This is a genomic window from Comamonas humi, assembly GCF_054782535.1.
In genome coordinates this window covers 55,916-112,033 of record NZ_BAAGSH010000024.1, presented here as the reverse complement: position 1 = coordinate 112,033, position 56,118 = coordinate 55,916, and the positions used below count along the sequence as shown (strand labels likewise).

General features: G+C 68.2%; 51 protein-coding genes (1 of these 51 running past the window's edge). 19 read left to right on the top strand and 32 right to left on the bottom strand.

Annotation, left to right across the window (positions count from 1 at the left end; all coding sequences use genetic code 11):
- A protein-coding gene (locus ACYVKR_RS23315; RefSeq protein ID WP_460483373.1) for an aldo/keto reductase crosses the window boundary here: on the top strand, positions 1–664 show its 3' portion. Its footprint begins 389 nt before the window's first position; only the last 664 of its 1,053 coding nucleotides appear in the window; its start codon lies beyond the left edge, outside the window; it ends in the stop codon at positions 662–664.
- Between the two features lie 294 nt (positions 665–958).
- Entirely contained in the window at positions 959–3,952 is a 2,994-nt protein-coding gene (locus ACYVKR_RS23310; RefSeq protein ID WP_460483372.1) for a beta strand repeat-containing protein, read from the top strand.
- A gap of 84 nt (positions 3,953–4,036) precedes the next feature.
- On the opposite strand, the gene ACYVKR_RS23305 is transcribed toward ACYVKR_RS23310, so the two are convergent.
- The 6 genes from ACYVKR_RS23305 to rpsP all read right to left on the bottom strand — a co-directional run bounded on the left by ACYVKR_RS23305 (position 4,037) and on the right by rpsP (position 8,042).
- The gene (locus ACYVKR_RS23305) at positions 4,037–5,005 is read right to left on the bottom strand and encodes a CobD/CbiB family protein (protein ID WP_460483371.1); all 969 of its coding nucleotides are present in this window, start codon (positions 5,003–5,005) and stop codon (positions 4,037–4,039) included.
- Positions 5,002–5,712 carry an NUDIX hydrolase gene (locus ACYVKR_RS23300; protein WP_460483370.1) on the bottom strand — a complete coding sequence of 237 codons (711 nt, stop codon included), beginning with the start codon at positions 5,710–5,712 and terminating at the stop codon, positions 5,002–5,004. The genes ACYVKR_RS23305 and ACYVKR_RS23300 overlap by 4 nt, the downstream gene beginning before the upstream one ends.
- A 125-nt stretch (positions 5,713–5,837) precedes the next feature.
- A complete protein-coding gene (gene rplS, locus ACYVKR_RS23295) occupies positions 5,838–6,227 on the bottom strand; it encodes a 50S ribosomal protein L19 (RefSeq protein ID WP_460483369.1) in 390 nt (129 codons plus the stop codon).
- A 127-nt stretch (positions 6,228–6,354) separates the two neighbouring features.
- Positions 6,355–7,122, bottom strand: a complete 768-nt coding sequence (gene trmD / locus ACYVKR_RS23290; RefSeq protein ID WP_460483368.1) for a tRNA (guanine(37)-N(1))-methyltransferase — start codon at positions 7,120–7,122, stop codon at positions 6,355–6,357.
- 15 nt (positions 7,123–7,137) lie between these two features.
- Positions 7,138–7,710 (bottom strand): ribosome maturation factor RimM, encoded by a 573-nt coding sequence (rimM, locus tag ACYVKR_RS23285; RefSeq protein ID WP_460483367.1) that lies wholly within the window; start codon positions 7,708–7,710, stop codon positions 7,138–7,140.
- A gap of 80 nt (positions 7,711–7,790) precedes the next feature.
- Positions 7,791–8,042: a small ribosomal subunit protein bS16 gene (rpsP, locus tag ACYVKR_RS23280; protein WP_460483366.1), complete on the bottom strand. Its 252-nt coding sequence runs from the start codon at positions 8,040–8,042 to the stop codon at positions 7,791–7,793.
- 108 nt (positions 8,043–8,150) lie between these two features.
- Here rpsP and ACYVKR_RS23275 point away from each other — a divergent pair, with 108 nt between their 5' ends.
- On the top strand, positions 8,151–8,678 hold the full coding sequence (locus ACYVKR_RS23275) for a GNAT family N-acetyltransferase (protein ID WP_460483365.1): 528 nt from the start codon (positions 8,151–8,153) through the stop codon (positions 8,676–8,678).
- An 8-nt stretch (positions 8,679–8,686) separates the two neighbouring features.
- Positions 8,687–9,145, top strand: coding sequence for a TM2 domain-containing protein (locus tag ACYVKR_RS23270; RefSeq protein WP_460483364.1), 459 nt, complete (start codon positions 8,687–8,689; stop codon positions 9,143–9,145).
- 108 nt (positions 9,146–9,253) lie between these two features.
- Here the strand turns inward: ACYVKR_RS23270 and ACYVKR_RS23265 are convergent, their stop codons facing one another.
- The 8 genes from ACYVKR_RS23265 to ACYVKR_RS23230 form a co-directional block, all read right to left on the bottom strand.
- On the bottom strand, positions 9,254–10,264 hold the full coding sequence (locus ACYVKR_RS23265; protein WP_460483363.1) for an inorganic phosphate transporter: 1,011 nt from the start codon (positions 10,262–10,264) through the stop codon (positions 9,254–9,256).
- A gap of 13 nt (positions 10,265–10,277) precedes the next feature.
- The gene (locus ACYVKR_RS23260) at positions 10,278–10,925 is read right to left on the bottom strand and encodes a DUF47 domain-containing protein (RefSeq protein ID WP_460483362.1); all 648 of its coding nucleotides are present in this window, start codon (positions 10,923–10,925) and stop codon (positions 10,278–10,280) included.
- A 167-nt stretch (positions 10,926–11,092) separates the two neighbouring features.
- The gene (locus ACYVKR_RS23255) at positions 11,093–11,455 is read right to left on the bottom strand and encodes a DMT family protein (protein ID WP_460483361.1); all 363 of its coding nucleotides are present in this window, start codon (positions 11,453–11,455) and stop codon (positions 11,093–11,095) included.
- Between the two features lie 72 nt (positions 11,456–11,527).
- The gene (locus ACYVKR_RS23250) at positions 11,528–12,271 is read right to left on the bottom strand and encodes an ABC transporter ATP-binding protein (RefSeq protein WP_460483360.1); all 744 of its coding nucleotides are present in this window, start codon (positions 12,269–12,271) and stop codon (positions 11,528–11,530) included.
- A gap of 2 nt (positions 12,272–12,273) precedes the next feature.
- A complete protein-coding gene (locus ACYVKR_RS23245) occupies positions 12,274–13,059 on the bottom strand; it encodes an ABC transporter ATP-binding protein (RefSeq protein WP_460483359.1) in 786 nt (261 codons plus the stop codon).
- Positions 13,060–13,071: 12 nt separating this feature from the next.
- On the bottom strand, positions 13,072–14,145 hold the full coding sequence (locus ACYVKR_RS23240) for an ABC transporter permease family protein (RefSeq protein WP_460483358.1): 1,074 nt from the start codon (positions 14,143–14,145) through the stop codon (positions 13,072–13,074).
- 9 nt (positions 14,146–14,154) lie between these two features.
- Positions 14,155–15,084, bottom strand: a complete 930-nt coding sequence (locus ACYVKR_RS23235; RefSeq protein ID WP_460483357.1) for a branched-chain amino acid ABC transporter permease — start codon at positions 15,082–15,084, stop codon at positions 14,155–14,157.
- Between the two features lie 160 nt (positions 15,085–15,244).
- Positions 15,245–16,198: a DMT family transporter gene (locus tag ACYVKR_RS23230; protein ID WP_460483356.1), complete on the bottom strand. Its 954-nt coding sequence runs from the start codon at positions 16,196–16,198 to the stop codon at positions 15,245–15,247.
- A gap of 72 nt (positions 16,199–16,270) precedes the next feature.
- Between ACYVKR_RS23230 and ACYVKR_RS23225 the strand changes: the two genes are divergently transcribed.
- Complete coding sequence (locus tag ACYVKR_RS23225) at positions 16,271–17,155, top strand: LysR family transcriptional regulator (protein WP_460483355.1); 885 nt, start codon at positions 16,271–16,273, stop codon at positions 17,153–17,155.
- On the opposite strand, the gene ACYVKR_RS23220 is transcribed toward ACYVKR_RS23225, so the two are convergent.
- Genes ACYVKR_RS23220 through ACYVKR_RS23210 form a run of 3 tightly spaced genes read right to left on the bottom strand, consistent with a single transcriptional unit; the run spans position 17,152 to position 22,414 of the window.
- Positions 17,152–17,370 carry a formate dehydrogenase subunit delta gene (locus ACYVKR_RS23220; protein ID WP_460483354.1) on the bottom strand — a complete coding sequence of 73 codons (219 nt, stop codon included), beginning with the start codon at positions 17,368–17,370 and terminating at the stop codon, positions 17,152–17,154. The two genes, ACYVKR_RS23225 and ACYVKR_RS23220, sit on opposite strands and share 4 nt — an antisense overlap.
- Positions 17,370–20,264, bottom strand: a complete 2,895-nt coding sequence (fdhF, locus tag ACYVKR_RS23215) for a formate dehydrogenase subunit alpha (protein ID WP_460483353.1) — start codon at positions 20,262–20,264, stop codon at positions 17,370–17,372. Before fdhF ends, ACYVKR_RS23220 begins: the two co-directional genes overlap by 1 nt.
- On the bottom strand, positions 20,249–22,414 hold the full coding sequence (locus tag ACYVKR_RS23210; protein WP_460483352.1) for an NADH-quinone oxidoreductase subunit NuoF family protein: 2,166 nt from the start codon (positions 22,412–22,414) through the stop codon (positions 20,249–20,251). Before ACYVKR_RS23210 ends, fdhF begins: the two co-directional genes overlap by 16 nt.
- A 191-nt stretch (positions 22,415–22,605) precedes the next feature.
- Here ACYVKR_RS23210 and ACYVKR_RS23205 point away from each other — a divergent pair, with 191 nt between their 5' ends.
- Positions 22,606–23,061 carry a MarR family winged helix-turn-helix transcriptional regulator gene (locus tag ACYVKR_RS23205; protein WP_460483351.1) on the top strand — a complete coding sequence of 152 codons (456 nt, stop codon included), beginning with the start codon at positions 22,606–22,608 and terminating at the stop codon, positions 23,059–23,061.
- Between the two features lie 17 nt (positions 23,062–23,078).
- Here the strand turns inward: ACYVKR_RS23205 and ACYVKR_RS23200 are convergent, their stop codons facing one another.
- The 4 genes from ACYVKR_RS23200 to ACYVKR_RS23185 form a co-directional block, all read right to left on the bottom strand.
- Positions 23,079–24,395, bottom strand: a complete 1,317-nt coding sequence (locus tag ACYVKR_RS23200; RefSeq protein ID WP_460483350.1) for an MFS transporter — start codon at positions 24,393–24,395, stop codon at positions 23,079–23,081.
- Positions 24,396–24,567: 172 nt separating this feature from the next.
- A complete protein-coding gene (locus ACYVKR_RS23195; RefSeq protein ID WP_460483349.1) occupies positions 24,568–27,456 on the bottom strand; it encodes a c-type cytochrome in 2,889 nt (962 codons plus the stop codon).
- On the bottom strand, positions 27,453–28,004 hold the full coding sequence (locus ACYVKR_RS23190; protein WP_460483348.1) for a (2Fe-2S)-binding protein: 552 nt from the start codon (positions 28,002–28,004) through the stop codon (positions 27,453–27,455). The genes ACYVKR_RS23195 and ACYVKR_RS23190 overlap by 4 nt, the downstream gene beginning before the upstream one ends.
- 95 nt (positions 28,005–28,099) lie before the next feature.
- Complete coding sequence (locus tag ACYVKR_RS23185) at positions 28,100–29,257, bottom strand: FAD-dependent monooxygenase (RefSeq protein ID WP_460483347.1); 1,158 nt, start codon at positions 29,255–29,257, stop codon at positions 28,100–28,102.
- Between the two features lie 319 nt (positions 29,258–29,576).
- On the opposite strand from ACYVKR_RS23185, the gene ACYVKR_RS23180 reads away from it, so the two are divergent.
- The 5 genes from ACYVKR_RS23180 to ACYVKR_RS23160 all read left to right on the top strand — a co-directional run bounded on the left by ACYVKR_RS23180 (position 29,577) and on the right by ACYVKR_RS23160 (position 35,343).
- Positions 29,577–30,365, top strand: coding sequence for a maleate cis-trans isomerase family protein (locus tag ACYVKR_RS23180; RefSeq protein ID WP_460483346.1), 789 nt, complete (start codon positions 29,577–29,579; stop codon positions 30,363–30,365).
- A gap of 11 nt (positions 30,366–30,376) precedes the next feature.
- On the top strand, positions 30,377–31,213 hold the full coding sequence (locus tag ACYVKR_RS23175; protein ID WP_460483345.1) for an alpha/beta fold hydrolase: 837 nt from the start codon (positions 30,377–30,379) through the stop codon (positions 31,211–31,213).
- 2 nt (positions 31,214–31,215) lie between these two features.
- Complete coding sequence (locus ACYVKR_RS23170; RefSeq protein ID WP_460483344.1) at positions 31,216–32,301, top strand: M29 family metallopeptidase; 1,086 nt, start codon at positions 31,216–31,218, stop codon at positions 32,299–32,301.
- Positions 32,298–32,960, top strand: coding sequence for an N-carbamoylsarcosine amidohydrolase (locus ACYVKR_RS23165; RefSeq protein ID WP_460483343.1), 663 nt, complete (start codon positions 32,298–32,300; stop codon positions 32,958–32,960). The genes ACYVKR_RS23170 and ACYVKR_RS23165 overlap by 4 nt, the downstream gene beginning before the upstream one ends.
- Positions 32,961–33,060: 100 nt before the next feature.
- A complete protein-coding gene (locus ACYVKR_RS23160) occupies positions 33,061–35,343 on the top strand; it encodes a xanthine dehydrogenase family protein molybdopterin-binding subunit (RefSeq protein ID WP_460483342.1) in 2,283 nt (760 codons plus the stop codon).
- Here ACYVKR_RS23160 and apbC read toward each other — a convergent pair.
- Positions 35,321–36,412: an iron-sulfur cluster carrier protein ApbC gene (apbC, locus tag ACYVKR_RS23155; RefSeq protein ID WP_460483341.1), complete on the bottom strand. Its 1,092-nt coding sequence runs from the start codon at positions 36,410–36,412 to the stop codon at positions 35,321–35,323. The two genes, ACYVKR_RS23160 and apbC, sit on opposite strands and share 23 nt — an antisense overlap.
- A 109-nt stretch (positions 36,413–36,521) precedes the next feature.
- On the opposite strand from apbC, the gene ACYVKR_RS23150 reads away from it, so the two are divergent.
- From ACYVKR_RS23150 to ACYVKR_RS23135, 4 genes are all read left to right on the top strand, one after another.
- Positions 36,522–37,091, top strand: a complete 570-nt coding sequence (locus ACYVKR_RS23150; RefSeq protein ID WP_460483340.1) for a restriction endonuclease — start codon at positions 36,522–36,524, stop codon at positions 37,089–37,091.
- A 157-nt stretch (positions 37,092–37,248) separates the two neighbouring features.
- Entirely contained in the window at positions 37,249–38,451 is a 1,203-nt protein-coding gene (locus ACYVKR_RS23145; RefSeq protein ID WP_460483339.1) for a patatin-like phospholipase family protein, read from the top strand.
- A 196-nt stretch (positions 38,452–38,647) separates the two neighbouring features.
- Positions 38,648–40,720: a methionine--tRNA ligase gene (gene metG, locus ACYVKR_RS23140; protein WP_460483338.1), complete on the top strand. Its 2,073-nt coding sequence runs from the start codon at positions 38,648–38,650 to the stop codon at positions 40,718–40,720.
- Between the two features lie 5 nt (positions 40,721–40,725).
- Positions 40,726–41,049, top strand: a complete 324-nt coding sequence (locus tag ACYVKR_RS23135; protein ID WP_460483337.1) for a hypothetical protein — start codon at positions 40,726–40,728, stop codon at positions 41,047–41,049.
- Here ACYVKR_RS23135 and ACYVKR_RS23130 read toward each other — a convergent pair.
- Both ACYVKR_RS23130 and ACYVKR_RS23125 read right to left on the bottom strand, forming a co-directional pair.
- Positions 41,046–41,996 (bottom strand): BMP family lipoprotein, encoded by a 951-nt coding sequence (locus ACYVKR_RS23130; protein ID WP_460483336.1) that lies wholly within the window; start codon positions 41,994–41,996, stop codon positions 41,046–41,048. The two genes, ACYVKR_RS23135 and ACYVKR_RS23130, sit on opposite strands and share 4 nt — an antisense overlap.
- Positions 41,993–42,982 (bottom strand): Bug family tripartite tricarboxylate transporter substrate binding protein, encoded by a 990-nt coding sequence (locus ACYVKR_RS23125; protein WP_460483335.1) that lies wholly within the window; start codon positions 42,980–42,982, stop codon positions 41,993–41,995. Before ACYVKR_RS23125 ends, ACYVKR_RS23130 begins: the two co-directional genes overlap by 4 nt.
- Positions 42,983–43,233: 251 nt before the next feature.
- On the opposite strand from ACYVKR_RS23125, the gene ACYVKR_RS23120 reads away from it, so the two are divergent.
- Positions 43,234–44,916, top strand: coding sequence for a SulP family inorganic anion transporter (locus ACYVKR_RS23120; protein WP_460483334.1), 1,683 nt, complete (start codon positions 43,234–43,236; stop codon positions 44,914–44,916).
- Positions 44,917–45,013: 97 nt separating this feature from the next.
- On the opposite strand, the gene bamE is transcribed toward ACYVKR_RS23120, so the two are convergent.
- Positions 45,014–45,508 carry an outer membrane protein assembly factor BamE domain-containing protein gene (gene bamE, locus ACYVKR_RS23115; RefSeq protein WP_460483333.1) on the bottom strand — a complete coding sequence of 165 codons (495 nt, stop codon included), beginning with the start codon at positions 45,506–45,508 and terminating at the stop codon, positions 45,014–45,016.
- A 45-nt stretch (positions 45,509–45,553) separates the two neighbouring features.
- Here bamE and ACYVKR_RS23110 point away from each other — a divergent pair, with 45 nt between their 5' ends.
- The 3 genes from ACYVKR_RS23110 to ACYVKR_RS23100 all read left to right on the top strand — a co-directional run bounded on the left by ACYVKR_RS23110 (position 45,554) and on the right by ACYVKR_RS23100 (position 47,802).
- Positions 45,554–45,760, top strand: a complete 207-nt coding sequence (locus ACYVKR_RS23110; RefSeq protein ID WP_460483332.1) for a DUF3460 family protein — start codon at positions 45,554–45,556, stop codon at positions 45,758–45,760.
- 151 nt (positions 45,761–45,911) lie between these two features.
- Positions 45,912–46,709, top strand: coding sequence for a segregation and condensation protein A (locus ACYVKR_RS23105; protein WP_460483577.1), 798 nt, complete (start codon positions 45,912–45,914; stop codon positions 46,707–46,709).
- A 103-nt stretch (positions 46,710–46,812) separates the two neighbouring features.
- On the top strand, positions 46,813–47,802 hold the full coding sequence (locus tag ACYVKR_RS23100) for a CobW family GTP-binding protein (RefSeq protein ID WP_460483331.1): 990 nt from the start codon (positions 46,813–46,815) through the stop codon (positions 47,800–47,802).
- Between the two features lie 67 nt (positions 47,803–47,869).
- On the opposite strand, the gene ACYVKR_RS23095 is transcribed toward ACYVKR_RS23100, so the two are convergent.
- The 7 genes from ACYVKR_RS23095 to ACYVKR_RS23065 form a co-directional block, all read right to left on the bottom strand.
- Positions 47,870–48,484 (bottom strand): LbetaH domain-containing protein, encoded by a 615-nt coding sequence (locus tag ACYVKR_RS23095; RefSeq protein ID WP_460483330.1) that lies wholly within the window; start codon positions 48,482–48,484, stop codon positions 47,870–47,872.
- Between the two features lie 151 nt (positions 48,485–48,635).
- A complete protein-coding gene (locus ACYVKR_RS23090; RefSeq protein ID WP_460483329.1) occupies positions 48,636–50,321 on the bottom strand; it encodes an amidohydrolase in 1,686 nt (561 codons plus the stop codon).
- Positions 50,322–50,361: 40 nt separating this feature from the next.
- Positions 50,362–51,411 (bottom strand): ABC transporter ATP-binding protein, encoded by a 1,050-nt coding sequence (locus ACYVKR_RS23085; protein ID WP_460483328.1) that lies wholly within the window; start codon positions 51,409–51,411, stop codon positions 50,362–50,364.
- Positions 51,408–52,430, bottom strand: coding sequence for an ABC transporter ATP-binding protein (locus ACYVKR_RS23080; RefSeq protein ID WP_460483327.1), 1,023 nt, complete (start codon positions 52,428–52,430; stop codon positions 51,408–51,410). The genes ACYVKR_RS23085 and ACYVKR_RS23080 overlap by 4 nt, the downstream gene beginning before the upstream one ends.
- Positions 52,427–53,308 (bottom strand): ABC transporter permease, encoded by an 882-nt coding sequence (locus tag ACYVKR_RS23075; RefSeq protein ID WP_460483326.1) that lies wholly within the window; start codon positions 53,306–53,308, stop codon positions 52,427–52,429. The genes ACYVKR_RS23080 and ACYVKR_RS23075 overlap by 4 nt, the downstream gene beginning before the upstream one ends.
- On the bottom strand, positions 53,305–54,270 hold the full coding sequence (locus ACYVKR_RS23070) for an ABC transporter permease (RefSeq protein WP_460483325.1): 966 nt from the start codon (positions 54,268–54,270) through the stop codon (positions 53,305–53,307). Before ACYVKR_RS23070 ends, ACYVKR_RS23075 begins: the two co-directional genes overlap by 4 nt.
- A 24-nt stretch (positions 54,271–54,294) precedes the next feature.
- The gene (locus ACYVKR_RS23065) at positions 54,295–55,851 is read right to left on the bottom strand and encodes an ABC transporter substrate-binding protein (protein ID WP_460483324.1); all 1,557 of its coding nucleotides are present in this window, start codon (positions 55,849–55,851) and stop codon (positions 54,295–54,297) included.
- Positions 55,852–56,118: the final 267 nt, after the last annotated feature.

The following is a 56,118-nucleotide window of genomic DNA, read 5'->3' as shown; positions in this document are numbered from 1 at the left end:
CGACGCCCACACGCCGGTGGAACAGGTGCTGCAGGTGCTGGACGAACTGGTCCGCTCGGGCAAGGTGCGCTACATCGGCGTGTCCAACTTCTCGGGCTGGCAGCTGATGAAGTCGCTGAGCGCTGCCGACCGCCTGGGCCTGAGCCGCTATGTGGCCAACCAGGCCTACTACTCGCTGATCGGCCGCGACTTCGAGTGGGAGCTGATGCCCCTGGGCCAGGACCAGGGCGTGGGCACCCTGGTGTGGAGCCCGCTGGGCTGGGGCCGGCTGACCGGCAAGCTGCGCCGCGGCCAGCCCCTGCACGAGCAAAGCCGGCTGCACCAGACCGCGCAGTTCGCGCCGCCGGTGGAGGACGAGCGGCTGTTTCGCGTCGTCGATGCGCTGGCGGCCGTGGCGGAGGATACCGGCAAGACCATCGCACAGGTGGCCATCAACTGGCTGCTGCAGCGCCCCACCGTGGCCAGCGTGTTGATCGGCGCCCGCGACGAGGCCCAGCTGCAGCAGAACCTGGGCGCGCTGGGCTGGAGCCTGAGCCCCGAGCAGCAGCGCCTGCTGGACGATGCCAGCGCGGTCATGCCGCCCTATCCCTACTACCCCTACTGGAACGGCCAGTTCAGCGAGCTGGCGCCGCCGGCCGTGCGCTCCAGCGTGCAGACGATCTGATCCGGCAAGGGGCCGGGATGCAGCTGGCCCGCCCGGACGGATGGGCCAGCTGCAGAATTCAAGGTGAAATTCGGCTGTAACGCCCTGTCAGCAAGCGCCAATAGCTACTTAGTTAATAGCGAACTTTGGCGTATTTTCGCCGATAGCCGCGCTCCTCGCGGCTCATTGTTGACAAATAGATTTTCTATATCTATTTGAAAGTATCTATAGTTTTAACAGTTTTACGCTGGAAAGAACTATATGCTGCTCCAACACCTCCTCGGTATGCGCCGCATACCACGCATGAGAAGCGCTATGCGCGCCACCTGGGCCCTGGCGGCAGGTGGACTGACGTCCGTTGCCGCCCAGGCCGCCATCGACGTCAACCACGGCTTCAGCCCGTCGACGGTCATCGTGGGCCAGCCCACGACGCTGACCGTGCACCTGATCAACCAGAATGCGGCGGCGGCGACCGGAACCGGCGTTTCCATTCCCCTCGCGGGACTGAACGTCACCAACCTCGCCACCACCTGCGCGCCCGGCACCGTCGCCATGTCGGGCTCGGATCTGGTGCTCACCAATGGCACCCTGTCCGCCGCACCCGACGGGCAATGCGAGATCACCGCCCAGGTCAGCGCCCCGTCCGCAGGCACCTATGTCAGCGACATCGCGGCGGGAACGGCCACCTCGTCGCAGGGCAGCAACACCAGCGCGTCGAGCGTGGCCCTGCGCGTGAACGCGCTGGCGCCGATCACGGGCAGCAAGGCGTTCAGCCCCACAACGATCCGCGGCGGCGGCACCTCGACCGTCAGCATCACGCTGAAGAATCCCAACAACGTTCCGCTGACGAATGCCGCGCTGACGGACAACCTGCCCGCGCGGCTGGTCGTCGCCAACCCGGCCAACGCCACCACGAGCTGCGGCGGCACGGTGACCGCCGCGCCCGGCGCGGCAAGCGCCAGCCTGGCAGGCGGCACCATCACCGCCCAGGGCGCCTGCACGCTCAGCTTCAACGTCACGCCCGCCGACCCCAATGTGTTCTTCAGCGGCGGCCAGACGAATACCATCGCGTCCAACAGCGTGACGGCGGACTACGGCGCCACCAACATCGCGCCGTTCAGCGGCTCGGCCACCGTCACCACCGGGGCGCGCATCCTGAAGAACTTCGTCGAAGACCCGGTGCCCAACGGCGGCTCCGCCCGTTTCACGCTACTGGTCCAGAATTTCAACGCCACCCCGCTGGCCAACGTCACTTTCACCGACAACGTGCCGGCGGGCATACGGCCCACGGCCATCAATGGCAACAGCTGCAATGGCACGGCCTCGTTCACCGACACCTCGGTCAGCCTGAGCGGCGGCACCGTGGCCGGCGTGAGCGACTGCACCATCGATGTGCAGTACACCCCGGTCAACACGACGGGCAACTACATCACCGCCACCAACAACCAGGCGAACTTTGCCCCCAGTCCGCTGCAGTTCGGCTCCGTCGGCGTGGCGGTGGTGGGAGACAGCGTGACCATCAACCCGGGCGGACCCGGCCCCGGCATCAGCGTCGTCAAGACCTTCAATGGCCAGCAGAGCGTGACCGACGCGAACGCGGGCCGGCAAACCAACACCCTCCAGATGGTGCTGACGCTGTCCAACAGCGCGGCAGCGCCTGCAGCGATCACCTCGATCACCGATGACCTCGGCCTGATGGGCACCTCGTTCAGCGTGGGCGGACCGGCCGGCAACACCTGCGGCAGCACCGTCAATGCGCCCGTGGGCGGCAGCCGCATCGACATCGCCGGCGGCGCGATTCCTGCCAGCGGCTCGTGCACCGTCTCGGTGCCGATCAGGATCGGCGGCGACGCCACGGTGGGCCTGCACCGCAACCGCATCGGCGGCACCTCCGGCCAGGGCGATGCCAACCTGGTCATCGCGGGCGGCGGCGTCTGGCCGAACATCCAATGGGCGGAAGTCAGCGCGAGCGCGGCGCTCACGGCAGGCAAGTCCTTCAGCCCCACCACGATCTCGTCCGGGCAGACCACGTCGACCATGACCATCACGCTGAACCGCGCCGCGGGCGCCACCGAGCTGACGAATGTCTCGTTCACCGACACCTTCCCCGGCACCCCGTTCGTGCTGGAGGCCAAGAGCCTGGTGAGCAACAGCTGCGGCGGCACGCTCGACTGGGCGACGCCGGGCCAGCTCTCGCTGACCGGCGGCACGATCCCGGTCCCGCCGGCCGGCCAGAACACGGCCAGCAGTTGCACCATCGTCGTCGAAGTGGGCGCGCCCGCCGGCGCCAACGGCACCATCACCAACAGCCTGCCGGCCCGCTCCATCACCACCGCCGAAAAGGTTGCCAGCAACAACGGCGCCTCGGCCTCGCTCACCGCATCGAGCGCCTCGCTGCAGCTGAGCAAGGAGTTCAGCAAGACGACCCTGGACCGCCTGGGCGACAAGACCACGCTGAAGCTGATCATCAGCAACACCGAGGGCGCTCCCACGCAGACGGGGATCAAGCTGGTGGACAACCTGCCCTTCGGCATGGCGGTGGCAGACCCGCCCAACCTGGCCGTCTCCGGCAGCTGCACCATCGCAGCGGCCGACCTGAAGGCCGCGGCAGGCGCCACCACCGTGGAGGTGGCCGGCGCAGGAGCCACTGCGCCCGCAGGCGCCACCTGCGCGATCGCGGTCGATGTGGTGGGCACGGCCTACGGCAACCTGACCAACCGCATCCCGGCCGGCGGCATGGTGTCGTCGACCGGCCTGAGCAACACCGGCCCGGCCCAGGCCACGGTGTCGGTGATCGGCGAGGGCGACGTGGGCGTGAGCATCACCAACAACGCCAATGGCGTGCAGCAAGGCGGCAGCACCACCTACGTGGTCGTCGCCACCAACCACGGCGACACGGATATCGCCGGCGTGACCCTGAGCAACACGCCGCCGGCCGGCATCACCTACGGCAGCTGGACCTGCACCGCCGCCGGCGGCGCCACCTGCCCGGCGGCCAGCGGCAGCGGCAACCTGTCGGAGCTGATTTCGCTGCCCGCCGGCGGCGCGCTGACCTACACCATCACCGCCGCAGTGGCCGCGGACCTCACGGGCTCGGTGACCAACACGGCCACCCTGGTCATTCCTGCCGCCGTGCACGACACCAACCCCGGCAACAACAGCGCCAGCGATACCGATCCGGTGCTGGTGCGCAACGGCGAGCCGCGCAAGGTGCCCACGACGAACCCAGCCGGCCTGGCATTGCTGGGCGCCACGCTGATCGGCGCCGCCTGGAGCATCCGGCGCAAGGGCCGCAAGTCGCAGGGCTGACGCCCGTCCAACGGCAAAGCGCCCCATCCCTGCAGCAGGGATGGGGCGCTTTGTTTTGAGGGGAACGTGCCCAGATGCGGGGCGTTAGCCCAGCAGGCGTGCCAGCGTGAGCAGCGCCAGCAGCAACATCCACACCACCACCGAGCGCCACACCAGTCCCACCACGCTGCGCAGGTGGCCGACCTCGGGGTCGCGCCCCGGCGTGGTGCTGCCATCGCCGTCCAGCGGGCCGGCCTCGTCGGCCGCGGCGCTGCGCGCGCGCAGGGCGGCGCCGCCCAGGCGGATATCGATGGCGCCGGCGGTGGCCGCGAGGATCACGCCGTCGTCGTCATTGGGGAAGAGCTGGGTCTGGAAGCGCCAGTTGTCGATGGCCTGCTCGAAGTTGCCCACCGCCGCAAAGCTCACCGCGGTGAGCCGCGCCGGCAGCCAGTCGATGGCCGACCAGGCGGCGCTGGCCGCGCGCTGCATGGCGGCGCTGGCGTCGGCCATGCGGCCGCCGGGGCCCAACACGCGGCCGACGAACTCGGCCATGCGGTAGAACACCGCGCCCGCCGGACCCAGGCCCAGCGCCGAGCCTATGGAATAGCAGGCGAGCACGCCGAACACATGGCGGTGCGCCGCCAGCACCGAATACTCGATGACGTGGCGCACGATCTCGCTGCGCGGCAGGTCATCGGCCTGCACCTGCTGCCAGTCGGCCAGGTACTGGCGCGCCTGGGCCTCGTCGCCGGATTCCAGCGCGTCGCGGATGCGGGTGAAATGGTGGCTGAACTGGCGAAAGCCCAATGTCACATACAGCACCACCACGTTCCACACCATGGCCAGCGGCCAGCCCACCAGGTAGCTCAGCAGCCAGTCCACGCCCAGCGCCAGCGCCGTGGGCAGCAGCACCGCCACGCACCAGGCAAGGCGGCCATGGTGGCGCTGTCCGGCATCGAGATTGCGGCTGACCCACTGCACCCAGGCGCGCACCGCGGCATAGACCGGATTACCCCGGTCCAGCGGCCTGGCCTGCTCCAGCAGCAATGCGATCAGCGTGGCGAAAAAACTCATGGGCGCACATCATACCCAGGCAAGGGCAATGACAGGAAGCGGTAGAAGTTGCGCAGCATGCCCGCCGTGGCACCCCATATGAAACGCTCCTTGCCGGTCGCCGGATCGGCATAGGGCATGGACAGCCAGCGCCGGCGCATGTCCTGCATCTGGAACAGCTGCCACTGGTGGTGGGCCGGGTTCATCAGGAACGACAGCGGCACCTCGAACACATCGGCCACCTCGCCGGGATTGGGGCGCAGCTCCATCGGCGGCGTCACCAGCGCCACCACGGGCGTGATGTCGAAGCCCGAGCCGGTCTCGTACTGCGGCAGGCTGCCGATGACCTCGGCCTGCGAGCGCTCCAGGCCCACCTCTTCCCAGGCCTCGCGCAGCGCGGCGTCGGCGGCGTCGCGGTCGCTCTCGTCCTGCCGGCCGCCGGGAAAGGCGATCTGGCCCGAGTGGTTCGACAGGTTGTGCGTGCGCTCGGTCAGCAGCAGGTACAGCTCCTCGCGCTGCACCAGCGCCACCAGCACGGCGGCCTTGGCGACGGGGCGGGTGCTCCAGCGGCCCTCGGTGCTGACCTCGGGCTGCCAGGGCGCGTGCTCCAGCGCAAAGCGGTGGCGCAGCGCGCCGGCGGTCAGCTGCGCGGCATCGATGGCGGGCAGTTGGGCGTCCACGCCGACCACCGGCACCTTTCGCGGATCGAAGCCGGGAATGCTGGACATCGGGCGCGGCATGCTGGTGTCTGGTGCTGGCGTCAACTCAGGAGTCCTCATCTGGGCACGGCGATGAAAAAAGCCGCTACACGCGAGCGTAGCGGCTTTCAGGGCACGAAGCGTGCGGCTGTGGATTATTCCGCAGCAGCGACAGCCACGGCTGCCTTGCGTGCCGGCAGCTTTTCCTTGATACGGGCCGACTTGCCGCTGCGCTCGCGCAGGTAGTACAGCTTGGCACGGCGCACATCGCCGCGGCGCTTGACTTCGATGCTGGCGATCAGCGGGCTGTAGGTCTGGAACGTACGCTCCACGCCTTCGCCGCTGGAGATCTTGCGCACGGTGAAGCCGCTGTTCAGGCCACGGTTGCGCTTGGCGATCACCACGCCTTCGTAGGCCTGCACGCGCTTGCGGGTGCCTTCGACCACGTTCACGTTCACCACGACGGTGTCGCCGGGGCCGAAATCGGGAACGGTCTTGTTCAGGCGGGCGATTTCTTCCTGCTCGAGGATCTGGATCAGATTCATGTTGACATCCAACGATCTTGCGCGCGCCATGGAGTTGGCTGACCGCGTGGCCCACAAGGGCCTGGCGGCGTATTGTTTCTCTCGCCATCGAGAAAAACGGCCGTGCAGAGGATCGGTAAACCGAGGATTATAGCAGCTTGCCGGATTGCTTCAAGACCTGCTCGTCCTGCTTGCCGAGCGCACCCGCCTGGCGTGCCTGCTGCAGCAGCTCGGGCCGGTGCTCGGCCGTGGTGCGCAGGCGCTCGTCGCGGCGCCAGCGCTCGATGCGCGCATGGTGGCCGGACAGCAGCGGCTCGGGCACCGGCGCGCCCTCCCACACCTCGGGCCGGGTGTAGTGCGGGCAGTCGAGCAGGCCGTCGAGCGCAGGGTTGAAGCTGTCGAGCTGGTGGCTGCCTTCGTCATGCAGCACGCCGGGCTGCAGCCGGGCGATGGCGTCGAGCAGCGCCATCGCCGCGATCTCGCCGCCGGACAGCACGAAGTCGCCCAGGCTGAGCTGCGCATCGACATGCTTGTCGATGAAACGCTGGTCCACGCCCTCGTAGCGCCCGCACAGCAGCACGGCGCCGGCGCCGTCCGACCACTGCTGCACCACGGCATGCCGGATGGTTTCGCCGATGGGCGAAAACAGCACCAGCGGCGCCTGCGCGTCCGGGGTTTCAGCCCGGTCTGCACGGATCGCCGCCAGGCAGCGCGCCAGCGGCTCAGCCATCATCACCATGCCGGGACCGCCGCCGAAGGGGCGATCGTCCACGCGGCGGTAGTTGCCTTCGGCAAAGTCGCGCGGATTCCAGCAGTGCACCGCCACCTGGCCGCTCTGGTAGGCGCGGCGCGTCACGCCGCTGGCCAGGAAGGGCTCGAACAGCTCGGGGAACAGCGTGATGACGTCAAAGCGCATGCAGAACCTGGGTTGTCAGTAGTCGGGTTGCCAGTCGACGGTGATGCGCTTGTCCTGCAGCGACACATCGTCCACAAAGGCCGCGACGAAGGGAATCATGCGCTCGCGCTCCTTGCCCTCTTCCTCGTAGCCGATGACCAGCACGGTCTGCGGGCCGGTGGACATCAGGTCGCGCACCACGCCCAGCGCCACGCCTTCGCGGTTGACCACGGCCAGGCCCATCAGGTCGACCCAGTAGTACTCGTCGTCGCCGGCCTTCGGAAAATCGGCGCGCGACACGAACACCCGCGCGCCCTTGAGGCTCTCGGCGGCGTTGCGATCGTCGATGCCTTCGGCCGATGCCACCACCGTGTCGCCATGGAAGCGCGATTGGCGCATGGCCAGCGCCACGGTGCCGCTGAAGTGCTTCGCGCCCTTTTCCGAGGGCAGCAGGAACCACTGCTTGGCCTGGAACAGCGCCTGCGGATCGGCGCTGTGCGTCAGCACCTTGAACCAGCCCTTGACGCCCCAGGCATCCAGGATGCGGGCGACCTCGATGGCGTCGGCGGGCAGTTCGGCGGGCGTGAGGGGCGTGGATGCGGGTTGCATGATTTGGAAAGCAAAAAAAGCGAAAGCCGTCAGTCCAGGACCAACGGCCTCCGCTCGGGATGGTAGCGATCTACCGGGGCTTAAGCGGCCTGCTTGGCAGCTTGCTTGGCCAGGCGGTCCACCGTGTCGGACGTCTGGGCGCCCACGCTCTTCCAGTAGGCGAGGCGGTCCTGTGCGAGGCGCAGGGTTTCTTCGCCGCCCTTAGCGGTGGGGTTGTAGAAGCCGATGCGCTCGATGAAGCTGCCATCACGGCGCACGCGCTTGTCAGCAACGACGATGTTGTAGAAAGGACGGGCCTTGGCGCCGCCGCGGGAGAGTCGAATTACGACCATAATGAATCCTTCGGGTGGAGATGTTTTCTGCCACGTTTGAGACACGCAACTAGCCACCCGGCCAGAGACACGCAGCAAAGCCACGCATTATACGATTTTCGACCGACCATGCCAAGCATTCGCGCCAGTACCGCAGCAGATATCCCCCACATCACCCGCATCTACGCCCACCACGTGCTGCACGGCACCGGCAGTTTCGAGACCGATCCCCCTTCCGAATCCGACATGGCGCAGCGCCGCAGCGACGTGCTGGCGCGCGATTTGCCCTACCTGGTGGCCGAGCAGGACGGGCAGGTGCTGGGCTTTGCCTATGCCAACTGGTTCAAGCCGCGCCCGGCCTATCGCTTCTCGGCCGAGGACTCGATCTACGTCGATGCCGATGCCCAGGGCCTGGGCCTGGGCCGGCTGCTGCTGCAGGCGCTGCTGGCGCAGGCCGAGGCCGGCGGCGTGCGCAAGATGATCGCGGTGATCGGCGACTCGGCCAACCAGGGCTCGGTGGGCCTGCACGCCGCGCTGGGCTTTGCGCACGTGGGCACGATGAAGTCGGTGGGCTGGAAGTTCGGCCAGTGGCGCGACGTGGTGCTGATGGAAAAGACCCTGGGCGCCGGCGACACGACCGCACCCGCCGCTGCCTGAGCCCCGCCATGACGAAGAACAAGACCGTGGCGACCTGGCTCGCCTTCGTGGGCGGGCCGCTGGGCCTGCACCGCTTCTACCTGCACGGGCTGCGCGACAGCTGGGGCTGGCTCTTCCCGATCCCGACGGCGCTGGGCCTGTATGGCATCGAGCGGCTGAAGGAATACGGCGTGGACGACCAGATGAGCTGGATGCTGATCCCGCTGCTGGGCTTCACCATCGCCGTGGGCGCGCTGATCGCCATCCTGTACGGGCTGTCAACGCCGGAGAAGTGGAACGCCCGGCACAACCCGCCGTTGGAGCCTGAACACCCGGCCGGCCGCACCAACTGGTTCACCGTCTTCGGCATCGCCACCGCACTGATGCTGGGCACGGCGGTGCTGATGGCCAGCCTGGCCTACAGCTTCCAGCACTACTTCGAGTACCAGATCGAAGAGGCGCGCAAGATCTCGCAAGACCCGCAATAAAAAAAAGAGCTGCTAGCGCTTACTCCGCAATGGATTCAGATAGTTTCATATCTGAAATCCTTACGGAACAAGCGCCAGCAGCTCTCTTTTTTGAATCAGCCGCTCCGGTCAGAACAGCTGCAGGCTCACCCAGTAGGCGAATGCCGCAACGAAGGCGCTGGCCGGAATGGTCAGCACCCAGGCCCAGACGATGTTGCCCGCCACGCCCCAGCGCACGGCGCTCGCGCGCTGCGTGGAGCCCACGCCGACGATGGCGCCGGTGATGGTGTGGGTGGTGGACACCGGCACGCCCAGCGCGGTGGCGATGAACAGCGTCAGCGCGCCGCCGCTCTCGGCGCAGAAGCCGCCGACCGGCTTGAGCTTGGTGATCTTCTGCCCCATGGTCTTGACGATGCGCCAGCCGCCGAACATGGTGCCCAGCGCGATGGCCGAGTAGCAGGCCACGATGGCCCAGGTCGGCGGGTTCGGGTCGCTGGCCGAGGCGTAGCCGGTGGACAGCAGCAGCAGCCAGATGATGCCAATGGTCTTCTGCGCGTCGTTGCCGCCGTGGCCCAGGCTGTAGGCGCCGGCCGAGAGCAGCTGCAGCCGGCGGAACCACTTGTCGATGCGGGCGGGGCTCTTGCGGCGGAAGATCCAGGCCACCACCACCATCATCAGCGAGCCGAGGATGAAACCCAGCAGCGGCGACACGAAGATGAACAGCACCGTCTTCCAGATGCCGCTGGCGATCAGCGCACCCGAGCCGGCCTTGGCGATCACCGAGCCGACGATGCCGCCGATCAGCGCGTGCGACGAGCTGCTCGGGATGCCGTAGTACCAGGTGATGACGTTCCAGGTGATGGCGCCCACCAGCGCGCCGAAGACCACGTGCGTGTCGACGATGCCCGGCTGGACGATGCCCTTGCCGATGGTGGCCGCCACGCTGAGGTGGAACACGAAGATCGCGACGAAGTTGAAGAAGGCCGCGAACACCACGGCCTGCGTGGGCTTGAGCACGCCGGTGGAGACGACGGTGGCAATGGAGTTCGCCGCATCATGAAAGCCGTTCATGAAGTCGAACACGATCGCCAGCGCCACCAGCACCACGATCACCCACAGGGCAGTTTGCATGGTTTCCATCGAAGTTCCGGACTCAGGAGTTTTCCAGGATGATGCCTTCGATGTCGTTGGCTACGTCCTCGCACTTGTCGGTGATGGTTTCGAGCAGTTCGTAGATCGCCTTGAGCTTGATCAGCTCGCGCACATCGTTCTCCTCGCGGAACAGCTTGCTCATGGCGCTGCGCAGCACGCGGTCGGCGTCGCCTTCGAGGCGGTCGATCTCCTCGCAGGTCTTGATGGCGGCCTCGGCCACCGACGGCTCGGCGATGCGCGACAGCATCTTCACCGCGTCGCGCAGGCGCTCGCAGCACTTGACGGCCAGGTCGGTCAGGCGCGTGATCTCGTCGGTCATGTGGCGCACGTCGTACAGCGCCATGGTCTCGGCCGTGTCCTGGATCAGGTCGGCCACGTCATCCATGGTGTTGATCAGCGAATGGATCTGCTCGCGGTCGATCGGCGTGATGAAGGTCTTGTGCAGCGCACGGTTCACCTCGGTGGTCACCCGGTCGGCCGCGCGCTCGGCGTTGTCGACGTCCTGGTTGTACTTCTCCCGCAGATGCGCGTCGCCATAGTTGGCCACGAGCTGCGAAAACGCATGGGCCGCCTCGACGATGCGATCCGCGTGCTGGTTGAACATTTCGAAGAAGTTGCCTTCGCGTGGCAAGAGCTTGCCAAAGAGCATGATGCACCTGTTGGTTTCAATGCGGATAAAGGATGTGCCACACAGCCCCTCGGAAAAACCGTCGGACTGTGCGGCACAGACGGGCGAAATTCTACGCGAGCTGTCATCCACCCGTCATATTTCGGGCAACAACACCCCAGGCCGCCGCGGGAAACCCCCGCAAAATACTAGGCACTGCGGAACACGAAATACACCGCGCCCAGCAGGCACAGGCCCGCCCACAGGTAGTCCCACTTCAGCGGCTGGTCCATGAACCACACCGAGAACGGCACGAAGACCAACAGCGTGATGACCTCCTGCAGGATCTTGAGTTGGCCCACGCTGAACTGCGTGAAGCCGATGCGGTTGGCCGGCACCTGCATCATGTATTCGAAGAAGGCAATCCCCCAGCTCACCAGCGCCGCGATGTACCACGGCGACGCCGACAGGTTCTTCAGGTGCCCGTACCAGGCAAAGGTCATGAACACATTGCTGGCGATCAGCAGGGCGATGGCCTGCACCGACACGGGGAGGTTGCTCAGAAAGCTCACGATGGCGCTCCACAAACGAGAAAAGCGCCATTGTCCAGCGCTTTTCCCCTCTTTTTCCCCGTGGGGATGCCGCTACTCGCCCAGGTAGGCGGCGCGCACCTTGGGGTCGCTCAGCAGCTGCGGGCCTGGCCCGGTCATGGTGATGACGCCCGACTCCATCACGTAGCCACGGTCGGCGATGGCCAGCGCGCGGCTGGCGTTCTGCTCCACCAGCACCACCGTCACGCCCATGGCATAGACATCGCGCACCACCTCGAAGATCTTGTCCACCATGATCGGCGACAGGCCCATCGAGGGCTCGTCCAGCAGCAGCAGCTTGGGCTGGGCCATCAGCGCGCGGGCCATGGCGAGCATCTGCTGCTCGCCGCCCGACATGGTGCCGGCCAGCTGGTCCTTGCGCTCGCGCAGGCGCGGGAAGATGTTGAACATCTTCTCTATGTCGGCCTGGATGCCGGCCTTGTCGTTGCGCAGGTAGGCGCCCAGCAGCAGGTTATCGGTGATGGTCTGGCGCGTGAAGACGCCGCGGCCTTCCGGCACCATCACCAGGCCCTTGGCCACCAGGTCCCACGGGCCCCGGCCCTTGATGCTCTCGCCCAGGTACTCGATGCTGCCGTCGTTGAGGGTCTGCGTGCCGGTGACGGCCTTCATCGTCGTGGTCTTGCCGGCGCCGTTGGAGCCGATCAGCGACACCAGCTCGCCCTGGAACACGTCCAGATCCACGCCCTTGACGGCCTGGATGCCGCCATAGGCCACCTTCAGGCCGCGTACTTTCAGCAGCGCCTGCCGGCGCTCTTGGTTGGTCGATTGGTCGGCCATGCTCAGTGTCCTCCGGTTCCGAGGTAGGCCTCGATCACTTTTTCATTCTTCTGCACTTCGGCGGGCGTACCCTCCGCCAGGCGCTTGCCGTAGTCGAGCACCGTCACGCGGTCGCACAGGCCCATCACCAGCTTCACGTCGTGCTCGATCAGCAGGATGGTGCGGCCGTCGTTGCGGATGCGGTCGATCAGCTCGCGCAGCTGCACCTTCTCGGTCGCGTTCATGCCGGCGGCGGGCTCGTCCAGCGCGATCAGCTTGGGATCGGTGGCCAGCGCCCGGGCGATCTCCAGGCGGCGCTGGTCGCCATACGACAGCGTGCGCGCCTTGTACTGCGCAAAGCGCTCGATGCCCACGTAGGCCAGCAGCTCCTGCGCACGGTCGCGGATCGCCGCCTCCTCGGCCTTGAACTTCGGGCCGCGGAAGATGGCGCCGAGCACGCCCGAGCTGGTGCGCACATGGCGCCCAACCATCACGTTCTCGAGCGCCGTCATCTCGGCGAACAGCCGGATGTTCTGGAAGGTGCGCGCGATGCCCGAGCGCGCCACCAGGTGCACGGCCTTGGGCTCGTAGGGATGGCCTTCGAGCTCGAAGCTGCCGGAGTCGGGCGTGTACAGCCCGGTGATCACGTTGAAGAACGTGGTCTTGCCCGCGCCGTTGGGACCGATCAGGCCGTAGACCTGGCCGCGCTCGATGGTCAGCGCCACGTCGGACAGCGCCTGCAGGCCGCCGAAGCGCTTGGAAATGCCGGCGACCTTCAGCACCGGCGCGGTGGTGTTCGTATTGTTCATGCTGCGGCTCCCTCAGTTCTTCTGCAAGGCGCTCTTGCCATGCTCGGGAGCAGGCCACAGGCCACGCGGGCGCAGCAGCATCACCACGATCATCGCCAGCGCGATCAGCAGCTGGCGCAGGATGGAGGCGTCGAGGCGCCCGTCGGTCATGGCCTGCAGCGGGCCGGCCACGTAGCGCAGCACCTCGGGCAGCGCCGACAGCAGCACCGCACCCAGGATCACGCCGGGGATGTGGCCCAGGCCGCCCAGCACCACCATGGCGATGATCATGATCGATTCCATCAGGCTGAACGACTCGGGCGACACGAAGCCCTGGAAGGCGCCGAACATCACGCCGGCCACGCCGCCGAAGGTGGCGCCCATACCGAAGGCCAACAGCTTCATGTTGCGGGTGTTGATGCCCATGGCCTTGGCGGCGATCTCGTCCTCGCGGATGGCCATCCAGGCGCGGCCGATGCGCGAATCCTGCAGGCGGTAGCAGATGAACACGCTGACCACCACCAGCGACAGGAACAGGTAGTAGTACAGCGACACCGACTCGATGGTGTAGCTGCCTATCTCCAGCCGCTTGGCCAGGTTCAGGCCGAATATCTTGATCGAATCGATCTGGCCCAGGCCCTTGGGGCCGTTGGTGATGTTCACCGGCTGGTCCAGGTTGAGCATGAAGATGCGGATGATCTCGCCGAAGCCCAGCGTCACGATGGCGAGGTAGTCGCCGCGCAGCTTGAGCACCGGCATGCCCAGCACAATCCCCGCGCAGGCCGCGAGCAGCGCCGCAAGCGGTATCACCAGCCAGATGGAGGTGTGCATGCCGTTCGGGAACAGGGCCTTGAAGCCCTCGAAGGTTTCCGCCAGGTGCGGCGATGCCATCAGGCCGAACATGTAGGCGCCCACCGCGTAGAAGGCCACGTAGCCCAGGTCCAGCAGGCCGGCGAAGCCGACGACGATGTTCAGGCCCAGGGCCAGCATCACGTACAGCAGGGTCAAATCGGCGATGCGCACCCAGGCGTTGCCGAAGGACTGCAGCACCAGCGGCAGCACCAGCAGCGCCACCGCGCCCACGATCCATTGTGCTTTCTTGTTCATGGCGTCTCCTTATGCCCGGTCGGCCACACGCTCGCCCAGCAGGCCCGAGGGGCGCAGGGTCAACACGATGATCAGCACAATGAACGAGAAGATGTCGACGTACTGGCTGCCCAGCACGCCGCCGGTGAGCGCGCCGATGTAGCCCGCGCCGATGGCTTCCACCAGGCCCAGGATCATCGCGCCCACCACCGCGCCGGCCAGGTTGCCGATGCCGCCGAACACCGCGGCGATGAAGGCCTTCAGCCCGGGCAGGAAGCCCATGGTGTGCTGGGCCGTGCCGTAGTTGGAAGCCCACATCACGCCGGCGATGGCGGCCAGCACCGCGCCGATCACGAAGGTGGCCGAGATCACGAAATCGGGCTTGATGCCCATCAGCGCCGCCACGCGGGGGTTCTCGGCGGTCGCGCGCATCGCGCGGCCCAGGCGGGTGTAGTTCACCAGGTACATCAGCACCGCCAGCGTGATCGCCGTCACCGCCAGGATCAGCACCTGCGTGGGCGTGATCACCGCGCCGGCCACCTCGAAGGGCTCGGACGGCAGCAGCGTGGGATAGGGCTTGTAGTTTGGCTTCCAGATGATCATCGCCAGCGTCTGCAGCAGGATGGACATGCCGATGGCGGTGATCAGCGGCGCCAGCCGCGGGCTATTGCGCAGCGGCCGGTAGGCGATCTTCTCGATGGTGAAGTTGAGCACCGCCGCCACCACGCACGCAATGAGCGTGGCGATCAGCAGGATGACCCAGCCCGGCATGTCGGGCATGGCGGTCTGCATCATGCCGATGATGCTCCAGCTGGTCAGTGCACCGACCATGAGCACTTCGCCGTGCGCGAAATTGATCAATTGAATGATGCCGTACACCATTGTGTAGCCCAAGGCTATCAATGCGTACATGCTGCCCAACACCAGACCGTTGATGATCTGTTGCAGCAAGATATCCATGCAAAACCCCTCACCGAGTGAACCACTTGGTGCGCGAAACCCGGACAGGGATAGGCCCGGCGCCGCTCACCACCAACCGCGATAACAGTCGCCTATGCGGATCGCCGTGATTCTAGCGACGGGGCCTGGGATTTCCCGAAGGGGCATGCACGGAGTTTCCCTAGGCTCCCAGTGAACGGCGGCCCGCCGCCGGGGCCTGCGGGGCTGGCCTGCGGCCCCAGTTCATCAGTGCCGTGCCCGCCACGGCCATACCGCCGCCAATGACGATGCTGGCATCGATGCGCTCACCCAGCCACAGCGCCGAACACGCCACGCCGACCACCGGCACCAGCGTGATATAGCCCGAGGCCGCGCCCGCGCCCAGCGCCTTCACGCCGTCGAAATACCAGGCGTAGGCCAGCGCCGTGGCGCCAAAGGCCAGGAAGGCCAGCGCTGCCCAGGCCTCGGCCGAGCCATGCACGGCGGCCCGCAGGCCGGCAGCGCCCTCGAACGCCAGGCTGGCCGCCAGCAGCATCAGCGCCCCCAGCGCCGAGGTCACCGCCGTGGTCGACAGCGCATCGACGCCGGTGAGCACCCAGCGGCCGACCAGCGTGTAGGCAACCCAGCAGACCACGCAGCCCAGGATCAGCAGTTCGCCCGCCCCCACCGCGCCTTCGAGCAGGCGCAGCGGCTCGCCGTGCGAGATCACGACCACGGCACCGCAGGCCGCGAGCGCCATGCCCAGCGCGATGGTGCGGTTCAGCCGTTCGCCAAACAGCCACACGGCCAGCAGCAGCGTGAGCACCGGGTTGAGCGTGATCACCAGCGCCGCCTTGCCGGCCGGCACCTGCTGCAGCCCGAGCAGAAAAAAGATCGAGTAGCCGAACACCCCCGTCGCCGCAGCGGCGGCCATGCCCAGCCAGCGCCTGGCGCTCCAGCTGCGCAGGCCCGCCATGCCGCCCGTGCCGTACATCCACGGCAGCAGCACCAGGGCCGCCAGCGCAAAACGCAGGCAGGCCGCGGCCAGCGGCGGCAGGCTCTGCGCAATGATGCGGCCCGCAGGCCAGGAGGCGCCCCAGAGCAGGGCCATGCCGACCAGCCGCAGGTGCGGGCCCAGGAAACGGTGAGAATGCATGGCGCGTACTATGTGCTCATGTCGATTCATAGACAAATGAGCAAATGCTCATAACCCAGACCCCATGACCCCATGACCTTCACCCAGCTCGAAGTATTCGCGGCGCTGGCCCGGGCCGGCAGCTTTTCGCGCGCAGCGGCGCTGCTGGGCATCACCCAGAGCGCCGTCAGCCATGCGCTGCGCGCGCTCGAGGGCGAGCTGCAGGTGCAGCTGGTGCGGCGCGAAGGCACCCACTCGCCGCTGACCGACGCGGGCACCCGGCTGCTGCAGCGCGCCAACGACATCCTGCAGCAGCAGGAGGCGCTGCGCCAGGAGGCCGACGCCGAGCGCGGCATCGCCCGCGGCACGCTGCACGTGGCCTCGTTCGGCGCCACTTCGTCGCTGCGGCTGCTGCCGCTGTTGATCGCCGAATACCGCCGCCGCCAGCCCGCCGTGCAGGTGCAGGTCGACGAACGCAACGACGACACAGTGGTCCGGTGGCTGCTGGAGCGCCGCGTGGAAGTCGGCTTCGTGGTGCTGCCCGACGAGCGCTTCGAGACCCTGCCCCTGGTCGAGGACGAGCTGGTGGCGCTGCTGCCCGCCGCGCACCGGCTCGCGGGCCAGCGCAGCATCGCCGCAGCAGACCTGCAGGGCGAGCCCTTCATCCGCACCTCGGCCGGCTCGGGGACGCAGATCGACCGCTTCCTGGCCGAGGCCGGCGCCCAGCCCGATGCGATCTACCATTTCGAGCAGATATCGTCGATGCTGGGCTTTGTGGCGCAAGGCCATGCGGTCGCCATCGCGGCGCGCCTGGCCGTGCCCGAGGAGCCGCCAGCCGGCATGGTCTACCGCAGCCTCTCGCCGCGCCAGCGCCGCATCACCGGCCTGGCCGTGCGCAACCTGCAGCGCCTGTCGCCAGCCGCAGCAGGCTTCGTGGCGCTGGCCCAGGAGATGGCGCGGCAAAAGCGCTTCGGCTAGCGAGGGTGCTGCTGCAGCGCCTCGCGCACGATGGGCTTGAGCCCTTCGGCCGCGACGGGATCGGCCAGGATCTGCGCCAGCTGGGCGCGCATGCGCGGCTCCCAGAACTTGCGGATGTGCTCGGCAATGCCCTGCAAGGCCTCGCCGCGCTCGGGCATGGCCTCGAAGAACTCGCCGATGCGGTTGGCCATGCGCACCAGGTTGCCGCTGTCCATCACCGGCCTCCCACCGCTGCCGCCTGCAGCAGCTCGAGCTGCTGGCTGTGCTGGCGCGCATGCTCGCGCTGCCAGTCCGATGGCTGGCTGACGGGCATCACCTGCACGGCCGTGACCTTGTACTCGGGGCAGTTCGTGGCCCAGTCCGAGCTGTCGGTGGTGATCACGTTGGCGCCCGACTCCGGGAAGTGGAAGGTGGTGTAGACCACGCCCGGCTGGATGCGCTCGGTGACGGTGGCTCGCAGCACGGTCTCGCCCGCGCGGCTCGCGATGCCGACCCAGTCGCCGTCGCGGATGCCGCGGTCCTCGGCATCGTGCGGATGGATCTCGAGCCGGTCCTCGCTGTGCCAGAGGCTGTTGGGGGTGCGCCGCGTCTGGGCGCCCACGTTGTACTGCGACAGGATGCGCCCCGTGGTCAACAGCAGCGGAAAGCGCGGCGTAACCTTCTCGTCGCTGGCCACGTACTGCGTGACGATGAAGCGGCCCTTGCCGCGCACGAAGCGCTCGCGGTGCATGATGGCCGTGCCGCCCTCCTCCGTGCCGTCGTGGCAGGGCCATTGCACGCTGCCCAGCCGGTCGATCTTCTCGTAGCTGACGCCGGCGAACGTGGGCGTGAGCGCCGCGATCTCGGCCATGATCTGCTCGGGATGCGTGTAGTGCATGGGATAGCCCAGCGCGTTGGACAGCATCTGCGTCACCTCCCAGTCCGCGTAGCCGCCCAGCGGCTGCATCAGCTTGCGCACGCGCGAGATGCGGCGCTCGGCGTTGGTGAAGGTGCCGTCCTTCTCGAGGAAGGAGGAACCGGGCAGGAAGACATGGGCGTACTTGGCGGTCTCGTTGAGGAAGATGTCCTGCACCACCACGCATTCCATGGCCGACAGCGCCGCCGTCACATGGTGGGTATTGGGGTCGGACTGCACGATGTCCTCGCCCTCGCAGTACAGGCCCAGAAAGCTGCCATCGAGCGCCGCGTCGAACATGTTCGGGATGCGCAGCCCGGGCTCGGGATGGAGCTCCACGCCCCAGGCGCCCTCGAACTCGGCGCGCACCGTGGCGTCCGAGATATGGCGGTAGCCCGGCAGCTCGTGCGGGAAGGAGCCCATGTCGCACGAACCCTGCACATTGTTCTGGCCGCGCAACGGGTTCACGCCCACGCCTTCGCGGCCGACATTGCCCGTGGCCATGGCCAGGTTGGCGATGCCCATGACCATGGTCGACCCCTGCGCATGCTCGGTCACGCCCAGGCCGTAGTAGATGGCGGCATTGACCGGCTGGCCTGCGGGATGGTCCTCGGCGCCCAGCGCATACAGCCGCGCCGCACCGCGCACGAGTTCGGGCGCCACGCCCGTGATCGCGGCCGTGGCCTCGGGCGAATGCTCGGGCCGCGCGGCAAAGGCCTTCCACTGCTCGAACGACTTGGCATCGCAGCGCTCGGCGATGTAGCCGTCGGCCAGCCAACCTTCGGTGACGATCACATGCGCCAGCGCGGTGATCAGGGCCACATTGGTACCGGGCCGCAGTTGCAGGTGGTAGTCGGCGCGGATGTGCGGCGACTTGACCAGCTCGATCTCGCGCGGGTCGATCACGATGAGCTTGGCGCCCGCCCGCAGGCGCTTCTTCATGCGCGAGCCGAAGACCGGGTGCGCTGCCGTGGGGTTGGCGCCGATGACCATGACCACATCGGTGTGCTCTATGGACTTGAAGGTCTGCGTGCCGGCCGAGGTGCCGTAGGTCTGGCCCAGGCCGTAGCCCGTGGGCGAATGGCAGACGCGTGCGCAGGTATCGACGTTGTTGTTGCCGAAGGCCGCGCGGATCAGCTTCTGCACCAGATAGGTCTCCTCGTTGGTGCAGCGCGACGAGGTGATGCCGCCGATGGCGTCGCGGCCATGCTTGGCCTGGATGCGGCGGAACTCGCTGGCCGCGTGCCGAATGGCCTCGTCCCAGCTCACCTCGCGCCAGGGGTCGGTGATCTTCGCTCGCACCATGGGCCTGGTGATTCGGTCCTTGTGCGTGGCGTAGCCCCAGGCGAAGCGGCCCTTGACGCAGGCGTGGCCCTCGTTGGCCTTGCCATCCTTCCACGGCACCATGCGCACGACCTGCTCGCCCTTCATCTCGGCCTTGAAGCCGCAGCCCACGCCGCAATAGGCGCAGGTGGTGATGGCGCTGTGCCCGGCCTGGCCCAGTTCGACCACGGTCTTTTCCTGCAGCGTGGCCGTGGGGCAGGCCTGCACACAGGCGCCGCAGCTCACACAGTCGCTGTCCATGAAGCTGCCGCCCTGGCCCGCGGTGACGCGCGAGTCGAAGCCGCGGCCGGTGATGGTCAGCGCGAACGTGCCCTGGGTCTCCTCGCAGGCGCGCACGCAGCGGTTGCAGACGATGCACTTGCTCGGGTCGTAGTCGAAATACGGGTTGGAAGTGTCGACCGCGGCCTTGGCCTCGCCCTGGAAGTGGTTGGCGCCGTCCATGCCATAGCGCACCTCGCGCAGGCCCACCGCGCCGGCCATGTCCTGCAGCTCGCAGTCGCCGTTGGCGCTGCAGGTCAGGCAATCCAGCGGGTGGTCGGAGATGTACAGCTCCATCACGCCCTTGCGCAGCTCCTGCAGCGCGGGGCTCTGGGTGCGCACCCGCATGCCGGCCTCGGCCGGCGTGGTGCACGAGGCCGGAAAGCCCTTGCGGCCCTCGATCTGCACCAGGCACAGGCGGCAGGAGCCGAAAGGCTCCAGGCTGTCGGTGGCGCAGAGCTTGGGCACGCCGATGCCGCCCTCCAGGGCCGCGCGCATCAGCGAGGTGCCCTGGGGCACGGTGACTTCGCGGCCGTCGATGGTCAAGGTGATCCGTGCCTCGGAAAGGCTCGCGGGCGTGCCCAGGTCGGTGGCCTTCAGAGCGTCGAGCATGGCTGCTCCTTGGGTTCGGTTGCCAGGCCGAAATCGGCCGGATAGTGGTGGAGCGCCGAGCGCACCGGGTAGGGTGTCATGCCGCCCATGGCGCACATCGAGCCGTGCTGCATGGTGTCGCACAGGCTTTCGAGCAGCGCCACCTGGGCGGCATGGCCCTCTCCTCCTCGGGAGATGCGGTCGATGACCTCGACGCCGCGCGTCGAGCCTATGCGGCAGGGCGTGCACTTGCCGCAGGACTCGACGGCGCAGAACTCCATCGCGTAGCGCGCCAGCCGCGCCATGTCGGCCGTGTCGTCGTGCACCACGATGCCGCCGTGGCCGACCACGTCGCCGCGCGCCGCATAGCCTTCGTAGTCGAGCGGCGCATCCCAGTCCGCCGGCGCCACATAGCTGCCCAGCGGCCCGCCGACCTGGATGGCCTTGGCGGGCCGGCCGCTGGCCGTGCCGCCGCCGAACTCCTCCACCAGCGCGCGCAGGCTGAGGCCAAAGGCCTTTTCCACCAGGCCGCCGCGCGCGATGTTGCCGGCGAGCTGGAAAGGCAGCGTGCCGCGCGAGCGTCCCATCCCGAAGCCCTGGTAGAACGCGGCGCCCTGAGCCAGGATGACGGGCACCGTGGCCAGCGTGATCACGTTGTTGATGACTGTGGGCCGGCCGAACAGGCCTTCGATGGCCGGCAGCGGCGGCTTGGCGCGCACGATGCCGCGCCTGCCCTCGATGCTTTCCAGCATGGCGGTCTCCTCGCCGCAGACATAGCTGCCCGCGCCCTGGCGCACCTCCATCCGAAAGGCCCGGCCGCTGCCCGCCACATCGCCGCCCAGCCAACCGGCGGCCTCGGCGCGCGCGATCGCCGCGTTCAGCGTGGCGATGGCATGCGGGTACTCGCTGCGCACATAGACATAGCCCTGGGTCGCGCCCACGGCCAGGCCGGCGATCGCCATGCCCTCGATCAGGCAGTAGGGATCGCCCTCCATCAGCAGCCGGTCGGCGAAGGTGCCCGAGTCGCCCTCGTCGGCATTGCAGGCGATGTACTTCTGCGGTCCGGCCGCCGCGGCCACGGTCTGCCACTTGATGCCGGCCGGAAACGCCGCGCCGCCGCGCCCGCGCAGGCCCGAGTCGGTCACCTGCTGCACCACGTCGGCCGGCGCCATGGCGGCGGCACGGCGCAGGCCCCGCCAGCCGCCATGGGCCTCGTAGTCCGCCAGGCTCAGCGGATCGGTGATACCCACGCGCGCAAAGGTCAGGCGCTCCTGGCGGGCCAGGTAGGGGATCGCTTCGGTCGGCCCATGGCACAGCGCATGGGGCCGGCCCTGCAGCAGCCCGGCATCGAACAGGCCCGGCACATCGCCGGCCGCCACCGGGCCGTAGGCCACGCGGCCAGCGGGCGTCTCAACCTCGAGCAGCGGCTCCAGCCACAGCAGGCCGCGCGAGCCGTTGCGCACGATCTCTACCGCCTGGCCGCGTGCCGCGCATTCTCGCGCCAGCGCCTCGGCCACCGCATCGGCCCCGGCGGCGAGCGCGGCCGCATCGCGCGGCACATAGAGGCGTATGCCGGCGGCAGTATCTTTATTATCAGATTTGATAGCTGCTGGCGCTTTCCCCATCTCGTCAAAACCGGTTTTTGGCTCAAAATCTGGCTGCAACCACTGCTGCGCCAGCTCGGCCAGCCGCGCCGGCGTGAGGTGCGCATGCACGTCGTGCCCGTCCACCATCAGCGCGGGCGACTGCGCGCACAGGCCGAGGCAGTACACCGGCTCCAGCGTCACGCTGCCGTCGGCGCGCGTGGCGTGCTGCGCGCAGCCCAGCAGCTGCTCGGCCTGCTGCGCCAGTGCATCGGCGCCGCGCGACTGGCAGGCCTCGGCGCGGCAGATCTGCACCACGCGCCGGCCCGGCGGCGCCGAGCGGAAATGCGGGTAGTACGAGACCACGCCGTGCACCTCGGCGCGCGAAAGGTTGAGCGCATCGGCGATGCGCGGCACGGCCGCCTCGGGGATATGGCCGAGCGCATGCTGCACGGCGTGCAGCAGCTCGATCAGCGCGCCCGGCCGGTGGGCGTGCTGCGCGATGGCCCAGTCCACGGCCTCGGCCTGGCGGGCATAGTGAAATGCAGGTTCGGTCTTGGCATCGGTCGCCGAAGGGTTCGCTGGCATGGAATGGGATCGCTGAGGATCTTCGCTGGCTAGGGTGGTGGAGAGGCCAGGTGCAGCCCAAAAAGGGCGGCCCTCGCCTCGCTGTCTCTGCGCTATTTCAAGCGCAATGGGTATCTACGTCAAATTCTCTTGCACTGCGGGCCTTCGCCCGGGCAGCGGGGCCCCCGATCTTTGCTAAGCTCATGCACCAAATGACCCATCCGCCAACCGCTCCAGCCGGCTATCACTTCTCCGACCAGATCGGCCACCTGCTGCGGCGCGTCTACCAGCGGCATACCGCCCTCTTCCAGCACTACATCCCCGACTCGCAGCTCACGGCGGCGCAGTTCGTCGTCCTGTGCTCGGTGCGCGACCATGGCGGCAGTTCGCTGGCCGACATCGTCAAGGCCACGGTGATCGACCAGGCCACGATCCGCGGCGTGGTCGACCGGCTCAAGCAGCGCGAACTCATCCGCGTAGACCACGACAGCAGCGACCGGCGCAAGGTCGTCATCGACCTCACCGCGGCCGGGCGCCAGCTGGTGCACGAGATGGAGCCCTTCGCCCAGCAGATCACCGAGAGCACCTACGGCCGGCTCAATCCGGCCGAGCGCCTGGCGCTCGACTTCCTGCTGCGCAAGATGCTGGAAGGCAACGAGCCCGACTGACGCGCCGGGCCCAGCGCTCAGTCGAGTGCGCGGTTGCGCGACTCCACATCCACCGCCCAGATCGACACCGCCCCCGCCACCAGCATGCTGGACAGCACGACCAGGGCCAGCGTGAAATGGCTGGCCATGATGGGCGCGATGATGGCCGGTGCGAACAGGCCGCCAAAGCGCGCCACCGCGCCGGCCATGCCCATGCCGCTGGCGCGCAGGTCGGTCGGGTAGACCTCGGGGGTGAACGCATACAGCGCACCCCAGGTGCCCAGCAGCGAGAAGCTCATCAGCAGCGTCGAGCCGATGACCACGACCGGCGACGAACCCAGGCTGTACAGCATGCAGCCCACGGCGCTCAGCAGCAGGAAGCCGATCAGCGTGGGCTTGCGGCCCCAGCGCTCGACGCCATAGGCCGACAGCGCGAAGCCCGGCAGTTGCACCAATGCCAGCACCACCAGGAAGACCTGGCCGCGCATGAAGGCAAAGCCCTCGCTGCTGAGCTTGACCGGCAGGTAGACGAAGACGCCGTAGTAAGCGATGGAGATCAGCGCCCAGGCCAGGAACAGCGCGAGGCTGCGGCGGCGCAGCTCGCCCGAGAACAGCGCGAAGACCGACTTGCGCTCCTGCTTCTCGGGCTGCAGTTCTGGAATCGGCGCCGTGTTGCCGTTGACCTTGGCGACGCGCTCTAGCACCTTGCGGGCCTGGTCCGACTTGCCGTTGCGGTTCAGGAACATGGGCGACTCGGGAATATAGAAGCGCAGCACCACGCCGATCAGCGCCGGAATGCCCGTCACGAAGAAGATCACGCGCCAGGCGTCGTCGCCCCAGGACACGGCCACCAGCGCCAGGATGGCCAGGAAGATGGTGCCCACGGCCCAGAACGACTCCAGCAGCACCAGCCAGCGGCCGCGGCGGTCGCTGGGCAGGAACTCGGCCATCATCGTGTAGTCCACCGGCAGCGTGCCGCCCACGCCGATACCGGTCAGGAAGCGCAGGAACAGCAGCCAGGCGAACTCGGGGGCGAAGGCCGACGCCACGCCGCAGCACGCATCGATGACCACGGCCATCATCAGCACCGGCCGCCGGCCGATGCGGTCGGCCAGGCGGCCGAAGACAAAGGCGCCGATCAGCATGCCGATAAAGAAGAAGGTGCCGGTCTGCAGCGCCTCGGGCACCGTCTTGCCGAAGGTCTTGGCGATCGATGGCGCGCTGAAGCCTATGGACAGCACCTGCATGGCATCGGCCAGCCACACCAGGCCGAAGATCACGAAGAGCCGGTACTGGAATTTGCCGACACCCGCGGTCTGGATGCCTTTTTCCACGGAAATAAATGCTGATGACATGCAGAGTCTCCTTTTCTCGTCATTTCAAAATGGTTGAAGCCGTATCGCCCTGCAGCGCGCCATCGCGCTGCCCTTGCCTTGCACCCCATCACCGACGCAGCCGCCCCCCCTCGGTGCCATGGACATGGCCCGATCACTGCATTCAGACAGGGGGTGGTGGGTCGGAAACCGGTTATTTCTGTGCGTGTGCCCCGTGGGCCTGCGCACGCAGCCGCTCAATCGTCGTCGTATCGTCTGGCCACGCTTTTTCCTCCGGTGCAAATCGTTTGCGCAGATAGCCGAGCAGGTCGGCGATCTGCCTGTCGTCCAGGCTGTCCCTGAATCCCGGCATGTAGCCCAGCGCGTCGTTCGCCGGGGTCTGGATGCCGTTCAGGATCACCTGGACCAGGTTGTCGGGCGCTGCCGCATGCAGGTTGGTGTTGAGCCCCAGCAGCGGCTTGACGCCGAACAGCGTGGGGCCGCTGCCCGCCTCGTGGCAGACCGCGCAGGCGTTCTGGTAGATGCGCTCGCCGTTGGCGTGGCGCTCGAAGACCTCGGCCGGCGCAGGCAGGGCTTGCGCCACGGCGGGCACCGGCATGGCCTGCGGCGCCTGGCCCGGCAGTTCCATCAGGTAGGTGACCATGGCGCGCACATCGCTTTCGGGCAGTTCGGCCAGGCCGTGGATCACCGGCGCCATCGGCCCCGCCGCCACGCCGTGGCGCGCCGAAAAGCCGCTGCGCAAGTATTGGTACAGCTCCTCGCGGCCCCAGGGCAGCTTGCCGCCGGCCAGCGCGTTGAGCGCGGGTGCGCTCCAGCCCTCGGCCTCGCCGCCACCCAGGTAGTGGATGCCGCCCTTCTCGGCCCCGAGGGCATTGCGCGGCGAATGGCAGGCCGCGCAGTGGCCCGCGCCCTCGACGAGGTAGGCGCCGCGGTTCCATTCGGCGCTGCGCGCCGGGTCGGCCTTGAACGGCGTGGCATCGTGGAACAGCAGGTTCCAGCCGGCCATGGCCGGGCGCAGGCTGTAGGGAAAGGCCAGTTGGGTCTCGGGTGCCTGGGCCTTCACGGCGGGCTGCGACATCAGGTAACCGTAGAGCGCCTGCAGGTCGCCATCGCTGAGCTTGGCAAAGGCCGTGTACGGGAATGCGGGATAGAGCTGGCGCCCGTCCTGGTGGATGCCGCGGCGCATCGCGCGCTCGAAGGCCGCATACGACCAGCGGCCTATGCCGGTCTCCGGATCGGGTGTGATGTTGGTCGAGTAGATGGTGCCGAACGGCGTCTCCAGGCCCAGGCCGCCCGCATTCGAGGCACCGCCGGGCGCCGTGTGGCACACCACGCAATCCCCCGCCGCGGCGATCAGGCGGCCGCGCTCCAGCGCCTGCGGCGAATACAGCGAGACGTCGGGCCCATCGGTCAGTGGCAGTGCGGGCTTGAGCGGCCAGGCCAACGAGGCCATGCCCGCGACGCCGGCAGCGGCGGCTGCCAGCCAGCCCCAGCCGCGGCGCAGCGGCCCGCGCGCAGGCTGAGCAGCGTCGCCCGCCAGGGCCAGGCGCAATTGCTCGGGCTGAAACGGTACCTCGCGCAGGCGCACGCCTGTCGCCTGGCGGATGGCGTTCGCAATGGCCGCGGCGGCCGGCAGCGTGACGACGCCATCGAGCCCCAGTTGCCCGTGCCGGACCAGGCCACCGGCCTGGGGCTGGGCCAGCTCGGTGGAGCTGTCACGGTGCGCGGGCAGTGCCGCGGCCGGCTCGGCCGGGCTGTGCCAATCGTCGAAAGCACCGGGCGCGCCCAGCAGCCGGCGGGCATCCGCCAGCAATTGCGGATCCTGCTGCACGATCTCGGGGCGCAGGCTGGCGCCCTGGGCGGCCTGCAAGCCCTGGCTGTCATGGCCGGCCACGACGCGCGTGACTTCGATCTCACCGGTCTGCGGATGGACCGCCACCTCGGCCACCCAGGCACTCCAGGCCATGCGGTCGGCACCATCGGCGTCCAGCGTCTGCAACTGGGCCGTGGCAAAGCCGCGTCCGCGCAGCCTGCCGTCGTCCATCTGCTCGTCCTGCCAACATGCGCTTTCGGCCACCTCGCGGGCCAGCTCGCGGCCCCGGCCTTCGGGCAGGTGCTGCAGGCGCCAGTCCAGCGGCTCCCGGCCCCCCGCAAGCGCCTGCTCGTGCCACAGGCTTTCGCTCGCGAAGACCTGGGCTGCATTGAGATCGTCGACGCTTGCCTGGGGCAGGCCGCCGGCCTGCCTGCGGGCCTGCACCGTGCCCGCGCCGCACACGCTGGCCTGGGCGGCGGCGCGCGCCAGCTCGGGCTGGCTCAGCAGCCGCGCCAGGCTGGGCCGCACGGCCCAGGGCGTGTCGGAGACCAGCGCAGTCCGCGCGTCGCCGCCCGGGCGCTGCAACACCGTGCCCGGCTCCGCGTTCGGCGGTGCAACGCGGAGCACCAGTTCGCCGGCCGGCTCTGCAGTATGGGAACGGCAGGCCACGCCGACAGGCCGGCCCACGGCCTGGGACAGCAAGGCCGCATCGGCCGCGGCATCCATGACATCGAGAGGATGCAGCGCCGCGGGCCCCGGCAAGCACACCAGGCGCAACGCCGATTCGGACAGCTGCAGCAGCGCGGCCACTTCGCGCGCCACCATGCGCTGCACCTCGGGCGTGCAAGGCGGCAGCCAGAAGCTCGCCTGGCCGTTCAGGCACCAGGCCGTGGCCTGCGCACCGGCCGGCGCCTCCGCCCGCGGCAGGCGCCAGACGAAGCGCTCGGCGCTGGCGTCGGCCTCGTCGGCGCGCGGCGAAAATCTTTCCAGTCCGGCATCGCGCCAGACGGGGTTCATGCATGCCAGGGCCTGGCGCGCATGGATGGGAGACACGGCCACCACGCCCAGGAACTGGTCGCGCTGCACGGCGGCCACCACGCCGGCCATGGAACGCACCTCGGCCAGATTCGCCTCGGCCAGCGCAGCCCCCTGGTAGCGCAGGCCGTCCCAGCCGGCAGCGGCCGGGCGCAGCGCCAGTCCGTGCAGCCGGTCCATCGGCAGCGACGCCACTGCGCCGGCCAGCAGTGCAGGATGGGTGGACGGGTTCATGCCGGGGCCCCGTCCGCATTCGCGGGCTTGGCTGGCTCGCCGCGGCCCGGGCAGCGCATGCGCAGCTCGGCGGCGCGCAAGGCGGCCTGCAGGATTTCCACATGCGTGCCGCAGCGGCACAGGTTGTGCTGCAGCTCGTTGCGCAGTTCCTGCTCGGAGGGATGGGCATTGCGGCGCAGCAGCGCCTCGACGGTCATGATCATGCCGTTGAGGCAGTAGCCGCACTGCGCCGCCTGGCAGGCTATGAAGGCCTGCTGGGTCGGGCCGGGCTGGGCGCGCGTTCCCAAACCCTCGAGCGTGGTCACCTCGCGGCCCACCGCCGCCCTCACCGGGATCACGCAGGAACGCGCCGCCACGCCGCCGATCAGCACCGTGCAGGCGCCGCACTCGCCCAGGCCGCAGCCGTACTTGGGCCCGTTGAGCTCCAGGTCGTTGCGCAGCACATGCAGCAGCGCCGTCTCTGGCGCCACCGGCACTTCACAATCGCGGCCGTTGACCCGCAGGTGCAAGGGGCTGGAAGTGCTGCTTGGATTGGCGGGTGTTCCCATGGTGGAAGGCTTCGGTCGGTCGGCGGTTGGGGTGGTCGGCTTCTGGGGGCCGGACGGCCGGGCTGGGCCTGCCTGTCCGGCGCAGGCAGCGAGTATCAGGCCGCGGCCTTGGCCTTGGCGTCGACCAGCGGCACGTTGAACACGTCGTAGCCAAAACACCACGACGGATCTTCGTTCGTGCGCAGCCAGGTGTTGTCGTGCGAGATGCGCTGCACCTTGCTGGCGCGCTCGGCCCGGTTGGCTTCGTAGAGCGCGAAGGCCAGCTCATGGTTGCTGGCGCCGACCTCCTTGAGGCAGCGTGCCAGCATGGCGCCATCCTCGATGGCCATGGCCGCGCCCTGGGCCATGTGCGGCTTCATCGGATGGCAGGCGTCGCCCAGCAGCACCAGACGGCCGCGGCTCCACAGCGGCAGCGGATCGCGCTCCAGCAGCGACCACTTGGTCACCTCCACCGTCGCGTCGATCAGGGCCTGCACCGTGGGGTGCCAGCCAGAGAAGGCCTCGCGCATCTCGTCCTTGCTGCTGGGCAGCCAGCGGTCGTCGAGGCTCCACTGCTCGACCGGCACGCCGGTCACGTAGTACAGCTCGTCGGCCTTGCCGGTGACGAAGTAGGTCATCATGTGGCGGTCGTCGCTCCACCACTTCACGCAGGCGTCGAAGGGCAGCATGCCGGCCTTGACCTCGGGCGTGGGGAACACGGCGCGGTGCGCCAGGTAGCCCGCGTACTTGGGCAGCTCGGGGCCGAGCAGCTCCTCGCGGATGCGCGAGTTCACGCCGTCGGCGCCGATCACGATGTCGGCCTCCTCCGTCGTGCCGTCGGCGAAGTGCATCACCACCACATGGCCGCGGTCCTCGACCTTGGTCAGGTGCTTGCCGTAGGCCATCACGCTGTCGGGCAGGGCCTCGATCAGCAGCGCATGGAAATCGCCACGGTGCACCGTCAGGTAGCTGGCGCCGTATTCCTTGACCGCGTAGTCGCCCAGCGGGATCTGGGCCAGCACGTCGCCGGTCTGCCAATGGCGGCTGTACCAGTAGTCGGGGTGCGAGCCCTGTTCGTTGAGCGCGTCCTCGATGCCGATGCGGCGCAGGATCTTCATCACGTTCGGCCCTACGTGGATGCCGGCACCCAGGCGCGAGAAGTTCGGCGCTTGTTCGTAGACGCGGACGTTGAAGCCTTCCTGGAGCAGCAGCTTGGCGGCGGCGGCGCCACCGAGGCCGGCGCCGACAACGGCGATGCGGGGGGATGAGGACACGGTTTTTTCTCCTTGCAGGAATGTTGAGAGGCAGACAGAACGGCCGTTGCTTCAGCCCGTCCCTGCGCCTCGGCGCCGCGGGATTCATGCCAAGCACTTCAAGCCACAATTAAGGTGTACACACTTTATTTCGTCAATCCAAACCAAGTGCATCACGGGGTCGAAGAATAAATGAGTTTCTGGATTTTTTGGCGTGCTTTCTGCGCTAATTAGGTACAAACCCCGAGAAAATTTAAATTTGCCAGGACTTGGTTTTTTTGCAAAAATTAAGCGTACACACTCATTTGACCCTCATCAAACCCGCAAAGGCAAGCCTTCCATGACCCGCACCTACCGAATCGGCCAGATCGTGCCCAGCTCCAACACCACCATGGAGACCGAGATCCCGGCCATGCTGCGTGCCCGCGAGGGCATCCGCCCCAACGAGCGCTTCACCTTCCACTCCAGCCGCATGCGCATGCACAAGGTCACCAAGGAAGAGCTGGCCGCGATGAACAAGGAAGGCCTGCGCTGCGCCGCCGAGCTCGCCGACGCGCGGGTCGACGTGATGAGCACCGCCTGCCTGGTGGCCATCATGGCCATGGGCCTGGGCTACCACCGCCAGACCGAACAGGAGCTGACCGCGGTGGCCCGCGCCAACCAGTGCCTGGCCCCGGTGATGACCTCGGCCGGCGCGCTGGTGGAGGGCCTGAAGATCATGGGCGCCAAGCGCGTCTCGATCATGGCGCCCTACATGCGGCCGCTGACCGACCTGGTGGTGCAGTACATCGAGCACGAGGGCATCGAGGTCATCGACTCCATCTGCTTCGAGATCCCCGACAACCTGGAGGTGGGCCGGCGCGACCCGCTGCAGCTGCTGGACGACGTGAAGCGCCTGAACACCCAAGGTGCCGACGTGATCGTGGCCTCGGCCTGCGTGCAGATGCCGTCGCTGCCGGCCATCCAGCGCATCCAGGATGCGACCGGCATCCCCACCGTCTCCACGGCCGTGTGCACGGTGCGCCGCATGCTGGATCACCTGGGCCTGGAGCCCGTGGTGCCGGGCGCCGGGGCACTGCTGTCGGGCGCCTATCCCCACAGCAACATGGCCAACGCCGCCCAGGCCTGAGGAGCACCCGCATGAGCAGCACCTCCAGCACTTACCTCTACGGTGGCCAGGTCCATGCCAATGGCATTCGCCAGCACTACCTGCGCTATGGCGGCGCCGAGGGCGCGCGCGCCCAGCGTGACGCCGTCATCCTGGTTCCCGGCATCACCAGCCCGGCCGTCACCTGGGGTTTCGTCGCCGAGCACCTGGGCCGCCAGTTCGACACCTATGTGCTCGATGTGCGCGGCCGCGGCCTGTCGTCGTCGGGCCCGGGCCTGGACTATGGCCTCGACGCCCAGGCGGCCGATGTGACAGCCCTGGCCCAGGCCCTGGGCCTCGCGCGCTATGCGCTGGTCGGCCATTCGATGGGCGGGCGCATCGCCGTGCGCGCCGCGCGCAGCCAGCCCGCGGGGCTCACGCGCCTGGTCATCGTCGATCCGCCGGTCTCCGGCCCGGGCCGCCGCGCCTACCCGGCCGCCCTGCCCTGGTATGTGGATTCCATCCGCCAGGCCACGTGCGGCATGAACGCCGAGGAGATGCGCGCCTTCTGCCCCAGCTGGACCGAGGAGCAGCGCCAGCTGCGCGCCCAGTGGCTGCACACCTGCCATGAGCCGGCCATCGTCCAGAGCTTCGAGGACTTCGGCCGCGACGACATCCATGCCGACCTGCCGCATATCCAACACCCGCTGCTGCTGGTGACGGCCGAGCGCGGCGACGTGGTGCGCGACGAGGACGTGGCCGAGTGGCAGGGCCTGGCGCCGCAGACCGCGCATGTGCGCGTGCCGAACGCCGGCCACATGATCCCGTGGGACAACGAGGCCGGCTTCTATGCGGCCCTGGGCGAGTTCCTCGGCGCGAAGGTGGATTGACCATGGCCGTCAGCGACATCGACCTGATCCACGCCTGGAAGCAGGTGCTCACGCTGTCCCGGCTCGAAGCCGGCCAGACCGTCACCGTGCTCACGGGCGCCGACACCCACCCGCAGACGCTGCGCTGCGCCATCGCCGCCAGCAGCGAGATGGGCGCGCGCGTCAACCGGCTCGACCTGCCGCCCGTCAACGCCGAGAAGTCGCTGAGCCGCGACTCGCTGGCCTACCTGGGCACGACGCCGCTCACCGGCAACCCGGCCGCCATCGCCGCGCTCAAGGCCAGCGACCTGGTGCTCGACCTGATGACCCTGCTGTTCTCGCCCGAGCAGCACGAGATCCTGCAGACCGGCGCCAAGATCCTGCTGGCCGTGGAGCCGCCCGAGGTGCTGTGCCGCCTGGTGCCCACCGAGGCCGACCGCGCGCGCGTGCAGGCCGCCTCCAAACTGATCGAGGCTGCCGGGCAGATGCACATCACCTCGGCCGCGGGCACCGACCTGCGCTGCCGCCTGGGCAGCTTCCCCGCGATCTGCGAATACGGCTTCGTGGACCAGCCCGGCCGCTGGGACCACTGGCCCAGCGGCTTCGTGCTGACCTGGCCCGACGAGGGCGAGAGCAACGGCCGCGTGGTGCTGGACCGCGGCGACATCCTGCTGCCGATGAAGGACTACGTGACCGAGCCCATCGAGCTGACCATCGAGAAGGGCTACGTCACCCGCATCAGCGGCGGGCTGCAGGCCGAGATCCTGCAGGAGTACATGGCCGCGTACGAGGACCCGGAAGCCTATGCGGTCTCGCATGTCGGCTGGGGGCTGCAGCCGCGCGCCCACTGGTCCATGCTGGCCCACTACAACAAGGAAACCCACATCGGCATGGACGCCCGCGCCTTCGAGGGCAACTTCCTGTGGTCCATGGGCCCGAACAACGAGGCCGGCGGCAGCCGCACCACGGCCTGCCACATCGACATTCCCATGCGCCGCTGCTCGGTCGCGCTCGACGGCCGCCCGGTCGTCATCGCCGGCGTGGTGCAGGACGAGCAAGGACTGGCGCGTGCAGCCAGACAGCCGAAGCAACGAAAGGACATCGCATGACAACGACCACCAGCGCCCAGAGCATCCCCACCGAGGGCGTGCAGGGCGATATCTCCGCCTATGCCCGCCAGGGCTTCGGCACGCCGCTGCCGCTCAAGCCTCCGTTCGGCCTGCTCATCATCGACTTCGTCAACGGCTTTGCCGACCCGGCGGTGTTCGGTGGCGGCAACATCCCCGAGGCCATTGCGCAGACGCGCCACCTGCTGGCCCACGCGCGCGAGCGCGGCTGGCCGGTGGCGCACAGCCGCATCGTGTTCTCGGACGACGATGCCGACAGCAATATCTTCTGCCTCAAGGTGCCGGGCATGCTCACGCTCAAGGAGGGCAGCCACGACAGCGCCATCGTGCCCGAGCTGGCACCGGCGCCGGGCGAGTATGTGGTGCGCAAGGCCACGCCCTCGGCCTTCTTCGGCACCATGCTCGCGCCCTGGCTGGCCCAGCGCGGCGTGCAGACCCTGCTGGTGGCCGGCTGCGTGACCAGCGGCTGCGTGCGTGCCAGCGTGGTCGATGCCATGCAATCGGGCTTCCGCCCGCTGGTGGTGGCCGACTGCTGCGGCGACCGCGCCCTGGGACCGCACGAGGCCAACCTGTTCGACATGGCGCAGAAGTATGCGGCCGTCATGCCGCTGGCCCAGGCCATTGCCGACACTCAGCTATGAAAACAAGAGCTTCTCGCGCTTGATTCACCATGAGTTCAATTGGTTTTATATTCAGTCACCTTATCCATCAAGCGCCAGAAGCTACTTTTTACATAGCATCATGATCCAGCCCCAAGCCCTGCACCAGCAGCTGCTCGCCAGCCCCGGCACCCTGCTCGTGGTGCGCCAGCCGGCGCCGCCGCCCCGGCCCGCGCCCGGCCAGCCGGGTACGGCCAGCGACTATGTGCAGCCCACCCCCGAAATCTTCGTGGCCGTGCTGGCCGACGATGCTGCACCACAGGGCTGGCGCGCCCTGGCCTTCAACGGCCATGTGGACCTGGGCACCGGCATACGCACATCGCTGGCCCAGATCGTGGCCGAAGAGCTGGAAATACCGCTGGAGCGGCTGGAGATGGTGCTCGGCCACACGGCCGCCGCGCCCAACCAGGGGCCGACCATCGCCAGCGCCAGCATCCAGATCTCGGCCGTGCCGCTGCGGCGTGCCGCGGCGCAAGCGCGCGAACAGCTGCTGGAACTGGCCGCGCAGCACTGGGGCGTTTCGGCCGGGCTGCTGCAGGCGCGGGATGGGTTGGTGCGCCTTGCCGACGGCAGCGACACACGCGAAATCAGCTACGGCCAGTTGTTGAAGAACCAGCAACTGCAGCTGACGCTGGCGCCGCCCGAACAGGAAGTCAAGCTCAAGCCCGCCAGCGACTACCGCATCGTGGGCCGGGGCGCCGCCCGCGTGGACATTCCCGCCAAGGCCACGGGCGAGCTGAGCTTTGTCCACGACGTGCGCGTGCCCGGCATGCGCCATGGCCGCGTGGTGCGGCCGCCGCATCCGGGGCGCGACGGCGGCGACTTCATCGGCCAATGCCTGATCGCCGTGGAGCGGGACTCGGTGGCCCACCTGCCCGGCAATGTGCAGGTCGTCACCGAAGGCGATTTCGTCGGCGTGGTGGCCGACCGCGAGGAACAGGCCATCGCCGCCATGCGCGCGCTGCGCGTGCAATGGCGCAGCGTGCCACCCGCGCCCGACCTGTCCGATATTGCTGGTGCGCTCCGCGCCCAGCCTGCCCAGCACCGCCCGCTGGTCGACCAGGGCGATGTGGATGGCGCCTTCGCCGGTGCCACCACCACGCTGCGCCGCAGCTATGCCTGGCCCTACCAGATGCATGCCTCCATCGGGCCGTCGTGCGCCGTCGCGGATTTCCGGGACGGCCGCCTCACGGTCTGGTCGGGCACCCAGAATCCGCACATGCTGCGCACCGACCTGGACCGGCTGCTGCAGCTCGGCGAAGGCAACATCGACATCGTGCGCCTGGAGGCCGCGGGCTGCTATGGCCGCAACTGCGCCGACGATGTCTGCGCCGACGCTGCCCTGCTGTCCATGGCCGTGGGCGCGCCCGTGCGCGTGCAGCTCACGCGCGAGGAGGAGCACCAGTGGGAGCCCAAGGGCACGGGCCAGCTCATGGACGTGAGCGCGGCCATCGATGCCCAGGGCGAACTGCTGGCCTACGACTTCGCCGTGCGCTACCCGTCCAACGACGCGCCGCTGCTGGCCCTGCTGCTCACCGGCCGCATCCCCGGCGAGCCGCGCACGCTGGAGATGGGCGACCGCACGGCCGTGCCGCCCTACCGCTACGCCAGCCAGCGCATCGCCTGCCACGACATGGCGCCGCTGGTGCGCGCCTCATGGCTGCGCGGCGTCTCGGCCCTGCCCAACTCCTTCGCCCACGACTGCATGATCGACGAGTTGGCCCAGGCGGCCGGTGCCGATCCCGTGGACTACCGCCTGCGCCATCTCGATGACCAGCGCGCCATCGAACTCATCGCGGCCACGGCCGAGCAGGCCGGCTGGCAGCGCGGCCAGTGCGGCAGCCGCGGCCAACCCGGCGCGGACGGCCTGCTGCATGGCCGCGGCGTGGCCTATGCGCGCTATGTGCACAGCCGCTTTCCCGGCTTCGGCGCGGCCTGGGCGGCCTGGGTCATCGATCTGAGCGTGGAGCCCGCCAGCGGCCGCATCACCCTGCGGCGCGTGGTCGTGGGCCAGGACACCGGCATGGTCGTCAACCCCGACGGCGTCCGCCACCAGGTCCACGGCAACGTCATCCAGACGCTGAGCCGCAGCCTGATCGAGCGCGTGGCCTTCGATGCGCAGGGCGTCGCCAGCCGCGAATGGGGCGGCTACCCGATCATCGGTTTCCGCGACCTGCCGCCCATCGAGGTGCTGCTGATGCCGCGCCAGGACGAGCCGCCCATGGGCGCCGGCGAATCGGCCTCGGTGCCCGGCCCGGCGGCCCTCGCCAATGCCTTGTTCGACGCCACGGGCCGGCGCTTCCATGCCGCGCCGTTCACGCCCGAGGCGGTGCGCCAGGCGCTCAGGTCCCCTGGCTCACCGTGATGGTCGGGAACTTGCCCGAGAAGTCCTTGGCGCGCTGCGCGATCTTCACCGCCACGTCGCGCGCCACCTTGCGGTAGATCTGCGCGGCCTCGCTGCCCGGCGCGGCCACCACGGTGGGCGTGCCGCTGTCGGCCTGCTCGCGGATCGCCAGCGACAGCGGCAGCGAGCCCAGGTAGTCCATGTGGTACTCCTCGGCCATGCGCTTGCCGCCGTCGGCGCCGAAGATGTGCTCCACATGGCCGCACTGGCTGCACACGTGCACGGCCATGTTCTCGACGATGCCCAGCACCGGCACGCCGACCTTCTCGAACATCTTGATGCCCTTCTTCGCGTCCAGCAGCGCGATGTCCTGCGGCGTGGTGACGATCACCGCGCCGGTGATGGGCACGCGCTGGCTCAGCGTGAGCTGGATGTCGCCGGTGCCCGGCGGCATGTCGACCAGCAGGTAGTCCAGGTCCTTCCAGTTGGTCTGGCGCAGCATCTGCTCCAGCGCCTGCGTGGCCATGGGGCCGCGCCAGATCATGGCCTGGTCGGGCTCCACCAGCAGGCCGATGGACATGACCTGCAGGCCGTGGCTGATGACCGGCTCCATCGACTTGCCGTCGCTGCTCTCGGGCTTCTGGTTGGCGTTGAGCATCATGGGCTGGCTGGGGCCGTAGATGTCGGCATCGAGCACGCCCACGCGGGCGCCTTCGGCCGCCAGCGCCAGCGCCAGGTTGGCGCAGGTCGTGCTCTTGCCCACGCCGCCCTTGCCGGACGCGACCGCGATGATGTTCTTCACGCCCGGCAGCAGCTGCACGCCGCGCTGCACCGCGTGGGCCACGATGTGGGTGTGGATGGACACGGACACGTTCTGCACGCCATCTACCGCCTTCGCGGCCGCCACCAGCTGGCTGCGCAGCTGCGGCTCCAGGCTCTTCGCGGGGTAGCCCAGCTCGACGTCGAAGGCCAGGTCGCCGCCGTTGATCTGCAGGTTGCGCACGGCGCGCGTGCTCACGAAATCCTTGCCCGTGTGCGGGTCTTGTACGCTTGCCAGCGCGGCCAGCACGCTCTGTTCTGTCACTGCCATTCGAATCACTCCTGTGGGCCGGATAGTCTATCGTTGCCGTGTACCCCCAGCAGAGGGACGACAATCACGGGTTTCGTCCCGCCTGCAAATCCGACCTCCAGATCCGCCCGTGAAATTCAAGATCCCGCCCAACTCGCTCTTCGCCATCCTGCTGCGCTCGTCGTGGTGGATCAGCTTCGCCATCGCCGGCGCCATCATCACGGTGTGCCTGGCGCTGCTGCCCAAGGACATCAAGATCGTCAGCGCCATGGGCAGCCTGCCCTTCGTGGTGACCGGCGTGATCGCGCTCACGCGCCAGTGGCGCGAGCCCAGCGCCGCGCGCACCGAGCAACTGCTGGCCGACGCCGCGGCGCTGTCCAGCCGCGAGTTCGGCCAGCGCCTGGCCGCCGCGTGGCGCGCCGAGGGCTACGAGGTGCAGCCGCTGAACCACGCCGCCGCGGATTGGCAGCTCACCCGCAAGGGCGCCACCACCTGGGTGCAGGCCAAGCGCTACAAGGCGGGCACGCACGGCGTCGAGCCGCTGCGCGCGCTGCACCAGGCGGCGCAGGCCGCGGGCGCCGGCAGCGCCTATGTGCTGCTGCAGGGCGCGCTGAGCGAGCAGGCCGCGCAGTTCGCCCGCGAGCAGGCCATGACCGTGCTGCAGGACAAGGACCTGGCAATGCTGCTGGCCAAGGCCTAGCTTCCAAAAAGAGAGCTGCTAGCGCTTTTTAGACAACCATTTCAGATACATTTTTATCTGAAACGTCGAAATGACAAGCACTAGCAGCTCCTGTTTTTGATAGCCCACGAGCCGGGCACCATCCCCCTCGGCGCCGGTTTGCGCTATGGTGGCGGCTATGCAGCCGCTGCCGCACTACCACCCGCCCACTGCCCGCACCGCCATCGTGCTCTCGGGCGGCGGCGCCCGCGCCGCCTACCAGGTGGGCGTGCTGCAGGCGCTGTCGCGGCTGCGCCGGGCGGCGGGGGCGGGATCGCAGGCCACGCCGTTTCCCATCGCGGTCGGCACCTCGGCGGGGGCCATCAACGCCGCCGCCCTGGCCTGCGGCGCCGACCATTTCGACACCGCGGTGCAGCGCCTGTCCAAGGTGTGGCGCAATTTCTCGACCCAGCAGGTCTACCGGGCCGATCCGTTCGGCGTGATGCGCAGCGGTGCGCGCTGGCTGACGCTGCTCACGCTGGGCTGGGCGCTGACCCGCTGGCACCGCACGCAGCCGCGCTCGCTGCTCGACAATGCGCCGCTGCACGATCTGCTGCGCGACGCGCTGCCGCTGGAGAAGATCCCGCACCTGCTGCGCAGCGGCCAGCTGGCGGCGCTGGCGGTCACCGCGTCGAGCTACACCACCGGCGAGCATGTCACCTTCTACGAGACCGGCCCGCACCTGCATCCGTGGTCGCGCTCGCAGCGCCGCGCGGTACAGGACCGCATCCGCCACGAGCACCTGGTCGCCTCGTCGTCGATACCGTTCCTCTTTCCGCCGACCGAGCTGGACATCCACGGCGAGTTCGGCTATTTCGGCGACGGCGCCATGCGCCAGACCGCGCCGCTGGCGCCCGCCGTGCACCTGGGCGCCGAGCGCATCGTCGTCGTCGGCGTGGGCCGCTCGCACGAGGTCGGCGAGTCACCGCCGGGACGGCACCCGCCCCACCCCACGCTGGCCCAGGTGGCGGGGCATGCGCTGTCCACCATCTTCCTCGATGCGCTGTCGGTGGACATCGAGCGCGCCGAACGCATCAACCACACGCTGTCGCTGTTCTCGCCCGAGCAGCAGCAGCGCAGCACGCTGCGCCCCGTCGACCTGCTGGTGTTCACGCCGTCGTGCTCGCTCGACCAGTTGGCGCTCAAGCACCTGAACGAGCTGCCGCTGCCGGTGCGCACGCTGCTGGGCGCGGCCGGCGTGTCCGAGCAAGGCAGCGCCAGCAGCGCCGCACTGGCCAGCTACCTGCTGTTCGAGCCCGGCTACACCCGCGCGCTGATGGCGCTGGGCCGCTCGGACACCCTGGCGCGGCAGGACGAGATCTGCCGCTTCTTCGGCTGGTGAGCGTTATTTTTGGCATTTTTGGCCTCCAAGCCATACCAGAAAAGCGCCAGCAGCTATCAAATTCATAACCCTTGGCGAACGCCCTGCCGGGCATACCAGCAGGCCCGCCGCCGCGGCGGGCATCGCAACCCGTTCTAAAATCGCGGTTTCGCGCCGGCCTCGGCCGCTTTCGCGCCTGTTCAGCCCCCAGCACCCCATGTCCCAACGCCACCTCTTCGTCACCACCGCCTTGCCGTATGCCAACGGCAACTTCCACATCGGCCACATCCTCGAATACATCCAGGCCGACACCTGGGTGCGCTTCCAGCGCATGCAGGGCCATGTGGTGAACTTCGTGGGCGCGGACGACGCCCACGGCGCGCCGATCATGATCGCCGCCGAGAAGGCCGGCAAGACGCCGCAGCAGTTCGTGGCCGACATCGCCGCCGGCCGGCCGCAGTACCTCAAGGGCTTCCACATCGAGTTCGACAACTGGAGCAATACCGACAGCCCCGAGAACCACGAGCTGTCGAAACAGATCTACCTCGACCTGAAGGCCGCCGGCCTGATCGAGACGCGCTCCATCGAGCAGTTCTTCGACCCCGAGAAGAACATGTTCCTGCCCGACCGCTTCATCAAGGGCGAGTGCCCCAAGTGCCACGCCAAGGACCAGTACGGCGACAACTGCGAGGTCTGCGGCGCGGTGTACGCGCCCACCGACCTGATCAACCCGTACTCGGCGCTGTCCGGCGCCAAGCCGGTGCTCAAGTCGTCCGAGCACTTCTTCTTCACGCTGTCCGATCCGCGCTGCGTCGAGTTTCTGCAGGAGTGGACGCAGAACGGCGAGCACGTGCAGCCCGAGGTGGCCAACAAGGTCAAGGAATGGTTCAGCGTGCGCACCAACCCCGACGGCACCACCAGCGAGGGCCTGGGCGACTGGGACATCTCGCGCGACGCGCCCTACTTCGGCATCGAGATCCCCGATGCGCCGGGCAAGTACTTCTACGTCTGGCTGGACGCGCCCATCGGCTACCTCGCATCGCTGAAGAACCTGCTCGACAAGCGCGGCGAGGACTTCGCCGCCTACATGGGCCGGCCCGACCTGGAGCAGTACCACTTCATCGGCAAGGACATCGTCACCTTCCACACGCTGTTCTGGCCGGCCATGCTCAAGTTCAGCGGCCGCAAGACGCCGACCAAGGTCTGCGTGCACGGCCACCTGACGGTGAACGGCGAGAAGATGAGCAAGAGCCGCGGCACCGGCCTCGATCCGCTCAAGTACCTGGGCCTGTCGATGAACCCCGAGTGGCTGCGCTACTACCTGGCGGCCAAGCTCAACGGCAAGAACGAGGACATCGACTTCAACGCCGATGACTTCCTGCAGCGCGTGAACGCCGACCTGGTGGGCAAGTACATCAACATCGCCAGCCGCGCCGCGGGCTTCATCGCCAAGCGCTTCGGCGGCCAGCTCGGCACCATCAGCGCCGACGGCCAGACCCTGCTGCAGCACCTGCGCGGCCAGAGCGGCGTGATCGCCGACGCCTACGAAAAGCGCGACACCGCCCGCGTGGTGCGCGAGGTGATGCTGCTGTGCGACCGCGTGAACGCCTACGTGGACGCCAACAAGCCCTGGGAGCTGGCCAAGCAGGAGGGCATGGACGCCCGCCTGCAGGACGTGTGCAGCACCTGCATCGAGGCCTTCCGCATCCTCACGCTGTACCTGCAGCCCGTGCTGCCGGCGCTGGCCTCGCAGGTCGAATCCTTCCTGCAGGTCCAGCCGCAGAGCCTGGCCGACGCGCAGCAGCCGCTGGGCGCGGGCCACGCCATCGGCAAGTACGAGCACCTGATGCAGCGCGTGGCGCCCGAGCAGCTCGCCGCGCTGTTCGAGCCGCCGGCGCCCGCCGAGCCCGTCGTGCAGGCACCGCTGCCCGGCGGCGAAGCCATCGCGCCCACCATAGCCATCGACGACTTCGCCAAGATCGACCTGCGCATCGCCAAGATCGTGGAATGCAAGCCGGTCGAGGGCTCGACCAAGCTGCTGCAGCTCACGCTGGACGTGGGCGAGGGCAAGACGCGCAATGTCTTCAGCGGCATCGCCAGCATGTACAAGCCCGAAGACCTGCAGGGCAAGCTCACCGTGCTGGTGGCCAACCTCGCGCCGCGCAAGATGAAGTTCGGCGTGAGCGAAGGCATGGTGCTGGCCGCCAGCCATGCCGACGAGAAGGCCGAACCCGGCATCTACGTGCTGGAGCCCTTCCCCGGCGCGCAGCCGGGCATGCGCATCCACTGACGCGCATGCGGTTCCCTCCCGCTCGAAAGCCTCTGAGCCTCCTGGCCGCAGGGGCTTTTTTCTGCGCCCTGCAGGGCTGCACCGTCGTCAGCGTGGGTGCGGCGGCCGTCAGCGTCACGGCCACCGCCGTGGGCGTGGCCGCCGATGTGGCCGTGGGCACGGCCAAGGTCGTCGGCAAGGGCGTGGGCATGGCCTATGACGCCGCGACCGGGGACAAGCCGGACAACAGCGGCATCGGCATCAAGTACCGCGAAAGCGACCCCAACCACCCCTACCAGCCCGGCCCCGGCGCCAGCAATTCGCGCCCGCCCGAAGAGGCCTTGCCCTAAGCCAGCGCGGCTTCTGGCAATACCGGCCACTCCTCGCCGGTGTAGTCGCCGTCCGGCTCCACCTGGCCGCTCAGCAGCCGGTGGCTCCATTCGTCGAGCTGCGCGCGGATCGATGCCGGCACGTCGCCGCGCAGCGCCAGGCGCACCAGCGCCGGCTCTTCCAGGCCGAAGCGCCTGAGCTCGCCCAGAGCCAGCTCGCCGCGCGCCGCATCGGCCACGGCGCGGACGATGGCTTCGCCCGAATCGGCGACCGCCGACGCCACGAACACCTGCGGATCGCGCGCCACCCAGTCCAGCACATTGCCGATCTGCGCCACGCCGCGCGCGCGGCAGGCCGCCGTCACGCCCACCCGGCCGCCGTCGATCATCGCGAACAGCACGTCGGCGCCGGCATCCGCCATGGTGTGGATGCACAGCTCGGCCAGTTGCGGCTGGTGCTGGTGGCCGCAAAACTGGGTCAGCAGCCGCCCCGGCCAGCCCGCGGCGCGCAGGCCGTGGGCATAGGCCGCGCGGCCCTTGAGGCCGGGGCGCACGCGCTCGCCCGAGAAATGCGCGGCCACGCCCGAGCGGCTGTGCAGCGCCGCCAGCACGCCGGCCAGAAAGGCCGACTGCTCCTGCAGCACCTCGTAGCGCGCCACCTGCGGCGCCTGCAGGCTGCCCTGGGTGATGGCGAAGCGCTGGCCCGGCCAGCGCTGCAGCGCGCGCGCCACCGGCACGTCGCCCTGCCCGCCGTGCGCCACGATCAGATCGAAGCCTTGCGCGCACAGCTGCTCGACCGCGGCGGTGCGCGCGGCCTCGTCGCGCGGCGCGATCCAGAACGGCGTCACGTCATGGCCGGCGGCCAGGGCGCGCTGCGCGCCCAGCAGGCCGGCCTCGTTGAAACTGCCCTGCCCCTCGGGGCCGAACAAGGCGACCGCCACGCGCGGGCGGCGAGAAAGAGAAGTCATAGCGTAGCTCCCGTGGCCCGGGCCACATGGCCCCAGGCGCTTGATTGATCCTGCACCAGGCGCGCAAACGCCTGGCGGTCCAGCGGCGGCTGCACAAAGCCCTGCGCCGCCAGGCTCTGGCGCACGGCCGCATCGGCCAGCGCCGCCTGCAGCGCGGCGCCCAGCCGCTCGACCACCGCGGCGGGCAAGCCCGCCGGTGCCGACAGGCCGACGTAGTTGTCGGCCACCAGCTGCGGCAGGCCCAGCTCGGCCACCGTGGGCACCTCGGGCGCCTGCGGCACGCGCTGCGCCGCCGTCACCGCCAGCAGGCGCACGCGGCCGTCGCGGGCCAGCGGCAGGTTCTGCGGCAGTGCGTCGACGGCCAGTGGGATGTGGCCGGCCAGCAGGTCCGAGCGCATCGGCCCCGCGCCGCGGTAAGGCACGTGCGCCAGCCGCAGCCCCTGCAGGCGCGCCAGTTCGGCGCCCACCAGGTGGCCGACCGAGGCCGCGCCGCCGCTGCCGTAGGGCACGGCCTGGGGCTGGGCGCGCACCCACTGCAGCAGCTCGGCAAAGCTGCGCACCGGCAGCTCCTGCCGCACGACCAGCGCCGTGGGCACCGAGCCGATGTAGCCGAGGTGGGTGAAGCTGCGCGCCGCGTCGTAGGGCGGCTGCGCCAGCAGGTGCGGCGAGATCGACAGCGCGGCCGAGTTCGACAGCAGCAGCGTGTGGCCGTCCGGCGCGCTGTGCGCCACCGCCTGCGCGCCCAGCGTGGAGCCGGCGCCGGGCCGGTTGTCGATGACCACCGGCTGGCCCAATTGGGCCGACAGCAGCGGCGCCAGCAGCCGCGCCGCGATGTCGCTGGCGCCGCCGGGCGGAAAGGTCACCACCAGCCGGATCGGCTTGCGCGGCCAGGCGGCATCGGTGGCGGCCGCGGCGGGGCGCAGGGCGCACAGGGCAGGCAGCGCCGCGGAAAAGGCGCCCATCAGCAAACGGCGGCGGTGCAGCATGGCAAGCAACTCCTGGAAAGAAAACCGCCATGCTAGGAAAGGCGCCGCTTGTATACAAACTCGGATTTCGGCTATCGATCTGCGAAAAAATGCCATGCGCCGCCCGGTATGGGTACACTGGCCCGGCCATGTCGCACACACCGATCCTGCCGCTGTCGCGCCGCAGGCGTTTCATCACCCGGCTGCACCACTGCGGCCCTCCGGCGAAGCACTGAACCCCGCGTTCCAGTTCCACTTCCCCGGAGGTCAGATTGCACGTTCATCTTTCATTCAGGCCGCGCCTGCTCGCGGCTTTGCGCGGCTACGACCGCGCCCGTTTCCTGCAGGACGTGGGCGCCGGCCTCACGGTCGCCGTCGTCGCCCTGCCGCTGGCCATGGCCTTTGCCATCGCCTCGGGCCTCAAGCCCGAGGCGGGCCTGTTCACCGCCATCATCGCGGGCTTCTTGATCTCGGCGCTCGGCGGCAGCCGGGTGCAGATCGGCGGGCCGGCCGGCGCCTTCATCGTCATCGTCTACGACATCGTGCAGCAGTACGGCGTGGCCAACCTCATCATCGCCACCGCGCTGTCGGGCGTGCTGCTGTTCGCGATGGGGCTGCTGCGGCTGGGCACGCTGGTGCGCTTCATCCCGGTGGCGGTCATCATCGGCTTCACCAACGGCATCGCGGTGCTGATCGCGCTGTCGCAGGTCAAGGACTTCCTGGGCCTGTCCATCGCCAAGATGCCGGGCGACTTCTTCGGCATCCTCGGCACGCTGGGCAGCCATTTGTCCACCACCAACCCCTGGGCCGCCGGCGTGGCCGTGGTGTCGCTCGCGGTGGTCGTGGGCTGGCAGCGCTGGCTGCCGGCCTGGGGCGGACAGCGGCGCTGGGCCGTGCGGGCCGCCCGCGTGCCCGGCTCCATCGTCGCGCTGGTGCTGGCCATGGCCGCGGTGGCCGGCTTCGGGCTGCCGGTGGAGACCATAGGCAGCCGCTTCGGCGGCATACCGGCGGCGCTGCCCGCGTTCACGCTGCCGGCCTTCAGCTGGGAGTCGGCGCGCTTTCTGCTGATGCCCACGATCACGCTGGCGCTGCTGGGCGCCATCGAGTCGCTGCTGTGCGCCCGCGTGGCCGACGGCATGATCGGCGACCGCCACGATCCCAACCAGGAGCTGATGGCCCAGGGCCTCGCCAACTTCGTCACGCCCTTCTTCGGCGGCATGCCGGCCACCGGCACCATCGCCCGCACGGTGACGAACGTGAAAAGCGGCGCCACCAGCCCGGTCGCTGGCATGGTGCACGCGCTGGTGCTGCTGCTGGTGATCCTGGTGGCGGCGCCGCTGGCCGCGTCGATACCGCTGGCCACGCTGGCGGCGATCCTGATGTTCGTGGCCTGGAACATGGGCGAGTGGCGCGAGTTCGCGCGGCTCAGGACCTACCGCCTGCCCTACCGCATCACGCTGGTGTCGGTGTTCCTGCTGACGGTGGTGTTCGACCTGACGATCGCGGTGGAGTTCGGCATCTTCGCGGCCTGCGTGACCTTCATCTACCGCATCTCCAGCCTGTCGCGCGCCGAGCGCCTCACGGCCGCCGAGCAACCGGTGCTGGCGGGGCACGAGGCGCGGGTGCAGGTCTGGCGGCTGTATGGCGCGGTCTTCTTCGGCGCGACCAAGCTGGTCGAGTCGCTGGAGGACCAGCTGCCCGCGCGGGCGCTGGTGCTGGATCTGAAGAACGTGATCTACGTGGACTCGACCGGCGCCGAGGCGCTCGAAGGCCTGAGCCAGGTCTGCGACGCGCGCCAGGTGCGGCTCATCGTCTCGGGCCTGATGGGCCAGCCGCTGGACATCGCCCAGCGCACCGGCCTGTACGAGCGGCTGCAGGCGCAGCTCCAGCCCGACGTGGCCAGCGCCACGGCCGCCGCCGTGGCTGCGGCCCGCGAGGATGGCGTGGATCTATGAAAACCATAGCTTCTGGCGCTTGATATACCTTGGTTTCAGAGATAAAACCATCTGAAACCATTATTTAGAGAGCGCCAGCAGCTCTCTTTTTTAAGAATCAGTGGTTCGGCATGGGCTGCGTGCTGCCCTTGCGCACGACCTTGCCCTGGGCGTCGAACACCACGGTGAACAGCATCTTGGTGCTGGGCGGATCGATCCAGTTCCAGTCCCACTCGGCCTCGTTCTTCAGTGGGTAGCTCATGCGCTTGGCGGGCTGGCCCAGCAGCTTGCGCACCTGCTGCTGGTCCATGCCCGGCGCCACCTGCGCGAAGTACTCGGGCGCCATCACCTGGCGCAGCTTGGTCATCTTGCCGTCCTGGCCGATGGTGATCATGAAGTTCTGCGCGCCGGCCGGCTGGCGGGTGTACTCCAGCGTGTGCGAGCCGTCGCTCTCGTCCCAGACCTGGTTGGGCGGACCGAAGCGGTCGCGCACATCCTGCTCGGTCGAGACGAACTCCTCCAGTTCCTTGATGCGCTGCTGGTCGCAGCCGGCCAGGAACAGCAGGCCGGCGGCGGCCACCAAGGTCAATGCAAGCTTGGAAACGAAGGGCATGGTAGGAATCGTTAAAATCACGGCCAAATCCAACTATACCTTCCTATGTCTTTCTTCCGCCGCCCCGACTACGAATCCGATGTAACGCAATTCATCAACCAGATGAAGGCAGAGAATCCCGCCGTGGAAGCCGGCCAGCGCCAGGGCCGCTCGCTGCTGTGGGACAAGCAGGTCGACCGCGACCTGCAGGGCGAATTCCGCGAAGGCCGCGTGGCGCAAAAGCCCTACGTCTACCAGAACGGCGCCGAATAATGCCTGCGGCGCTTGAGCAGCAAGCGCCGACAGCTCTCTTTTTGGAAGCACTCCCCCGCCCATGTCCGCCGACGACACCGACGTGAACGCTACGGTGGCCGTCACTACGGCGGCCGTCGACACGGCGGCGCTCGGCCCCGCGGGCGCGCCCATGCCCGACGTGATCGACCAGGTGGCGCTGGCGCGCCTGTACGGCGAGCCGCTGTTCGCGCTGCCGCAGGACCTGTACATCCCGCCCGACGCGCTGGAAGTCTTCCTCGAGGCCTTCGAAGGCCCACTGGACCTGCTGCTGTACCTGATCCGCAAGCAGAACTTCAACATCCTCGACATCCCGATGCTCAGCGTCACGCGCCAGTACCTGGTGTATGTCGACGAGATCCGCAGCCGCAACCTGGAGCTGGCGGCCGAGTACCTGCTGATGGCGGCGATGCTGATCGAGATCAAGTCGCGCATGCTGCTGCCGCCCAAGAAGCAGGAAGGCAGCGACGAGGCCGAGGACCCGCGCGCCGAGCTGGTGCGCCGCCTGCTCGAGTACGAGCAGATGAAGCTCGCCGCGCTGCAGCTGAACAACCTGCCGCACTTCGGGCGCGACTTCGTCAAGGCCCAGGTGTTCATCGAGCAGGCGCTGGCGCCGCGCTTTCCCGACGTGGCCATCGTCGACCTGCAGGACGCCTGGCGCGACATCCTCAAGCGCGCCAAGCTGGTGCAACACCACAAGATCACGCGCGAGGAGCTGTCGGTGCGCGAGTACATGAGCACCATCCTCAAGCGCCTGCACGGCCGCCGCTTCGTGGAGTTCGAGGACATCTTCGACCCGAGCAAGGGCAGCACCGTGCTGGTGGTCACCTTCATCGCGCTGCTGGAGCTGGCCAAGGAAACGCTGATCGAGATCACCCAGGCCGAGGCCTTCGCGCCGATCTACGTGCGCCTGGCCTATACGCCGGCCTGAGCGGCCCGCCTGCCCCATCGATGGCCGGCGACTGGCACTTGCCCCCGGCCGGCCGGCACCGCAGAATGGACCGCTCTGCCACCAGCCTTCCGGAGCCCGGGCCTTGCCTTCCCATCCCATTCCCCTGACCGTCATCGGTGGCTTTCTCGGCGCCGGCAAGACCTCGCTGCTCAACCACCTGCTGCGCACGCCCGACATGCCGCGCTGCGCGGTGCTGGTGAACGACTTCGGCGCCATCAACCTCGACGCCGGCCTGCTGGCCGGGGTGCAGGGCGACACGATCGCGCTGACCAATGGCTGCGTGTGCTGCTCCATCGGCGACGACCTGTCGAACGCGCTGATCCAGGTGCTCGCGGCCGATCCTCCCTTCGACAGCATCGTGGTCGAGGCCAGCGGCATCTCGGACCCATGGCGCATCGCCCAGATCGGCCTGGCCGACCCGGACCTGCGGCTGGAAAGCGTGGTGGTGGTGGTGGACTGCGACAGCCTGCTGCTGCAGGCAGAAGACCCGCTGCTGCGCGATGGCCTGCGCCAGCAACTGGTGCATGCCGACCTGCTGGTGCTCAACAAGGCCGACCTGGCCACGCCGGCGCAGATGGCGCAAGTCCTGGCCTGGTGCCAGTCGGCCTGCCCGCAGGCGGTGGCCGTGCAGGCCACGCAGGGCGAGGTCGATCCGGCCCTGCTCGGCTCCGGCTTCGGCCAGGCCGCCCGGCCCCGCGCGGCCGCCACCGGCGATGCCGAACGCTTTGCGGGCCGGCCGATCCAAGCCCCGCAGCCGTCGCGCCAGCATGCGCAGGCCTTCGAGACCTGGTCCGCCTCCACCGCCGCCCTGCCGGCCTTCGGCAGCGAGGCATTGCGCAGCGGCCTGGCGCCGCTGGCCGGCCGGCTGCTGCGCCTCAAGGGCCATGTGCGCACGCTGGAGCATGGCTGGGCCGAGGTCCAGTTCGCGGGCCGGCGCATCAACTTCCGCCGCCTCGCGCAGGCGCCTGACCCGGCGTTGCAGCAGCTCGTGGCCATAGGCCTGGACGGCCGGCTGCCGCGCGAACAACTGGCCGAGCTGTTTTCTTCTGCAGCAGCTCACCCAAAGGCCTGACGGGGCGCGACTCCGGGTGCAGAAGACCATGTTGGGCCCGCAATAGTGCGTCTACATCAATGCCACACTAAATTTGCTCTTGATCCATCAAGCTGGCCCTCGGAACCAGGGTCCCTGGAGGCAGAATAGCGCCAGGCGCAATGACGGCATTGGCTCCGACTTTGGAACCGTGGCCGACCAAGGCTCCAAACTTCCCGCCGATTCGTTGGAGCCGCTCGTCGACTCTGACATAGACCGTCCCGTCACTCCGCTCATTTCGATAATTGCATATGATGCTGCCGGCCTCCAGATTCACTGCCGAGCCGACCAGTGAATCACCCACAAAATTAAAGTGGGCAAACTTGGTTCCGTCGAGGATGACACTCGTCTTGACCTCGACAGAAGGGCCCAGAATGCAACGCGCCCCCAGCCAGACACCGCCCCTCAGGTAACTGCCATGGGCAACAAATGCAGCCTCTCCGATGACTACTGGCCCCTTCAATACAGCGCTGGACTCAACGATTGCCCTTTTATGAATGGCTATATCCCCCGCCACAACATAGTCCTCGGGTGACAGCAAAGCTATTTGCTCAAGCAGCACATTCTCCAACGAGGCGATCAAATCCCAGGGGGCCATACCGGAATCGGATATGAAAAGAGGAAGAGCAGAAGGTTCCGGCGTCAAGGACTCATAGAACATCATCAAGCCTCATCAATGGAAGCAATGGAGCCAAATGGATGGCTGGCTAAAGCATCAGGCGCTGTAACGCGATGGCAACGCAAATAGCAGACCAGGCCGCTTTCCGCAGCGCCCTGGGAGCCTCGCGGAAAGCCCCTTTGACAAGAAAGTGCGCCTAACCCACCGAGTGCCGCATGCTGGTGGCCTCGAAGACGCGGCCGGACAGCATGGTGCCCCAGACCCGCAGGTCCTTGAGCGCCATCGGATCGACGGCCAGCGGGTCGTCCTCGAGCACGCACAGGTCGGCGCGCTTGCCGCATTCGAGACTGCCGATCTCGGCGTCGAGCTTCAGCGTCCAGGCGGCGCCCAGCGTGATCGCGTGCAGCGCCTGCGGCACCGAGATGCACTCGCTCGCGCCCAGCACCTGGCCCGAGGCGGTGCGGCGGTTGACCGCGCACCAGGCGGTGAACAGCGGCCCCAGCGGCGTGACCGGCGCATCCGAGTGGATGGCCAGCGCCACGCCATGGGCCAGCGCGCTGGCGCAGGCGTCCATGCGCGCGGCGCGGTCCGGCCCCATGGTCATCTGCGCGTGCTGGTCGCCCCAGTAGTAGACATGGTTGGCAAACAGGTTGGCGCACAGGCCCAGTGCCGCCATGCGCTGGAACATGGCGCCGTCGATCATCTGGCCATGCTGCAGCGTGTGGCGGTGATCGGGCCGCGGCGCGCGCGCCAGCACCCGCTCGATGGCGTCGATGGCCACCAGGCTGGCCTCGTCGCCATTGGTGTGCACGTGGATGGTCAGACCCGCGCGGTGGTAGGTCTCGAAATCGGCCTCGAACTGCACCGGCGACGTGACCCAGATGCCGTTGGGCGCGCCGTTGAAATAGCCCGGCCAGCGCAGCCGCGCCGAGAAGCCCTGGATGGAGCCGTCCAGCATCATCTTGACCACGCCGAAGCGCAGCCGGTCCATGCCGCCGTGCCGGCCCTGCAGCTGCGCGATGCGGGCCACGCCGTCCTGCGCGCCCCAGGTGCCGTGGAAGGCCTTGAAGGCCGGCACCACGCGCACGTTGTAGTCGTCGCGCTCGCAGGCCCCGAGCAGCACCTGCATGTCGTGGTCGGCCAGCTGGTTGACGAGGTCGGTCGCCGTGGTCACGCCGCGCATGCAGGCGATGGCGCCGAAGCCGCGCATGCCATCGTCGTCCATGGGCGCGAGCAGGCCCGAGCCCGAAGGCCCCAGGCGCCGCGCCACCGGGAACATGGCCGCCGGCTCCTGCAGCTCGCCCGTGGGCTCGCCGTCGGCGAACTTGACCACGCCCTCGATGTCGGTGTCGCGCGTGATGCCGGCCATGGCCATCATGCGCGAGTTCACGTTCATCAAATGGCCGTTGGAGTGGCAGACCACCAGCGGCCGCGTCTGGCTGGCGCGGTCGAGGTGCAGAACGCTCATGCGCTCCCGGCCGAAGTAGATCGGGTCGAACCCCCAGACCACCAGCGGCTCGTCCGCCGGCCGGCCCGCCGCGTCCCAGGCGTCGGCGGTGGCCTTCATGGCATCGACCACCGCGTCCATGGATTGCAGGCCTTGCCAGAGGCGGCCGTCGGGCCCCGTGCGGTCGAACCAGCCCACATAAGGAAAGACCCACATGCCGCCCTCCTTGAGGTGGCAGTGCCCTTCGACCAGGCCGGGCATCAGCACCTTGTCCTCGAAGCGGGTGTCCAGCCGGTACTCGCCCCAGGCCTGCATGCGCGCCAGATCGCCCACCGCGAGGATGCGGCCATCGCGCACCGCCAGGTGGGTCGCCTCGGGCTGGCGGGGGTTCATCGTGAGGATCTTCCTGGCTACATAGACCGTGGTGTCAGACATTCGTGCCGCTCCTGATGGCGTGGTTTCAAACAATGGATTTTCAGGCGGCCTGCAGCTGCAGCACCGGCTGCGCCACGCCGCCGCGCGTTTCCACGCGGTGGCAGCGCACCCAGTGGCCGGGCTCGACCTCGCGCAGTTCGGGCAGGGCCTGCGAGCACTCGGGCAGCGCCACCGGGCAGCGCTTGGCAAAGCGGCAGCCGGGCGGCGGCGAGATCGGGCTGGGCGGATCGCCCACCAGCTTGATGCGCTGGGCCGCGCGCGCCCGGCCGCCGCCCACCGTGGGCACGGCCGACATCAGCGCCACGCTGTAGGGATGCAGCGGCCGCGTGAAGAACGGCCTGCGGGGCGCCTGCTCGACGATCTGCCCCAGGTACATCACCGAGATGTCGTCGCACAGGTGCTCCACCACCGCCATGTCGTGCGAGATGAACATGTAGGTCAGGCCCAGCTCCTGCTGCAGCCGCGACAGCAGGTTGAGCGTCTGCGCGCGGATGGCCACGTCCAGCGCCGAGACGGGCTCGTCGCAGACCACCAGGTCGGGCTTGGTGGCGAGGGCCCGCGCGATGTTGATGCGCTGGCGCTGGCCGCCCGAGAACTGGTGCGGGAACAGCTGCTTCTGCTCGGGGCGCAGGCCTACCTGCAGGAACAGCTCGTCCACCCGGTCTTCGCGCTCGGCCTTGCTGCCTATACGCATCAGCTCAAGCGGGCTGCGCACCACCTCGCCGGCCCGCTGGCGCGGGTTGAGCGCGCTGAACGGGTCCTGGAACACGATCTGCGCATGGCGCCGCGCCAGGCGCAGCGGCTCGCCCTCCAGCGCCGTCATGTCCACGCCGCCCAGTTGCACCCGACCCGAGGTGACGGGCGCCAGGCGCAGCACGCCCAGCGCGGTCGTGGTCTTGCCCGAGCCGGACTCGCCGACGATGGCCATGGTGCGGCCGCGCGCCACGTCGAAGCTCACGCCGTCGACGGCGCGCACCAGCTCCTGCGGTTGGCCCCAGCCGCGTTTGCCGACCGGGAAATGGATCTTCAGGTCGTGCACCGAGACCAGGGGCTGGTCCTGGCGCGCGTTGGAATGGATAGATGCGTTCATGCCGGCACCTCCTCGAGCGCCTGCGCCTGCGTGGCCGGGTACAACCAGCAGGCCACGCCGTGGCCCTGCGCCTTCTGCGCCATCGGCGGCACCTGGCTGCGGCACAGGTCGGTCGCATGGGCGCAGCGCTGGTGGAAGGCGCAGTTGCTGCCCAGCTCCCAGATCGACGGCACCATGCCGGGGATCTCGGGCAGCACCGCGCGCTCGCCGCCGGCGCTGCTGCCCAGCTCGGGCAGGCAGGCGATCAGGCCCTGGGTGTAAGGGTGCAGCGGCTGCTGCAGCACCTGGTCGACCGTGCCCTCCTCGATCACGCGCCCGGCGTACATGACCATCACGCGGTCGGCCATCTCGGCCACCGCACCCATGTCATGCGTGATCATCACGATGGCCGTGCCGCGGTCGGCCTGCAGCTGGCGCAGCAGGTCGAAGATCTGCGCCTGCACCGTCACGTCCAGCGCCGTCGTGGGCTCGTCGGCGATCAGCACCTCGGGCTCGCAGGCCAGGGCCATGGCGATCATCACGCGCTGGCGCATGCCGCCCGACATCTGGTGCGGGTAGTCGTCGACGCGGCGCTCGGGCGCCGGGATGCCCACCTGGCGCAGCATGGCGATGGTGCGTTCGCGCACCTGGCGGGCGTCGAGCCCGGTGTGCAGCTGCAGCGCCTCGCCGATCTGCTGGCCCACGGTGTAGACCGGGTTCAGCGAGGTCATGGGCTCCTGGAAGATCATCGAGATGCGGTTGCCGCGGATCTCGCGCATGCGCGCCGGGCTGGCCTGCAGCAGGTCCTCGTCGCCGTAGAGCACGCGGCCCGCGGCAATCTTGCCGGGTGGCGTGGGGATCAGGCGCAGCAGGGCCAGTGCCGTCATGCTCTTGCCGCAGCCCGACTCGCCCACCACGCACAGCGTCTCGCGCGGGCGCACCTGGAAGTTCACGCCATTGAGCACCGAGGCCACGCCGCGGCGGGTCTTGAATTCCACGCGCAGGTCTTCCACGCGCAACAAAGCTTGTTCAGTCATCAACGCTCCCGCAGCTTGGGGTTGAAGGCATCGTTGAGCCCGTCGCCGATCAGGCTGATGGCCAGCACCACGACGAAGATGGCCAGGCCCGGGAAGGTCACCGCCCACCAGCTCGTCAGCACATAGGCCCGGCTGGAACCGATCATCAGGCCCCAGCTCATCTGGTTGGGATCGCTCAGCCCCAGGAAGGACAGGCCAGCCTCGAACAGGATGGCCGTGCCGATGGCCAGCGTGGCCGACACGATCAGCGGCGGCAGCGCATTCGGCAGGATGACCTGCCAGATGAGGCGGCCGTTCTTCGCGCCGATGGCGCGCTCGGCACGCACGTAGTCGATGTTGCGCAGGCGCAGGAACTCGGCCCGCGTCAGCCGCGCCGTGGCCGTCCAGCTCACGATGCCGATGGCGATGGTGACCGTGACAAGCGTGGGCGAGAACAGGCTGGTCACCACCATGGCGAACAGCAGGGCCGGCAGCACCTGGAAGAACTCGGTGATGCGCGACAGCAGGCTGCTGAACCAATTGCCTTCGTAGAAGCCGGCCAAGGCCCCCAGCGTGACGCCGATGGAGACCGACAGCAGCGCAGCCACCGCGCCCACCAGCAGGGTGATCCGACCGCCGAAGAGCAGCATGTTCAGCACATCGCGGCCCAGGTAGTCGGTGCCCAGCCACACATCGGGCTCGGTGAACGGCGGCGTCATCGGCGCCGCGGCGATCTCGAACGGGTCCGCCGGGTAGATGTAAGGCATGAGCACCGAGGCGATCACCACTGCCAGCAGCACCAGCAGCCCGACGACGGCGGATTTGTTGCGCACGAACATGCGCGCGGCCTCCAGCCAGGGGTTCTCGGCCTGAAGCACTGCGGGAGAGGAGGCTGTGTTCATGAGGTCTTGATGCGGGGGTCCACCAGGCGGTAGACCAGGTCGGTGAGCACGTTCATCACCACCACCAGGATGGACGAGAACAACAGGATGCCGAGGATGGTGGGGTAGTCGCGCCGCAGCACCGAGTCGAAGGCCAGGCGCCCCAGGCCGGGCCAGTTGAAGACGGTCTCCACCAGCACGGCGCCGGCCAGCACGTTGCCGAACTGCAGGCCCAGCACCGTGATGACGGGCAGCACCGCATTGCGCAGCGCGTGCTTGTAGAGGATGTTGCGCTCCGACACGCCCTTGGCGCGCGCGGTGCGCACATAGTCCGAGCCCAGCACATCGACCATCGAGGCGCGCGAGAGCCGGCTGTACTGGGCCATGTAGACGAAGGCCAGCGTCGTCGCCGGCAGGATGGTGTGCAGCAGCACGTCCGGCAGCGCAGCCCAGCCGGTGGCCGTGGACGCGGAATCCGTCATGTCGCCCACCGGCAGGACGGGCCATATCGACGCGAACAGGATGATGAGCATCATCCCGGTCCAGAACACCGGCGCCGAGAAACCCGCGATCGAGAACACCGTGGTGAACTGCGACAGCCAGCCATTGGGATTGCGCGAGGCGCGCACTCCCAGCCAGGTGCCGACGGAAAAGGCCAGCAGCACCGACACCACCACCAGCAGCAGCGTGGGCGCCAGCCGGTCCAGGATCAGCGATGACACCGGCATGTTGAAGTAGTAGGAGTGGCCCAGGTCACCCTGCACCACCTTGCCCAGGTAGCGGCCCAGTTGCACCGGCAGGGGCTGGTCCAGCCCGTACTGCGCGCGCAGCTGCGTCCTGAGCTCCTCGCTCATGCCGCCGCTCTCGCCCGCGATGGTTTCCACGGGATCGCCCGGCGCCGCGTGGATCAACACGAAGTTGAGCACGACGACGGCCAGCACCAGCACCAGTCCGTTCAGGAGCTTGGAAATCAGGCTTTTCATGTCAGCAGATCGGTGGTCGCCGCGCTACTTCAGGAACACTTCGTCCAGCGGGCTCACCGCGCCCCAGATCGTCGTCGGCACATTGCCGACGTTGCCTTGGGTCAGCGTGTAGTACGGCACCAGGTCGAGGAAGCGGATCGGTACCTCGTCCGTCACGATCTTCTGGAATTCGGCGTACAGGGCCTTGCGCTTGGCGAGGTCCATCTCCTGCCCGGCCTGCTCCAGCAGCGCATCCACCTTGGGGTTGCTGTAGTTCTGGGTGTTGGTCCACACGGCCGGCTTGATGTTGGACGTGAGGTAGGTGCGGTGCACACCGATGACCGGATCGCCCCAGTTGAAGACCGTGTCGATGCTCATGTCGTAGTCCCGGTCCGCCATGCGCTTGGCCCAGCTCGGGAAGTCAGCCGAGGTGCGCACCTCGGCAGCGATGTTGAGCTTGCGCAACTGCGCGGCGATGTACTCGGCCTGCGTCTTGCCGCTGCCCGTGCCCGGCACGAAGTCCAGGACCAGCTTCATGCGCGGCTTGTCGCCCTCGACCTTGTAGCCCGCCTCGTCCAGCAGCGCCGCGGCCTTCTTCAGATCGACGGGGTAGGTCTCGATGTCCTTGGTCGCAAAAGGGCTGGACGGCACGATGGGGCCATTGGCCGAGGTGGATAGGCCGGCGTTCAGCGCCTTGTTGATGAAGTTCATGTCGACGGCATAGGCGATGGCCTTGCGCACACGCACATCCGAGAACTCCTTCTTCTTGAGGTTGAAGGCCAGCCAGTTCATGGCGCCCACACCCTCGTAGCCCTTGGAGGTCATTGCGATCTGCTTGTTCGGCTGCAGGCGGCGCAGGTCCACGGTGCGGTTGAAGAACGGCATCATCTGGATCGAGCCCCGCTCGAAGGCCAGCGTGGTGGCCGTGATGTCGGGCGACACGTCGATCACGATCTTGTCGAGGTAGGGCTTGCCCTTGAGGAAATACTTGTCGAAGCGCTCCAGGACCACGCGGCGTCCGGGCTCGAAATCGACGAATTTGAACGGTCCGGAACCGACGATATCCTTGCTGTTGCGCGGATGGGTCTTCAAATCCTTGCCGTCGCCATAAATATGCTTGGGCAAAATGGGCGCCAATGCCGGCGACATGGCCAGGATAATGGCCGGGTGCGGCTTGTTCATGCGGACCACGGCCGTATATTTATCCGGCGTCTCCACTTTTTCCACCGGCGCCATCATGCTTTCAAAAGGATGGTTCTGCTTGATGGCCATCAGGGAAAATGCCACGTCCTCGGAGGTAATCGGTTTTCCGTCATGGAAAACCGCGTCCTTGCGCAAATGCAGGGTCAGGCTCTTGCCGTCGGGCGCCAGCTCCCAGGATTCGGCCAGGTAGGGCTGGGGCTTCCAGTTGTCGTCGAAGCGCAGCGGGCTGGCAAACAATTGCGTGGCTGGGATCTGCGTGGCCACGCCGGACTGCACGGCGCTGTTGAGGTGCCGCGGCGTCTGGGGGAACGCCATGACCAGGGTGCCGCCCTTCTTGGGCGCCTCCTGGGACCAGGCCGATGGCGCCGCGACAGCCATCGCGACCGCCAGGGATGCCATGCCAGCTCGAAAGAAAATTCGCATTTCACGCCTCACCACGCAGTAAAAGAACCGGGTTCATGGTAGGGAGGCCAGTGGGCATAACATGGGTCCAGATGAATCCTTTTTGTGGAACCAGTTACACAAACGGGTGATATTACTTAAGGGTATTCACTGAAATCATTCATAAATACAATCCCATCATATTCAAAACATAATGGATTAATTTTCATGCAATCAATCTACCCCAGATAATATATTTGCTGCATTATCATTCTGCGGCCAGAA

Coding starts and splice junctions, on each gene's coding strand:
- ACYVKR_RS23310 (WP_460483372.1), top strand. CDS start 959: ATGCGCGCCACCTGGGCCCTGGCGGCAGGTGGACTGACGTCCGTTGCC.
- ACYVKR_RS23305 (WP_460483371.1), bottom strand. CDS start 5,005: ATGAGTTTTTTCGCCACGCTGATCGCATTGCTGCTGGAGCAGGCCAGG.
- ACYVKR_RS23300 (WP_460483370.1), bottom strand. CDS start 5,712: ATGTCCAGCATTCCCGGCTTCGATCCGCGAAAGGTGCCGGTGGTCGGC.
- rplS (WP_460483369.1), bottom strand. CDS start 6,227: ATGAATCTGATCCAGATCCTCGAGCAGGAAGAAATCGCCCGCCTGAAC.
- trmD (WP_460483368.1), bottom strand. CDS start 7,122: ATGCGCTTTGACGTCATCACGCTGTTCCCCGAGCTGTTCGAGCCCTTC.
- rimM (WP_460483367.1), bottom strand. CDS start 7,710: ATGCAACCCGCATCCACGCCCCTCACGCCCGCCGAACTGCCCGCCGAC.
- rpsP (WP_460483366.1), bottom strand. CDS start 8,042: ATGGTCGTAATTCGACTCTCCCGCGGCGGCGCCAAGGCCCGTCCTTTC.
- ACYVKR_RS23275 (WP_460483365.1), top strand. CDS start 8,151: ATGCCAAGCATTCGCGCCAGTACCGCAGCAGATATCCCCCACATCACC.
- ACYVKR_RS23270 (WP_460483364.1), top strand. CDS start 8,687: ATGACGAAGAACAAGACCGTGGCGACCTGGCTCGCCTTCGTGGGCGGG.
- ACYVKR_RS23265 (WP_460483363.1), bottom strand. CDS start 10,264: ATGGAAACCATGCAAACTGCCCTGTGGGTGATCGTGGTGCTGGTGGCG.
- ACYVKR_RS23260 (WP_460483362.1), bottom strand. CDS start 10,925: ATGCTCTTTGGCAAGCTCTTGCCACGCGAAGGCAACTTCTTCGAAATG.
- ACYVKR_RS23250 (WP_460483360.1), bottom strand. CDS start 12,271: ATGGCCGACCAATCGACCAACCAAGAGCGCCGGCAGGCGCTGCTGAAA.
- ACYVKR_RS23245 (WP_460483359.1), bottom strand. CDS start 13,059: ATGAACAATACGAACACCACCGCGCCGGTGCTGAAGGTCGCCGGCATT.
- ACYVKR_RS23240 (WP_460483358.1), bottom strand. CDS start 14,145: ATGAACAAGAAAGCACAATGGATCGTGGGCGCGGTGGCGCTGCTGGTG.
- ACYVKR_RS23235 (WP_460483357.1), bottom strand. CDS start 15,084: ATGGATATCTTGCTGCAACAGATCATCAACGGTCTGGTGTTGGGCAGC.
- ACYVKR_RS23230 (WP_460483356.1), bottom strand. CDS start 16,198: ATGCATTCTCACCGTTTCCTGGGCCCGCACCTGCGGCTGGTCGGCATG.
- ACYVKR_RS23225 (WP_460483355.1), top strand. CDS start 16,271: ATGACCTTCACCCAGCTCGAAGTATTCGCGGCGCTGGCCCGGGCCGGC.
- ACYVKR_RS23220 (WP_460483354.1), bottom strand. CDS start 17,370: ATGGACAGCGGCAACCTGGTGCGCATGGCCAACCGCATCGGCGAGTTC.
- fdhF (WP_460483353.1), bottom strand. CDS start 20,264: ATGCTCGACGCTCTGAAGGCCACCGACCTGGGCACGCCCGCGAGCCTT.
- ACYVKR_RS23210 (WP_460483352.1), bottom strand. CDS start 22,414: ATGCCAGCGAACCCTTCGGCGACCGATGCCAAGACCGAACCTGCATTT.
- ACYVKR_RS23205 (WP_460483351.1), top strand. CDS start 22,606: ATGACCCATCCGCCAACCGCTCCAGCCGGCTATCACTTCTCCGACCAG.
- ACYVKR_RS23200 (WP_460483350.1), bottom strand. CDS start 24,395: ATGTCATCAGCATTTATTTCCGTGGAAAAAGGCATCCAGACCGCGGGT.
- ACYVKR_RS23195 (WP_460483349.1), bottom strand. CDS start 27,456: ATGAACCCGTCCACCCATCCTGCACTGCTGGCCGGCGCAGTGGCGTCG.
- ACYVKR_RS23190 (WP_460483348.1), bottom strand. CDS start 28,004: ATGGGAACACCCGCCAATCCAAGCAGCACTTCCAGCCCCTTGCACCTG.
- ACYVKR_RS23180 (WP_460483346.1), top strand. CDS start 29,577: ATGACCCGCACCTACCGAATCGGCCAGATCGTGCCCAGCTCCAACACC.
- ACYVKR_RS23175 (WP_460483345.1), top strand. CDS start 30,377: ATGAGCAGCACCTCCAGCACTTACCTCTACGGTGGCCAGGTCCATGCC.
- ACYVKR_RS23170 (WP_460483344.1), top strand. CDS start 31,216: ATGGCCGTCAGCGACATCGACCTGATCCACGCCTGGAAGCAGGTGCTC.
- ACYVKR_RS23165 (WP_460483343.1), top strand. CDS start 32,298: ATGACAACGACCACCAGCGCCCAGAGCATCCCCACCGAGGGCGTGCAG.
- ACYVKR_RS23160 (WP_460483342.1), top strand. CDS start 33,061: ATGATCCAGCCCCAAGCCCTGCACCAGCAGCTGCTCGCCAGCCCCGGC.
- apbC (WP_460483341.1), bottom strand. CDS start 36,412: ATGGCAGTGACAGAACAGAGCGTGCTGGCCGCGCTGGCAAGCGTACAA.
- ACYVKR_RS23145 (WP_460483339.1), top strand. CDS start 37,249: ATGCAGCCGCTGCCGCACTACCACCCGCCCACTGCCCGCACCGCCATC.
- metG (WP_460483338.1), top strand. CDS start 38,648: ATGTCCCAACGCCACCTCTTCGTCACCACCGCCTTGCCGTATGCCAAC.
- ACYVKR_RS23135 (WP_460483337.1), top strand. CDS start 40,726: ATGCGGTTCCCTCCCGCTCGAAAGCCTCTGAGCCTCCTGGCCGCAGGG.
- ACYVKR_RS23130 (WP_460483336.1), bottom strand. CDS start 41,996: ATGACTTCTCTTTCTCGCCGCCCGCGCGTGGCGGTCGCCTTGTTCGGC.
- ACYVKR_RS23125 (WP_460483335.1), bottom strand. CDS start 42,982: ATGCTGCACCGCCGCCGTTTGCTGATGGGCGCCTTTTCCGCGGCGCTG.
- bamE (WP_460483333.1), bottom strand. CDS start 45,508: ATGCCCTTCGTTTCCAAGCTTGCATTGACCTTGGTGGCCGCCGCCGGC.
- ACYVKR_RS23110 (WP_460483332.1), top strand. CDS start 45,554: ATGTCTTTCTTCCGCCGCCCCGACTACGAATCCGATGTAACGCAATTC.
- ACYVKR_RS23105 (WP_460483577.1), top strand. CDS start 45,912: ATGCCCGACGTGATCGACCAGGTGGCGCTGGCGCGCCTGTACGGCGAG.
- ACYVKR_RS23095 (WP_460483330.1), bottom strand. CDS start 48,484: ATGATGTTCTATGAGTCCTTGACGCCGGAACCTTCTGCTCTTCCTCTT.
- ACYVKR_RS23090 (WP_460483329.1), bottom strand. CDS start 50,321: ATGTCTGACACCACGGTCTATGTAGCCAGGAAGATCCTCACGATGAAC.
- ACYVKR_RS23085 (WP_460483328.1), bottom strand. CDS start 51,411: ATGAACGCATCTATCCATTCCAACGCGCGCCAGGACCAGCCCCTGGTC.
- ACYVKR_RS23075 (WP_460483326.1), bottom strand. CDS start 53,308: ATGAACACAGCCTCCTCTCCCGCAGTGCTTCAGGCCGAGAACCCCTGG.
- ACYVKR_RS23070 (WP_460483325.1), bottom strand. CDS start 54,270: ATGAAAAGCCTGATTTCCAAGCTCCTGAACGGACTGGTGCTGGTGCTG.
- ACYVKR_RS23065 (WP_460483324.1), bottom strand. CDS start 55,851: ATGGCATCCCTGGCGGTCGCGATGGCTGTCGCGGCGCCATCGGCCTGG.